This is a genomic window from Verrucomicrobiia bacterium (genome assembly GCA_035629175.1).
Taxonomy (GTDB): Bacteria; Verrucomicrobiota; Verrucomicrobiia; order Limisphaerales; family DASXHY01; genus DASXHY01.
This window is the reverse complement of sequence record DASPIL010000106.1, coordinates 1-57,671: the sequence shown is the minus strand read 5'-3', so window position 1 is coordinate 57,671 and position 57,671 is coordinate 1. Positions and strand designations below refer to the sequence as shown.

Annotated in this window: 50 protein-coding genes and 3 tRNA genes (1 of these 53 running past the window's edge); 18 read left to right on the top strand and 35 right to left on the bottom strand. The window is 58.4% G+C overall.

Translation table 11 applies throughout. The features are described 5' to 3' along the window. Nucleotides 1-934 carry the 5' portion of a putative DNA modification/repair radical SAM protein gene (locus tag VEH04_19790; GenBank protein HYG25016.1) on the bottom strand. It extends 323 nt beyond the left edge of the window, so only the first 934 of its 1,257 coding nucleotides appear in the window; the start codon lies at nt 932-934; the stop codon falls past the left edge of the window. 100 nt (nt 935-1,034) lie between these two features. Between VEH04_19790 and hisI the strand changes: the two genes are divergently transcribed. The 3 genes from hisI to trpE all read left to right on the top strand — a co-directional run bounded on the left by hisI (nt 1,035) and on the right by trpE (nt 3,655). Further along, complete coding sequence (gene hisI, locus VEH04_19785) at nt 1,035-1,427, top strand: phosphoribosyl-AMP cyclohydrolase (GenBank protein HYG25015.1); 393 nt, start codon at nt 1,035-1,037, stop codon at nt 1,425-1,427. Continuing rightward, nucleotides 1,427-2,011: a hypothetical protein gene (locus VEH04_19780; GenBank protein HYG25014.1), complete on the top strand. Its 585-nt coding sequence runs from the start codon at nt 1,427-1,429 to the stop codon at nt 2,009-2,011. The genes hisI and VEH04_19780 overlap by 1 nt, the downstream gene beginning before the upstream one ends. Before the next feature lie 102 nt (nt 2,012-2,113). Then, complete coding sequence (gene trpE, locus VEH04_19775; protein HYG25013.1) at nt 2,114-3,655, top strand: anthranilate synthase component I; 1,542 nt, start codon at nt 2,114-2,116, stop codon at nt 3,653-3,655. Nucleotides 3,656-3,671: 16 nt separating this feature from the next. Here the strand turns inward: trpE and VEH04_19770 are convergent, their stop codons facing one another. The 9 genes from VEH04_19770 to nuoF form a co-directional block, all read right to left on the bottom strand. After that, a complete protein-coding gene (locus VEH04_19770; GenBank protein ID HYG25012.1) occupies nt 3,672-5,159 on the bottom strand; it encodes an NADH-quinone oxidoreductase subunit N in 1,488 nt (495 codons plus the stop codon). Beyond that, the gene (locus VEH04_19765) at nt 5,156-6,757 is read right to left on the bottom strand and encodes an NADH-quinone oxidoreductase subunit M (GenBank protein ID HYG25011.1); all 1,602 of its coding nucleotides are present in this window, start codon (nt 6,755-6,757) and stop codon (nt 5,156-5,158) included. The genes VEH04_19770 and VEH04_19765 overlap by 4 nt, the downstream gene beginning before the upstream one ends. A gap of 10 nt (nt 6,758-6,767) precedes the next feature. Next, entirely contained in the window at nt 6,768-8,642 is a 1,875-nt protein-coding gene (gene nuoL, locus VEH04_19760) for an NADH-quinone oxidoreductase subunit L (GenBank protein ID HYG25010.1), read from the bottom strand. A 46-nt stretch (nt 8,643-8,688) separates the two neighbouring features. After that, nucleotides 8,689-8,994 carry an NADH-quinone oxidoreductase subunit NuoK gene (gene nuoK / locus VEH04_19755; GenBank protein ID HYG25009.1) on the bottom strand — a complete coding sequence of 102 codons (306 nt, stop codon included), beginning with the start codon at nt 8,992-8,994 and terminating at the stop codon, nt 8,689-8,691. Beyond that, a complete protein-coding gene (locus VEH04_19750; protein HYG25008.1) occupies nt 8,991-9,512 on the bottom strand; it encodes an NADH-quinone oxidoreductase subunit J in 522 nt (173 codons plus the stop codon). Before VEH04_19750 ends, nuoK begins: the two co-directional genes overlap by 4 nt. 36 nt (nt 9,513-9,548) lie before the next feature. Beyond that, a complete protein-coding gene (locus tag VEH04_19745; protein HYG25007.1) occupies nt 9,549-10,091 on the bottom strand; it encodes an NADH-quinone oxidoreductase subunit I in 543 nt (180 codons plus the stop codon). Beyond that, nucleotides 10,091-11,137: an NADH-quinone oxidoreductase subunit NuoH gene (gene nuoH / locus VEH04_19740; GenBank protein HYG25006.1), complete on the bottom strand. Its 1,047-nt coding sequence runs from the start codon at nt 11,135-11,137 to the stop codon at nt 10,091-10,093. Before nuoH ends, VEH04_19745 begins: the two co-directional genes overlap by 1 nt. A 16-nt stretch (nt 11,138-11,153) precedes the next feature. After that, on the bottom strand, nt 11,154-12,845 hold the full coding sequence (locus tag VEH04_19735) for a molybdopterin-dependent oxidoreductase (protein ID HYG25005.1): 1,692 nt from the start codon (nt 12,843-12,845) through the stop codon (nt 11,154-11,156). Between the two features lie 156 nt (nt 12,846-13,001). Continuing rightward, nucleotides 13,002-14,441 carry an NADH-quinone oxidoreductase subunit NuoF gene (gene nuoF / locus VEH04_19730; GenBank protein HYG25004.1) on the bottom strand — a complete coding sequence of 480 codons (1,440 nt, stop codon included), beginning with the start codon at nt 14,439-14,441 and terminating at the stop codon, nt 13,002-13,004. Between the two features lie 171 nt (nt 14,442-14,612). Here nuoF and VEH04_19725 point away from each other — a divergent pair. Next, nucleotides 14,613-14,686 (top strand) — tRNA-Gln (locus VEH04_19725). 20 nt (nt 14,687-14,706) lie between these two features. Here the strand turns inward: VEH04_19725 and VEH04_19720 are convergent. The 4 genes from VEH04_19720 to nuoB are packed head-to-tail and all read right to left on the bottom strand — an operon-like array spanning nt 14,707 to nt 17,721. Beyond that, complete coding sequence (locus tag VEH04_19720; protein ID HYG25003.1) at nt 14,707-15,249, bottom strand: NAD(P)H-dependent oxidoreductase subunit E; 543 nt, start codon at nt 15,247-15,249, stop codon at nt 14,707-14,709. Beyond that, nucleotides 15,246-16,535, bottom strand: a complete 1,290-nt coding sequence (nuoD, locus tag VEH04_19715; GenBank protein HYG25002.1) for an NADH dehydrogenase (quinone) subunit D — start codon at nt 16,533-16,535, stop codon at nt 15,246-15,248. The genes VEH04_19720 and nuoD overlap by 4 nt, the downstream gene beginning before the upstream one ends. Continuing rightward, complete coding sequence (locus tag VEH04_19710; GenBank protein ID HYG25001.1) at nt 16,535-17,209, bottom strand: NADH-quinone oxidoreductase subunit C; 675 nt, start codon at nt 17,207-17,209, stop codon at nt 16,535-16,537. The genes nuoD and VEH04_19710 overlap by 1 nt, the downstream gene beginning before the upstream one ends. Then, the gene (nuoB, locus tag VEH04_19705) at nt 17,209-17,721 is read right to left on the bottom strand and encodes an NADH-quinone oxidoreductase subunit NuoB (GenBank protein HYG25000.1); all 513 of its coding nucleotides are present in this window, start codon (nt 17,719-17,721) and stop codon (nt 17,209-17,211) included. Before nuoB ends, VEH04_19710 begins: the two co-directional genes overlap by 1 nt. A 551-nt stretch (nt 17,722-18,272) precedes the next feature. Here nuoB and VEH04_19700 point away from each other — a divergent pair. After that, nucleotides 18,273-19,949 (top strand): 30S ribosomal protein S1, encoded by a 1,677-nt coding sequence (locus tag VEH04_19700; GenBank protein ID HYG24999.1) that lies wholly within the window; start codon nt 18,273-18,275, stop codon nt 19,947-19,949. A 73-nt stretch (nt 19,950-20,022) separates the two neighbouring features. Here the strand turns inward: VEH04_19700 and VEH04_19695 are convergent, their stop codons facing one another. Continuing rightward, nucleotides 20,023-20,973, bottom strand: coding sequence for a hypothetical protein (locus VEH04_19695; GenBank protein ID HYG24998.1), 951 nt, complete (start codon nt 20,971-20,973; stop codon nt 20,023-20,025). A gap of 363 nt (nt 20,974-21,336) precedes the next feature. On the opposite strand from VEH04_19695, the gene ppk1 reads away from it, so the two are divergent. After that, a complete protein-coding gene (gene ppk1 / locus VEH04_19690; protein HYG24997.1) occupies nt 21,337-23,556 on the top strand; it encodes a polyphosphate kinase 1 in 2,220 nt (739 codons plus the stop codon). Here the strand turns inward: ppk1 and VEH04_19685 are convergent. The 14 genes from VEH04_19685 to lpxD all read right to left on the bottom strand — a co-directional run bounded on the left by VEH04_19685 (nt 23,509) and on the right by lpxD (nt 39,429). Further along, nucleotides 23,509-24,075: a c-type cytochrome gene (locus VEH04_19685; protein ID HYG24996.1), complete on the bottom strand. Its 567-nt coding sequence runs from the start codon at nt 24,073-24,075 to the stop codon at nt 23,509-23,511. The genes ppk1 and VEH04_19685 overlap by 48 nt on opposite strands. 158 nt (nt 24,076-24,233) lie before the next feature. Next, a complete protein-coding gene (locus VEH04_19680) occupies nt 24,234-24,941 on the bottom strand; it encodes a tetratricopeptide repeat protein (GenBank protein HYG24995.1) in 708 nt (235 codons plus the stop codon). A 60-nt stretch (nt 24,942-25,001) separates the two neighbouring features. Continuing rightward, nucleotides 25,002-25,718, bottom strand: a complete 717-nt coding sequence (locus tag VEH04_19675) for a slipin family protein (protein ID HYG24994.1) — start codon at nt 25,716-25,718, stop codon at nt 25,002-25,004. A gap of 80 nt (nt 25,719-25,798) precedes the next feature. After that, nucleotides 25,799-27,094, bottom strand: a complete 1,296-nt coding sequence (locus VEH04_19670; protein ID HYG24993.1) for a nodulation protein NfeD — start codon at nt 27,092-27,094, stop codon at nt 25,799-25,801. Between the two features lie 290 nt (nt 27,095-27,384). Continuing rightward, nucleotides 27,385-28,380, bottom strand: coding sequence for a family 43 glycosylhydrolase (locus VEH04_19665; GenBank protein HYG24992.1), 996 nt, complete (start codon nt 28,378-28,380; stop codon nt 27,385-27,387). After that, nucleotides 28,381-29,067: a GDSL-type esterase/lipase family protein gene (locus VEH04_19660; protein ID HYG24991.1), complete on the bottom strand. Its 687-nt coding sequence runs from the start codon at nt 29,065-29,067 to the stop codon at nt 28,381-28,383. Nucleotides 29,068-29,177: 110 nt separating this feature from the next. After that, nucleotides 29,178-30,320 carry a tRNA guanosine(34) transglycosylase Tgt gene (gene tgt, locus VEH04_19655; GenBank protein ID HYG24990.1) on the bottom strand — a complete coding sequence of 381 codons (1,143 nt, stop codon included), beginning with the start codon at nt 30,318-30,320 and terminating at the stop codon, nt 29,178-29,180. An 85-nt stretch (nt 30,321-30,405) separates the two neighbouring features. Beyond that, the gene (locus tag VEH04_19650; GenBank protein HYG24989.1) at nt 30,406-31,041 is read right to left on the bottom strand and encodes a response regulator transcription factor; all 636 of its coding nucleotides are present in this window, start codon (nt 31,039-31,041) and stop codon (nt 30,406-30,408) included. Between the two features lie 59 nt (nt 31,042-31,100). After that, nucleotides 31,101-34,496 (bottom strand): histidine kinase, encoded by a 3,396-nt coding sequence (locus tag VEH04_19645; GenBank protein ID HYG24988.1) that lies wholly within the window; start codon nt 34,494-34,496, stop codon nt 31,101-31,103. Next, nucleotides 34,493-35,674 carry an alanine racemase gene (gene alr / locus VEH04_19640; protein ID HYG24987.1) on the bottom strand — a complete coding sequence of 394 codons (1,182 nt, stop codon included), beginning with the start codon at nt 35,672-35,674 and terminating at the stop codon, nt 34,493-34,495. The genes VEH04_19645 and alr overlap by 4 nt, the downstream gene beginning before the upstream one ends. Before the next feature lie 187 nt (nt 35,675-35,861). Then, nucleotides 35,862-36,086: a hypothetical protein gene (locus tag VEH04_19635; GenBank protein HYG24986.1), complete on the bottom strand. Its 225-nt coding sequence runs from the start codon at nt 36,084-36,086 to the stop codon at nt 35,862-35,864. A 103-nt stretch (nt 36,087-36,189) separates the two neighbouring features. Further along, complete coding sequence (locus VEH04_19630) at nt 36,190-37,161, bottom strand: metallophosphoesterase (GenBank protein HYG24985.1); 972 nt, start codon at nt 37,159-37,161, stop codon at nt 36,190-36,192. A gap of 8 nt (nt 37,162-37,169) precedes the next feature. Further along, on the bottom strand, nt 37,170-38,240 hold the full coding sequence (locus VEH04_19625) for an ATP-binding protein (protein HYG24984.1): 1,071 nt from the start codon (nt 38,238-38,240) through the stop codon (nt 37,170-37,172). A 157-nt stretch (nt 38,241-38,397) separates the two neighbouring features. Continuing rightward, nucleotides 38,398-39,429: a UDP-3-O-(3-hydroxymyristoyl)glucosamine N-acyltransferase gene (gene lpxD / locus VEH04_19620; protein HYG24983.1), complete on the bottom strand. Its 1,032-nt coding sequence runs from the start codon at nt 39,427-39,429 to the stop codon at nt 38,398-38,400. 220 nt (nt 39,430-39,649) lie between these two features. Between lpxD and VEH04_19615 the strand changes: the two genes are divergently transcribed. Further along, on the top strand, nt 39,650-40,816 hold the full coding sequence (locus tag VEH04_19615; GenBank protein HYG24982.1) for a Gfo/Idh/MocA family oxidoreductase: 1,167 nt from the start codon (nt 39,650-39,652) through the stop codon (nt 40,814-40,816). Nucleotides 40,817-40,858: 42 nt separating this feature from the next. On the opposite strand, the gene VEH04_19610 is transcribed toward VEH04_19615, so the two are convergent. Then, complete coding sequence (locus tag VEH04_19610; GenBank protein HYG24981.1) at nt 40,859-41,308, bottom strand: DUF5069 domain-containing protein; 450 nt, start codon at nt 41,306-41,308, stop codon at nt 40,859-40,861. Between the two features lie 86 nt (nt 41,309-41,394). After that, on the bottom strand, nt 41,395-41,826 hold the full coding sequence (locus tag VEH04_19605; GenBank protein ID HYG24980.1) for a hypothetical protein: 432 nt from the start codon (nt 41,824-41,826) through the stop codon (nt 41,395-41,397). A 34-nt stretch (nt 41,827-41,860) separates the two neighbouring features. Here VEH04_19605 and VEH04_19600 point away from each other — a divergent pair, with 34 nt between their 5' ends. Continuing rightward, nucleotides 41,861-43,033, top strand: coding sequence for a radical SAM protein (locus VEH04_19600; protein ID HYG24979.1), 1,173 nt, complete (start codon nt 41,861-41,863; stop codon nt 43,031-43,033). Nucleotides 43,034-43,086: 53 nt separating this feature from the next. Here the strand turns inward: VEH04_19600 and VEH04_19595 are convergent, their stop codons facing one another. Genes VEH04_19595 through VEH04_19585 form a run of 3 tightly spaced genes read right to left on the bottom strand, consistent with a single transcriptional unit; the run spans nt 43,087 to nt 44,040 of the window. Beyond that, the gene (locus VEH04_19595; protein HYG24978.1) at nt 43,087-43,389 is read right to left on the bottom strand and encodes a DUF5985 family protein; all 303 of its coding nucleotides are present in this window, start codon (nt 43,387-43,389) and stop codon (nt 43,087-43,089) included. After that, on the bottom strand, nt 43,386-43,652 hold the full coding sequence (locus tag VEH04_19590; GenBank protein ID HYG24977.1) for a DUF5985 family protein: 267 nt from the start codon (nt 43,650-43,652) through the stop codon (nt 43,386-43,388). The genes VEH04_19595 and VEH04_19590 overlap by 4 nt, the downstream gene beginning before the upstream one ends. Further along, nucleotides 43,645-44,040, bottom strand: a complete 396-nt coding sequence (locus tag VEH04_19585) for a hypothetical protein (protein ID HYG24976.1) — start codon at nt 44,038-44,040, stop codon at nt 43,645-43,647. The genes VEH04_19590 and VEH04_19585 overlap by 8 nt, the downstream gene beginning before the upstream one ends. Before the next feature lie 192 nt (nt 44,041-44,232). On the opposite strand from VEH04_19585, the gene ruvX reads away from it, so the two are divergent. From ruvX to VEH04_19560, 5 genes are read left to right on the top strand one after another with little or no spacing between them, the layout of a single operon-like run. Continuing rightward, nucleotides 44,233-44,652, top strand: coding sequence for a Holliday junction resolvase RuvX (gene ruvX, locus VEH04_19580; GenBank protein ID HYG24975.1), 420 nt, complete (start codon nt 44,233-44,235; stop codon nt 44,650-44,652). Next, entirely contained in the window at nt 44,649-45,479 is an 831-nt protein-coding gene (gene truA / locus VEH04_19575; protein ID HYG24974.1) for a tRNA pseudouridine(38-40) synthase TruA, read from the top strand. The genes ruvX and truA overlap by 4 nt, the downstream gene beginning before the upstream one ends. A gap of 6 nt (nt 45,480-45,485) precedes the next feature. Next, nucleotides 45,486-45,950 carry a tRNA (cytidine(34)-2'-O)-methyltransferase gene (locus VEH04_19570; protein ID HYG24973.1) on the top strand — a complete coding sequence of 155 codons (465 nt, stop codon included), beginning with the start codon at nt 45,486-45,488 and terminating at the stop codon, nt 45,948-45,950. 54 nt (nt 45,951-46,004) lie between these two features. Next, nucleotides 46,005-47,417: an ammonium transporter gene (locus VEH04_19565; GenBank protein ID HYG24972.1), complete on the top strand. Its 1,413-nt coding sequence runs from the start codon at nt 46,005-46,007 to the stop codon at nt 47,415-47,417. A 3-nt stretch (nt 47,418-47,420) separates the two neighbouring features. Continuing rightward, the gene (locus VEH04_19560; GenBank protein HYG24971.1) at nt 47,421-47,759 is read left to right on the top strand and encodes a P-II family nitrogen regulator; all 339 of its coding nucleotides are present in this window, start codon (nt 47,421-47,423) and stop codon (nt 47,757-47,759) included. A gap of 30 nt (nt 47,760-47,789) precedes the next feature. Here the strand turns inward: VEH04_19560 and VEH04_19555 are convergent, their stop codons facing one another. Beyond that, nucleotides 47,790-48,275: a PTS sugar transporter subunit IIA gene (locus tag VEH04_19555; GenBank protein HYG24970.1), complete on the bottom strand. Its 486-nt coding sequence runs from the start codon at nt 48,273-48,275 to the stop codon at nt 47,790-47,792. An 86-nt stretch (nt 48,276-48,361) separates the two neighbouring features. On the opposite strand from VEH04_19555, the gene VEH04_19550 reads away from it, so the two are divergent. The 5 genes from VEH04_19550 (at nt 48,362) to VEH04_19530 (ending at nt 56,162) form a co-directional block, all read left to right on the top strand. Further along, a tRNA-Val gene (locus tag VEH04_19550) sits at nt 48,362-48,436 on the top strand. A 161-nt stretch (nt 48,437-48,597) separates the two neighbouring features. After that, the gene (locus tag VEH04_19545; protein HYG24969.1) at nt 48,598-53,706 is read left to right on the top strand and encodes a DUF1800 family protein; all 5,109 of its coding nucleotides are present in this window, start codon (nt 48,598-48,600) and stop codon (nt 53,704-53,706) included. Nucleotides 53,707-53,722: 16 nt separating this feature from the next. Continuing rightward, nucleotides 53,723-55,189 carry a DUF1501 domain-containing protein gene (locus VEH04_19540; GenBank protein HYG24968.1) on the top strand — a complete coding sequence of 489 codons (1,467 nt, stop codon included), beginning with the start codon at nt 53,723-53,725 and terminating at the stop codon, nt 55,187-55,189. Nucleotides 55,190-55,311: 122 nt separating this feature from the next. Beyond that, entirely contained in the window at nt 55,312-55,809 is a 498-nt protein-coding gene (locus tag VEH04_19535; GenBank protein HYG24967.1) for a hypothetical protein, read from the top strand. Between the two features lie 263 nt (nt 55,810-56,072). Continuing rightward, nucleotides 56,073-56,162 (top strand) — tRNA-Ser (locus VEH04_19530). The last annotated feature ends 1,509 nt before the right edge of the window (nt 56,163-57,671 follow it).

Below are 57,671 nucleotides of genomic sequence, written 5' to 3'. Positions count from 1 at the left end.
GTTTTGGATCAAATCGAAGATCAAGATGCGGCGCAGCGTTGCTTGTCAGTTCTTGTGCCTTGAATCCATAGAAACGCATCAGCCAGTCGGCCTGATACAACCGATGCTCCCGCACGAGCGGCGGGGCGACCAGCGGCAAATGGGCGGACGCAGACGGAATCGGACTGAATGCCGAGTAATAAACGCGGCGCAGCTTGAATCGATGGTACAAACTTGAGGCGCGTTCCAGGATGTCGTGATCGGAAGCGTCGGTCGCCCCGACAATCATTTGGGTGCTTTGGCCTGCAGCAGCAAACGCAGGCTTGGCGGCGTCCTTTTGCTCACTTCGGCTCTGCTCAATGCGCTCGTGAATCGCGCCCATCGCACCCTGGATTCGATCCAGATTCTTCTCAGGCGCAAACCGCTCCAAATCGGCGGATCGTGGCAATTCGATGTTGATGCTGATCCGATCCGCAAACCTTCCCGCTTCATCGATCAACGCCTGGCTGGCTTCAGGGATGGTCTTGAGATGAATGTAGCCCCTGAAGTCGTGCTCGAGCCGAAGCTTGCGCGCCACTGCAACCACCTGCTCCATGGTGTAGTCGGGATTCCGAATGATTCCCGAGCTGAGGAACAAGCCTTCGATGTAATTGCGTTTGTAGAAATCGAGCGTCAGTTGAACCACTTCATCGGGAGTGAACCGAGCGCGGGGAATGTCACTCGACACCCGGTTCACGCAATAGAGGCAATCGAAGATGCAATAGTTGGTGAGCAGGACCTTGAGAAGCGAAACGCAGCGGCCATCCGGCGTGAAGCTGTGGCAAATCCCTGCGCCTGTCACGGAACCCACGCCGCTGCCGCCGCGCGACGACCGCTTCTCGCCGCCGTTGCTGGCGCATGAAGCGTCGTATTTGGCGGCGTCCGCGAGGATCGCAAGCTTTTGCGGCAGGTCCATAGGCAAAGAGGCTTAAGATAACCTTCAACGGCAAAGTCTCAAACCCGTGCTCACATTTTGATGGTTCGCCACCATTTGTCTGCTAGGTTTCGCCTGCAAAATGAGCTTCTACGAGAAATTGAAATTCGACGCGAACGGCTTGATTCCAGCCATTGTCCAGGAGCAGAAGACGGGGCGGGTTTTGATGATGGCATGGATGAACCGTGCTTCCCTGGAAACGACGATTGACACGCGGAAAACCCATTTCTGGAGCCGTTCACGCCAGAAGTTCTGGATGAAGGGCGAATCCAGCGGGCATACGCAGGAGGTGAAGGACATTGCGTTTGACTGCGATGGCGACACGCTGCTGATCCAGGTGGAACAAAACGGGGCGGCGTGTCACGAAGGTTACAAGTCCTGCTTTTTCCGATCCGTCGACGGCAACCCGGGTGAGGGCTTCAAGACAACCGAACCCCTGCTCAAGCCGCCGGGAGAAATCTACGGCAAAAAATAATGGAAGACCTGCTCCAATTCGGGAGCCGTGATTACTGCCTCTGTTTCCTCCTGTTGCTGTTCGGGCGGGGAATGGATTTTATCAGCACCTGGGTAGCCACACCCAATCTGGTTCTCGAGGGCAATCCCATTGCTAAAAAACTCGGCTGGCATGGCGGACTTCTCGTCAACCTTGCGGCTTGCTGGCTCCTCGCCTTTTCAGCGCCAGTTGCCATCGGCGTCAGCACCATGAGCGTGCTCGTGGCGGCGCGGAATTTCCAATCCGCATGGCTGATGCGTTCCATGGGCGAGGAGAACTACCGGGATTGGCACGTCGCTCGAATCACAGAAACCCCGGTGACACTGTATCTTTCCTGCCTTGCCGGAAATACCTTGCTCACGGCCCTCGTGGGCGGCGCGCTGGTGCTGTTCAGCGACAGCTATTTGATCCCAACCAGCATTGGCATGGGGATGCTCGCCTACAGCTTCGCTGTTGTGCTGTTCACGCTCCTGGGAGTCTGGCGGTCTCGCCGTGCCATGAACCGCCGCCTCACCCGCCGCTCCCCGCAACCCGCTCCGCTTCCCGGCGATGGGTTCGTAAAGTAGTTCGTCCTGTGCGACGCGCAGGTTCACTGTTTACTCCTCAGTGTCCGCTCCATAATACTGGCCCGCGGCAATGACCCACGATTGAGTCAATGCCCTTGGCCTATGTATTCGCCCAATCCTGACGAGTTCGTGAAGCTGGCAACGCAGGGAAACCTGATTCCCGTCACGCGCCGCCTTCTCGCCGACATTGAAACGCCGCTTTCCGCGTATCGAAAAATCCGTGGCCAGGGCGAGTCCTTCCTCTTCGAATCCGTTGAAGGCGGCGAGCACCTGGGCCGCTATTCCTTTGTCGGCTGCAATCCCCGCGGCATCGTCCGGCAGGACGGCAATCGCGTTGAGGTGATCGAGAATGGAAAGGTTCTCGAACGCTTCACGGTCCGGCCTGCTTCCCACGGAAGCGCCAGTTCGACCGATCCGCAGATCGTGCGCGACGGCCTCGAAGTGGTGGAACGCGTGATGAGCAAGTTCCGCCCTGTGACGGTGCCTGGCCTCCCTCGGTTCACAGGGGGTGCCATCGGTGTGATTGGATACGAGTTCATTCACGACGTGGAACCCGTGGTGCCGCGCCCGCCGCACGATGAGCTCGGCGTGCCGACATTGTATTTCCTCATTGCCGATCAACTCCTCATTTTTGATCGTGTCGCGCAGACGCTCACTGTGCTCGTAAACGCAGTAATCGACGAAGCGTCCACCCCCGCCGAGGCGTATGAAAATGCGGTGGCCGAAATCGAACGGCTCGTCTCCCTGCTGGAACAACCTGCGGAACATCATCCCGTGACCCTTCCGTCGGAGGTTGCCGAGATTCCGTTCGAGTCCAATGTCTCACGCGAAAAGTTCTTCTCCAACGTTGCTGCGGCCAAAAAATACATTACCTCGGGCGATATCATCCAGGTCGTCGGCTCGCAGCGTTTTTCGACGGCGATAAAGGTTTCACCGTTGGATCTTTATCGGGCGGTCCGTTCCATAAACCCCTCGCCTTACATGTTCCTGCTGGAACTGAACGGGTTCTCGCTGGTTGGAGCTTCGCCTGAAATTCATGTGCGATGCGAGGACGGCAAGGTGGAGATTCGCCCAATCGCTGGGACACGGCAGCGCGGAAAAACGCCAGACGAAGACGCTGCACTCGAACGCGAACTGCTCGCGGATCCCAAGGAGCGGGCCGAACATGTGATGCTGGTGGATCTTGCGCGGAACGACCTGGGTCGCGTTTGCGACTTCGGCTCAGTGCAAGTGAAGGACTTGATGACGATTGAGCGTTACAGCCACGTGATGCACATCGTCTCGCAGGTGGAAGGCACTCTCTCGCAAGATCGTTCCCTCTATGACCTGATGCGCGCGACTTTCCCGGCGGGAACACTCAGCGGAGCGCCCAAAATTCGCGCCATGCAGATCATCTCCGAGCTGGAACAAACGACGCGCGGATCCTACGGCGGCTGTGTCGGCTATTTCTCGTTCAACGGAAACCTCGACACGTGCATTACGATCCGCACTGCCTTGATCAAGGACGGCAAGGCTTACGTGCAGGCAGGTGGCGGCTGGGTGAACGATTCAACGCCGGAAGCGGAATTCCAGGAGACGATCAACAAATCGAAGGCAATGCTCAAGGCAGTCTCGATGGCCGAAGGTTTTGTGAACGGCGCTTGAGCGGATCAGCCGTCGCTCACAGCGCTGCGTCCGCTCGGACAACGGCCGCAGTTGGGACTTCAAGAACTTCGGCAGCGGGCCGGGTTTGCTTCATCAGCGGGCCCGGAACCAGGCCAAGGAAAAACACGCCCGCGATGCAGACATACAGCGTCACTCGCATCGGCATCGATAGGGTGATTGGCGATGTGTCATTGGAAGCCGAACCCCAGTAGGCCGCTCGCACCACGTTGAAATAGTAGTACAGAGACATCACCACGCCTGCCATCGCGATAAACGCCAGAACGTAATACCCAGTGTTGCTCGCGCCCTGTTCCACCACGGCTTTCAGCAGCAGGAACTTTCCGAAAAACCCTGCCAGCGGAGGAATACCCGCGAGTGATACCATGGAAATCGTCAACGTTGCGGCCAGCAGGGGCGAACGCTGATTCAATCCACCAAATGCAGAGATGTCTTCCGATTCCAGATTCCGCATGACCACGCTGATTACTGCAAACGCGGCGATCACGGTGAAAAGATACCCGCCGAGGTAATAAAGGATGGCTGCGAGTCCCGCCGTGTTGAGGGCTGCCACGCCCATCAGAAGGTACCCTGCATGGGCGATGCTTGAGTAGCCCAGGAGGCGCTTCACGTTCCGCTGGGGGAGCGCGCCGAGATTGCCATACAAGATCGTTGCCGCCGCAATCACGATCAGAATATTCGCCCATTGCGCGGTAATGGCGGGAACCGCAGCAAACAAGAATCGAAGCAGCAGCACGAATCCCGCAGCCTTGGAGCCAATCGCAAGAAACGCAGTGGTGGGTGTCGGGGCTCCTTGATAGACGTCAGGCGCCCAGATCTGGAACGGAACCACGGCAATCTTGAAACCAAGCCCGACGAGGACGAAAAGAATGCCAATGAGGAAAACTTTGTTGTCACTGAACTGGGAAGCCACGGCTGAAAGCTCGGCGAAGTTCATCTTGCCCGAAATCCCCGACACGAGCGCAATTCCAAACACCATGAACGCCGAGGAGAGTGCGCCGATGATGAGATACTTGACGCCCGCCTCGAGCGACACCTGGCGTCCGCGCTGAAAACTCGTCAGCACATAGAACGTCACCGTGATCAGTTCCAGCGAGACAAACAGCAGGGCGAAGTTGTTGGCCGACGCAGCGAACAGCATTCCCGCCAGCGCAAAGACCATGAGCGCGTAGTACTCCGACACCGCGGATGCAAGGCAGTCGGAGAACTCCACAGCAATGATCAGGATCAAAATGGCGGACATCAGAAACAGCCGCTTGAAGAAGAGCGAAAGGCTGTCCTGGATGAACATTCCCCCGAACGAAGAGCCGTCGATTGTGCACAGGCCGCAACCCGAAACATTGACAAGGAGCATTACTCCCAGCGCAGCTGCGGCGCCGTAACCCAGCAGGTACTTGCGCTCGCGCGGCATCCACAGATCGGCCAGCAGCATTACCAGGCCGAGGCCGACCACTGAAAGTTCGAGACTGATCGAAGAAAGATTCATTGGTTTTCCGTTGCCGCAGGGGTCCCATTGGATCCCGCACCTGTGCCTGCACTCGCGGCGCTTGCCAAGCCGGCGTCCGTCTCCGCGGCTTGTGGAATGGATGCAGGCCGCGCCATTTGAACGATTCGCGAAACACTGGGCGTGATCTTGTCCGTAAGCAGCCGTGGCAAAATTCCAAACAGCAACAAGCAGAATAACAGGACGATGAACGGCAGCTTGCGCCAGATGTGCGGCGCATCCGTCACGTTCGCCCATTGTTCGGGAACTTCAGCATGAAGGGCATTTCGAACCGCGCGCAGCATGTAGATGGCGCCGATGATCAACGCTCCCCAGCAAGCGAGGACCGCAATCGTCCGCAGCGATGGCTCCTGCCAGAGGCCGAAAAACACGGTGACCTCACCCGCAAAGTTGGCAAAGCCGGGCAAGCCGCAACCCGCGAACGCGGCCATGATCAATGCGCTTCCAATAAATGGCAGCTTTCGGAGCAACCCGCCAAGCTGCCCAATCTCAAGCGTGCCGGTCTGTTGGTGGATATATCCAGTCAAGCCGAACGTGAGCGCCGCGAGGAACCCGTGCGCCACCATCACCAGCACCGCGCCCGTGACTCCCACCACATTGAGGGATGCGATCCCAAGGAAAATGAAGCCCATGTGCGCCACGCTGCTGTAGCCAACAAGCCAGTTGAAATCCTTCTGCCGCATCGCCACCCACCCGCAGTAAACGAGATTGCCCAGGCAGAGCCACGCGAGCACGTGCATCCAGCTTTGCGCCGCGTCAGGCATCAGCGGCAGCGCAATGCGGATCAAGCCGTACAACCCGAACTTCTTGAGAACGCCTGCATGCAGCATGGCGGTTGCGGTTGGGGCGGCGGCGTAACCGATTGGCGCCCAGGTGTGAAACGGCCAGAGCGAAACGAGAACGCCGAACCCAAATAACAGCAGCGGGAAGATGAAGCTTTGCGCCGAGCGCGCCATTGGGTTCTCAACGAAATAGCGGGTGAGCGCTGGAATATCGAACGTCCGCGCTTCCAGGGGGAGCTGCAGGTAAAGTGCGATCAACCCGACGAGCGCAACCAGCGCGCCGACGCTCAGATAAAGCGTGATCTGGAACGTCGCATAATTCTTTCGTTCACCGCGACCCCACAACCCGATCATGATGAACGTCGGAACAAGCGCCAGTTCGTGGAAGAAATAGAAGAAGAACAGGTCGAGCGATGCGAATGCACCGAGAATGCCGCCTGCCATGATCAGCAGGAGAATGTAAAACTCCTTCTCGCGGATTTTGATATCCCACGCGCAGCACGCGGCCGCAAACGCCACGATCGCACCCATCAGCACCAATCCAACGTTGATGCCATCCACGCCCAGGCGGCATGCAAGCCCCAATGACTCCGCGCCCAGCCACGGGATGGTGGTGACGAACTGATATCCGCTCTGCTGCGCATCGAATTGCCAGAACATCTTTACGGCAAGCAGCGCTGAAAGGCCTGTCGCAACGACGGCAACAAGGCGCATGATCACCGCGAAGTTTCGCGGCACAAACGCCAGCACGATCGCAGCCAGCAGGGGCAGGAGGAAAATGTAACTCAGTGTTGTCATCGCAAACGATTCATGACGCCAGGACCACCACCAGCAGCACGGCTACGCCCAGCGCCAGCAGCAGCGCATACGTCTGGAGATTTCCGGTTTGCGCAAGCCTCAGCGCCCGCCCGGCAAAATCCGTTCCACCCCGGATCAATCCAATGCCGAAGCCATCAATGATCCAGCGATCAAACCACCCGGCAATCGCTGCAAGGGTATCGTGCATGCGAACGACGGTGGCTTCGTATAGTTCGTCGAAATAAAAACGATCCCGCATGGCCCGCGAAAGCGCGCCCAGCTTTTCGGGCAGCGGATCCTTGCCGCCCTTTCCATACAGGGCCCATGCTGCGAGCAATCCCAGCGCAAACACAACGAGACCCGACGCCGCCGCGACGGGCGCATGCTGGAATGGATAAACGAGCTGTGCCCAACCGTGGGGATGCTCGCTTGCGTCGGCTGCCAGCTGACCTGCAAACAGCGCCTCAATTCCAATGAACCCGCCGATGACGCTGAGAACCGCCAGCAGACGGAGCGGCCAGGTCATTACTCCCGGCGATTCATGCGCGTGTTCCGCATGCTTCGACTTGGCAGAGCTGAAGAACACCACGAACACGAGGCGGAACATGTAGAACGTGGTAAGGAATGCCACAAAGACAGCCACGCCGAACAGCAGGTAATTGCGTTCGTGATACGCGAGCGCCAGAATGGAGTCCTTGCTGAAAAACCCGCTCAGCGGCCACAGGCCGGCGAGGGCGAGCGTGCCCACCATGAATGTCCAAAACGTCACAGGCGTTTTCTTTCGCAGTGCGCCCATCTGCCAGATGTCCTGTTCGTGATGCATTGCCAGGATCACTGAACCCGAGCCGAGAAACAGGAGCGCCTTGAAGAACGCGTGCGTTGTCAGATGGAACATCGCGGGTGTGGGTCCGCCCAACCCGACTGCCATGACCATGTAACCCAGTTGTGAAAGCGTCGAGTACGCCAGAATTCGTTTGATGTCGTTCTGCTGGAGTGCAATCAGCGCCGCGAGCAATGCTGTAAAACCGCCCACATATGCAATGACCTGGAGCGCCTCGCCATTCAGCACGAAAAACACGCGGCACAACATGTACACGCCTGCAGCAACCATTGTCGCCGCATGGATCAGCGCTGAGACGGGCGTTGGGCCCTCCATCGCGTCGGGCAACCACACGTGCAGCGGAAACTGCGCAGACTTGCCAACGGCGCCGCAGAAGATCAGCAGCCCGCCAATAGTGGCAAGGGCGCCGAGGGCCTCGGGATTGTCCGCCAGCGCCTGCTCGATCGGTCGAAAGTTCAACGACCCGAGCGCCGCCCAGACAATGAGGATGCCAATCAGGAACCCAAAGTCACCGAGCCGATTCGTGATGAAGGCCTTCTTGGCCGCATCGGCGGCACTCGCCTTCTCGTACCAGAACCCGATCAGCAGGTAACTCGACACGCCCACCAATTCCCAGAAAATGAAGATCTGCAGAAAATTGTTCGAAAGCACGATTCCCAGCATCGAGAACGTGAACAGGCTCAGGCTCGCGAAGAACCGAGAAAAGCCGGGATCGTCGTGCATGTAACCCACCGAATAAATGTGGATCAACGCGGCAACGCCCGTGACCATCAGGATCATTCCCAGACTCAAGGGGTCCAGGCGGAATCCGAAGTCGATTCTCAGCGCGTCACCGATTGAAAGCCAGTTGACGGCAAGTTCATTGGCCGGCGGATTGAAGCCGTTGAGCTTCACGAACAAGGCGCTGAGCAGGAAGCTGATCACGACCGCGCCGATGGACAGCCCGGCGCTCACGCCACGATTTTTCTGCGTGAAGAGAGTGATCGCCGCTGCGGCCAGCAACGGCAGGAACAGGATCAACCAGGGTAACGCTTCGAATTTCATTCGGGTTCTTCTTCACCGCGGAGCTGCATGTCTCTCCTCCAGCGCATCAAAGCTTCATTGTTGCCAGTTCTTCCACGTGCGCCGTGTTCCTGCGGCGGTAGAGCGCGACGATCAACGCCAATCCCACCGCGACCTCAGCCGCGGCAACCGTGATGATGAAAAACACGAACACCTGTCCATCAAGGTTGTTGGTGAAGCGCGAGAACGCAACCAGGGCGAGATTCGCGGCGTTCAACATCAATTCGAGGCACATGTACATCACGAGCACATTGCGCCGCACCACCACGCCAAACAGCCCCAGTGCGAACAATAGTCCGCTGACGGCCAGGTAATGTTCCAATCCCACGTTCACTTGAGATCCTTTTTGCTCAACAGAATGACGCCCACCATCGCGACCAGCAGCAGCACCGACACAATTTCGAACGGCAGCACATACTTTGTGAAAAGCAGTTTGCCGAGCGCGACGGTATCGCCGACGACCTCTGGCGCCGCCAGGTTCGCACCCGGCTTTGTGACGTAGAGCGCGCGCAGGAGAACCGCAATGACGGCACCCACAGAAACGGCTCCGCCGATCACTCCGAACAGCTTGATCCGATGGCGTTGTTCAGCGCGAAGATCGAGGAGCATGATGACGAACAGGAACAGAACCATGACGGCCCCTGCATAAACAAGGATTTGAATGGCCGCGAGAAAGAAGGCGTTGAGCAGCACGAACAGCCCGGCAAGAGACGCGATCGTCAGGACCAGGAACATCGCGCTCGTCACAGGATTGCGGCTCAGGATCACGAGGCAGCCGCAGAGCAGCGCCAGGGCGGCGAACAGCCAGAAAAGACCGTTGCTCGAAAAAACGTATTGTAATGTGTCCTGCATTGACCTTCTGAGTAATTGGACCGCGGCGATGAGGCGTCAGGGTTTCACCGGGAAATGTTCCTGCTCCTGCGTTTCCTCCGCCTTGTGCTTCCATTTCTGGATGCCCGCATGTGTGCCCCCGAGTTCCAGCAGCTTCTCTTTGTTGTAAATCAATTCCTCGCGGCTCTCCGCGTTCAACGAATAATCCTGCTGCAGAAAGATCGCTTCCTCAGGGCACACTTCCTGGCAATAGCCACAGAAGATGCAGCGAAGCATGTTGATCTCGAATTCCTTCGGCATCTTCTCGGCATTCGGGCGATCCGCCAGCTGGCCGTCAGGGCCGGGAGGCGTGATGCGGATGGCCTTGGGCGGACAGACAAATTCGCACAACTGGCAGGAGACGCACTTGGTGTTTCCCTCCTGGTCCTTGACAAGGTAAGGCGCTCCGCGATATCCGGGCGGCACGACCCACTTCTCCTCCGGATACTGCATCGTCACCTTCTTCTTGAAGAAGTGGCGCGCGGTGACCTTGAACCCGCCCACGACGGCGGGCACGTAAAGGCGTTCCCAGAAATTCAGTTTTTTGCGGTTAACAATCATTAGCTTCGAGCCCACAAAATAAATGCTGTCAGCACCACATTGGCCAACGCCAGCGGGATGAAGCGCCTCCAGCCGAGATCCATCAATTGATCATACCGGAAACGCGGCCACATCCAGCGCACCCACACGATCACGCAAAGCAGGAAGATCGTCTTGGCCAGAAATATCCCTATGTGCGCCAGTCCAATCCAAATGCTGTCCGCAGGCTGGTTGAATGGCCCAAACGGCAGGCTCCAGCCCCCAAAAAACAAGGTCACGGTCAGCGCGCAGATGGCCGTCACGCTCGCGTATTCACCCATGAAGAACAGTGCGAACTTCATGGAGCTGTATTCCACATTATATCCGCCCGCCAGCTCCTGCTCGGCTTCGGGAAGATCGAAGGGCGTGCGATTCGTCTCTGCAAAGCCCGCCACCAGGAAAATCACAAAGGCCAGCGGCTGCTTGAAGATCAACCAGTCCAAAAGACCCGGCGCCTGATACAGCACCACGTTGCTGAGGTTCAAGTCACCGACCAGCAGGAACACAGCGACGACCGACAGCCCCATTGCGATTTCATAGGAGATCATTTGTGCGCTCGATCGAATCCCCCCAAGGAACGGATACTTCGAGTTGGCGGCGTAACCCGCCAGCACAATGCCATAGACGCCAAGAGAGACGATGCCGAACGTGTAGAGAATCCCCACGTCAAGATCCGCGATAACCATCTTCTGTTCGCCGAGATACGATCCGAACGGAATCACGGCAACAACCAGGATGCTGGGAATCATCACGATTGCGGGCGCGAGCCAGAAGTAAACCTTCCGCACGTGCGCTGGCGTAAAGTCTTCCTTGAGGAACGCCTTCACCGCATCTGCAGCCGGCTGCAACAAACCGAAAATGCCGAAGCGATTCGGGCCAATCCGATCCTGAATCGCTGCCGAAACCTTGCGCTCAATCCATACTGCGTACGCAACGATGAACATCAGCACTGAAAACACGCCAAGGATTTTCAGCGCGCTGAACAACGCGAAACTTGCAGTCGAATCCAAATTGTCGATCCAGGTCATGGGTTTCAGCGCGGAATCAAATCTCCACCGTTATTCCCGTGTCGCCCAGCGTTGCCCACGTGAGTCCCTTGAACGCGGGAACCTCCTGGGCCATGAGGTTGAACAGGCCTTCGATGCTCTTGAAGCCGTCCTGCTTGGTCACGTTCAACACGAGCTCATGCAGGAATTCCCACTCAGGCCGGGCGTCGCCGCGCGGCTCAATGGCTTTCATGAACTTCTGCACCCGGCCCTTGGTGTTGGTGAACGTCCCGCGCTTCTCCGCATGGGCGCAGCCAGGCAGCAAATACGTCGCACGCCTGATCGTTTCGTTGGGCAGAATATCGCTCACGATGAGCGTGGGCACCTTGCCGAGCGTGGCCGCTTCAATTCCGCACGTCGTCACATCTTCACCAAAGACAATCAACGTCGTAATGGTTCCACTTTCGATGCCCTGCGCGATTTTCGGGATCTGGTCGCCCATCTCGGTGAAGCAGATGCCCGTCAGCCGCGCGCCGTTTGTATTTGGGTTGCGATCCTCGTTCAGGAGGAGTCGATCGCCTTCGCCGACGCGCGGAACCGAATCTGTGATTGCGCCAAATTTGCTGGCGAGCTTCTTCAACAGAAATAGTTCTTCATTCGTCTGCCGCGCCGAGGCGATCACTGCCACGGATCCTTGCGCCGCACTGTTCAACAAGTCCGAAATCTGCCGCAACGCGTCCGCCCATCCCAGCACCCGCCCCCCGGGTCCGAGCACCTGAGTGAGCCGATCCGGCCGATTGATCCATTTGTAATTCAGCCGGCCGTAGTCGCACATCCACGTGACGTTCACCGCATCGTTCTCGCGCGGCTCATAGCGGAACACCGTCTCGTTGCGCGATCCAACGATGATGTTGCAGCCCGTGGCGCAACTCGTGCAGACGCTCTTGGTTTCCTTCAGGAACCAAACGCGCATCTTGAATCGAAAGTCCTTCGACGTCAGCGCGCCGACCGGGCAGATGTCCACCGTGTTCAGCGTATAGTTGTTGTCGAAAGGTTTGCCCGGATACGCAGTGATGGTGTTGAAGCTGCCACGATTCACGATGCCCAGGGCATCGTCGCCAACCACATCCTTGGTGAAGCGAATGCAGCGCGTGCAAAGGATGCAGCGTTCCGCGTCCAGGACAATACGCGGCCCAAGGTCGACGCGCTTCGGCTTGTGAACCTTGGGTTCCACAAAGCGGCTCGCGGCCTGGCCATAGTCGACCGAATATTCCTGCAGCTTGCATTCCCCGGCCTGGTCGCAGATTGGGCAGTCCAGCGGATGATTGATTAACAGCGATTCGAGCACGCCTTCCCGCATCTGCTTCACGGCGGGAGTATTCGTGTAAATCTCCATTCCTGGGGAAATGGGCGTCGCGCATGCGATCGCTGGTCGCGGTGACTTCGCAATCTTCGGCGTTCCGTCGGGATTGATGATGGGCTTGCGATCAGGCCCCAGCGCGGGCGTTCCGAACTCGACGAGGCACATGCGGCAGTTGCCGGCGATGGGGAGCTTGGGATGATAGCAATAGTGCGGCACGTCCACGCGAACGGCGCTGCACGCCTGGATCATGGTGGTCGGCACAGGCTTCCCTGTAATGGGATCGATCGTGGTCTTGGGGACATCGACCTCCCGTCCGTCCACCTTCACCTTGATCGTTTCGACCGGCGGCGGCGTTTGCTTCGTCTCGGTTGTTGTAGCGTTGAACATTTTACGCTGTGATTGAACCACGGAGACGCGGAGACGCGGAGAGTTCCGCAAATTGATTTACGATCCGCCTAACGCAGGCGCCTATCACCTTATCGGTAAGCTCATCCGATCTCCGCGCCTCCGCGTCTCCGAGGTGAATATGCAAGGTTCGGCTCATCAATGGTGCGGGCTTGCCGCAAGTTTCAACTCACTCGTCGGCGCAGCGGCCTTTTGTTCCGCCGCATAGCGCTCCTCGTCCGCGGCACCGCGGGCGACAAATTCGTCCTTAAATTTTCCGACGAAACTCTGCACCGGCCACGAGCACGCTTCCCCAAAAGCGCAGATGGTTCGGCCTCCAGGGATGTTGTCCGCGATCTTTACAAGATAATCCGCGTCGCCCTTGCGTCCTTCCCCATGCGTCAGCCGGTGCAGCGCCTTGCTCATCCAGAGCGATCCTTCACGGCAGGGAGTGCACTGGCCGCAACTCTCATGGGCGTAGAACTCACTGAGATTCGCCAGCGCATCCACTGCGCTGACCGAGTCATCGATCACAATGATCGCGCTCGAGCCTGACATCGTTCCCGCCTGGATGAGTGAATCAAAATCGTAAGGCAGGTCGAGCATGTCGACTTCCTGCTCAACGTCCTTGCCATCCACCTTGCGCTTGAGCTTGAACTTCTCACCTGCCTTCAGGACCTTCGACGAAGAGCCGCCCGGGATGACTGCCTTGAGCTTGCGGCCGTCACGCAGCCCGCCGCCGAAAACAGGATCGTTGATCAACTCGCCAATCGTCGCTTTGCCCACCTCGATCTCGTAATAGCCAGGCTTCTTGACGTGGCCGCTGAGGCTGACGATGCGCGTGCCCGTGTTGTTCGGCGTCCCGAGCTTCGCAAATTCGCCCGCACCCATATCGACGATGTGCTTCACGTTGCACAGGGTCTCGACGTTGTTGACGATCGTCGGGCACATGTAGAGCCCGAGCACTGCGGGGAAATACGGCGGCTTGATGCGTGGATAGGCGCGCTTGCCTTCGAGTGATTCGATCAGCCCGGTTTCCTCGCCGCAAATGTAAGCGCCTGCACCGCGATGCACATGGATTTCCAGGTCGTAGCCGCTGCCAAGGATATTCTTCCCAAGGAAATTTTTTGCGCGCGCTTCCTTCAGGCATTGGTTCAGGAGCTTCGCGCCTTGTGGCATTTCGCCGCGGATGTAGATATAGGCGAGATTCACGCCATTGGCGTAGCAGGAGATGATCATCCCCTCGATCAACTGATGCGGATCCTTGTGTATGATTTGGCGATCCTTGAATGTGCCGGGTTCAGACTCGTCCGCGTTGCAAATCAGGTAAATCGGTTTCCCGCTCCTTCGATCAACGAAACTCCACTTCAAGCCGCAGGAAAAACCAGCGCCACCGCGGCCGCGCAATCCCGACGCTTTGACTTCATCGCGGATCTGTTCCTGCCCTGAAACCTTCTTGCCATCGGGCAGATCCTTCAGCGGAAGCGCAAGCGCCTTCCTGAGCGCCTCATAGCCACCGTGCCGCAAATAGCACTCGATGTCGGGCGTGTAACCCGCCTCATCGGCGTGCTTCAAAATCAATTTGAATTCGTGCGGCATTGTTAATCTGATGCAACGTGGTTCACCGCGGAGTAGCGGAGGCGCGGAGATTTGCAGGCTGTTGCCGTTGATACTCCGCGGCTCCGCGTCTCCGCGGTTAAATCGGCCTCGGTTCGGGGAAGCAGCCTTGACTGCAGCGCCAAAGCGTCTAGCTTACAACCCGCTCCGGCCTGCCCGATGGTGTAACGGTAGCACAGCAGACTCTGGATCTGTTTGTCATGGTTCAAATCCATGTCGGGCAGCCAACTTCCATGTTTCACGCTCTTCATGCTCCCTTGCATTTAGCCACAATTTCGTCGGCTTTCGCATGGCTGACGCCCTCGTGAAAATCATCGTTGACCATCATCACGGGAGCCGTTCCGCAACTGGCCAGGCACTCCACGAATTCGACGGTAAAACGTCCGTCCTTCGTCGTTTGCGGCCCATGGCCGTGAGGATCGAGGCCGAACTTCTCGCAAAAATGTTTGTGAAGCTCATACGCTCCACCCAGCGCGCAGCTTAAAGTGCGGCACACCTTGATCTGAAACCTGCCCATCGGCTGGTGACGGAACATCGGGTAAAAGGTCACCAGTTCGTAGATATTGATCGGCTGCAGCTCCAGCTTCTTCGCGATCCATTCCACCGCCTCCTGCGAAATCCATCCGAAGTGCTCCTGCACTGCGTGCAGCAGCATGAGGGACGCGCTTCGTTTCACTGGATAGTGCGTGATCAGCTCATCAATTTCCGCTTCAAGCGATGCTGGAATCGCGAAGCCAGGCTGGCTGCGCAATGCGTTTGGAATAGGTTCAGTGACGGTTCCGAGGTTCATCGATCGCATTCTCCCATCACGAAGTCGAACGATCCCAGAATCGCGACGGTATCACTCATCATGTGGCCCGGCAGCAGGTGCGGAAGGATGCTGAGGTTCACAAACGATGGGGCGCGGATCTTCAGCCGATTGGGAGTGCCGCCGCCCTTGCTGTTGATGTAAAAGCCGAGCTCGCCCTTCGGATTTTCATGTCCAAAATACACTTCTCCCGGAGGTGCATTGATGCCTTGGGTGACGTTGATGAAATGATGGATCAACTCTTCCATGCTTGTCATCACCTTGCCCTTGGACGGCAACACGATTTTCCCATCCGAAACATTCACGGGCTCCCTGGACGCATTGTCGAATCCACCAGGAATTTTCGCGAGGCATTGGCGGATCAGCTTCACGCTCTGCCGCATTTCTTCCATGCGAACGAGATAACGATCGTAACAATCGCCGACCGAGCCGATCGGAATCTCGAACTTGAGTTCGTTGTAGATCAGGTAGGGCTGGTCCTTTCGAAGGTCGAATTCAACGCCGCTGGCGCGCAGGTTCGGGCCCGTCAACCCGTAATCGATCGCATCCTCCTTCGAGATCACTCCCACATCGCGCGTGCGATCCACCCAAATCCGATTGCGCGTGAGCAACGTTTCGGTTTCATCGATGTTGACGAGAACCTCATCAAGGAACTTCTCGACGGCCGCACACCAGCCAGGAGGCGTGTCACGGGAAACCCCGCCAATGCGCGTGTAAGTCGTGGTAAATCGCGCGCCCGTCAGGGCTTCGCAAAGGTTGTAGATCTTCTCGCGCTCGGTGAATGTGTGCAGGAACACGGTCATCGCACCCACGTCCATCGCGAAACACCCAATCCCGAGCAGATGCGACGAAATGCGCGCCAGCTCAACACAGATGGTGCGGATGTACTGGCATCGAAGCGGGAGTTCCTTGTCGATCCCGAGGAGCTTCTCAACCGCAAGTGCGTAGGCAACGTTATTCGCGAGCGGGGCAAGGTAATCCAGCCGATCCGTGTAAGGGATGAACTGAGTGTAGGTCATGTTCTCGGCGATCTTCTCATCGCCTCGATGCAAATAACCCACGTCTGGCATCGCCTTCGTGATCGTCTCCCCGTCGAGCTCGAGCACGATGCGAAGAACTCCATGCGTCGAAGGATGCGATGGGCCCATGTTGAGGACCATCTTTTCGCCGCTCATATCCTGCAGGTCATCCGCGAGGCCTGCGTTTTGCGCAGCTGCCGCAGCCGTCCCGGCGGCGTCCCTGATTTCAATGTCTCGAACTTCAGCCATTACGATTTGTGTTCTTTTGGGCCGGGCCCAAACGATTCACCGTGCGCCTTTCGGACGTCATCGCGGCGTTCGATTCGATTGTTCAGCTCGACCGAATCCGTTTCAGGAATACGAACGCGCGGTTCCCGCGAAATGGTATCTTTCCCGCCTGCAACCGTGACGAACGGGCCTCCTTCGAGCGGAGCGGGCCGGCTAAAAGCAATGTCAGGCATGTCGCTCGACTTGCCGGCCAGGGGGAAGTCCTTGCGCAACGGGAAATACGGATAGCCTTCCCACATCAGGATCCGGCGAAGGTCCGGGTGATCCGTGAATCGGATTCCCATCATGTCGTAAATCTCGCGCTCGTGCCAATCCGCGGTCCGCCATATGCCAGTGACTGTCGGCACCTCGCACTTTTCCTCGCTAACATCCGTTTTCAGTCGAAGATAGCATCGGTGCTCAATGCCATAGAGGTGATAAACCACGGTGAAACGAGGATCGTCGCCATAATTGTCCACGCTGCTCACGTCGACGAGGTAATTGAAGCCCAGCTTGATCTTCGCGAAGCCGCATACGTGGGCGATTTGGTCGGAATCCAGGACGCGCAGGGCAATTTCTCCGCGGAACTCCGCTGGCCCGGCGATGAGATCGCCGAACTGAGCCTTTAACTTCTCAGCAAGTTCAAGCGCCGTCATCAAGCCGCGACTTTTTTCTGGGTGGCGACGATCGGCTCTTTCCCCACTTTGTTCTGCAATCGAATCAACGCGTCCAGCAGCGCCTCAGGGCGTGGAGGGCAGCCCGCCACATAGATGTCCACCGGCAGGATCCGATCGACGCCCTGCAAGACGGCGTAGCTTCGATACATACCGCCGGTTGAAGCACAGGCGCCCATCGCGATGACCCACTTGGGTTCCGCCATCTGGTCGTAGATGCGGCGCACGGCCAGAGCCATTTTGTAAGTCACAGTGCCCGCAACGATCATTACGTCCGACTGACGCGGTGAGAACCGCATCACCTCAGCACCGAAGCGTGAAATATCGAATCGGCTGGCGCCCGTGGCCATCAATTCGATCGCACAACAGGCAAGGCCCATGGGCATCGGCCACAGGGAATTCTTTCGAAACCAATTCAGGGCAGCATCAACCCGGGTGACAACGACATCACCTTCGATTTTCGAGTTGTAGCCAATTTCTGTCTGAGTCTGCATAAGCCCGTTGCATTTCCAAGCGGCTGGCACCGGGAACCTAATTGCGGTAAAAATAGCAGGCAAGTTGAATTTGTGATTTTTTTCACAAGGCAGGATTCTACCCCGGTCCGGCAGACTCATCCCCGCGCCGATCGAACATGACGGAGCTCCGGCTACTGTTTCGACTCGAGTGCGGCGTGAACGGGCCGAGGAGGTTTTATCGTCACTGCAAAGAGATTCACGAGATGACTCTCGGACCCATGGCCAATCGATCAGCGCTGCGCAAAGGGGATTTGAAAAAAGCCCTTGCGTCCCGGCATGCCGGGCCTATCTTTCCCGCTGCCCGAACGCCGCGTGTGCGGACCTGTCCTCCGAAGCAGTTTGGAAGACAGGCTGTCCTTCAGCAACAGTACGAAGGATGGAAGTTCATTGAGGCTGAGAAAAGAAGTTAACGAACAACCTAACCTTCTACCTCCGTTGCCCCGCAACGTCTGGTCCGTTAGGCATCGGAGCTCGGTAAGCCCCACTCGCTGCCCAGCCCCCTGTTCCGCCAGTCAGTCAGTTAAAGCATTATGCTCACAATGGAAGAAGCCCTGAAGCAAAGCAATTTGCGCTTTGCAGCAGGCGAAATCGTCAAAGGCACTATCATCGAAGTCCGCCCCAAGGAAGTCATGGTGGACATCGGATACAAAAGCGAAGGCGTCATCAACGGCAATGAATTCGATGACGTGAAAGCGTGCAAGGTCGGCGACGAAGTCGACGTCCTCATTGAAAAACTCGAGGATAAGGAAGGAATGGTCGTCCTCTCGCGCGAGAAGGCTGAGTTCAAGAAGAACTGGGAACGCATTCTCCAGATTTGTAACGAAGGCGGCATCATTGCCGGCAAGGTCAAGGCCATCGTCAAAGGCGGCTTGCTCGTCAATATTGGCGTCGAAGCCTTCCTCCCCGCTTCGCAGATCGATATCACCACGCCCAAGAATCTCCAGCAGTACGTCGGCAACACCTACGATTTCAAGGTCGTCAAGATCAACCAGGAACGCCAAAACATCGTCCTGTCACGCCGCGAACTGATCGAACAGGAACGCATGGAGCGCCGCCAGAAGCTCCTGACCGAAATGACCCCTGGCGACATCCGCAAAGGCACGGTCAAGAACATCACGGATTTCGGCGCCTTCATCGACCTCAACGGCATCGACGGCCTGCTGCATATCACCGATATGAGCTGGGGTCGCATTGGCCATCCGTCCGAGGTGCTGAAGGTCGGCCAGGACATCGACGTGGTCGTGCTCGATATCAACCGCGAAAAGGAACGCGTCAGCCTCGGCCTCAAGCAGAAGATGACCAATCCTTGGGACAACATCGAAACCAAGTACCCGATTGGCGCCAAGGTCAAAGGCAAGGTCGTCAATCTCGTTCCCTACGGCGCATTCGTCGAATTGGAACCCGGCGTCGAAGGCCTCGTGCACGTCACGGAACTTTCCTGGACCAAGCGAATCGCCAAGCCATCCGATGTCCTCAAGCAGGAACAGGAACTCGAAGCGGTCGTCCTCGGAATCAATCGCGAGGAACAGAAGATCTCCCTGGGCATCCGCCAGCTCGAGAGCAACCCATGGGATCAGGCACAGCAGAAATACCCGCCTGGAACCAAGGTCAAGGGCAAGATCCGCAATCTCACCAGCTACGGTGCATTCATCGAACTGGAAGAAGGCCTGGACGGCATGATCCACGTGTCCGACATCTCCTGGACGCGCAAGATCAATCATCCTTCCGAAGTGCTGAAGAAGGGCGACGAAGTCGAAGCCGTTGTGCTCGAAGTCGACAAGACGAACCAGCGCATCGCCGTCGGCATGAAGCAACTGGCAATTGATCCGTGGGAAAAGATCGACCAGCTCTACAAGGTCGGCGACCTCGTCAGCGGCCAGGTCACGAAACTCGCAAGCTTCGGCGCGTTTGTGGGATTGCAGCACGACATCGATGGGCTCGTGCACATCTCGCAGATCAGCGAAGACCGCGTGGACAAGATCAAGAACGTGCTCAAGGTCGGCCAGGATGTGACCGCCCGTGTCATCAAGATCGACAAGAGCGACCGGCGGATCGGTCTGTCAATCAAGGCTGCCAACTACTCGCCTGAACAGTTGAAGGCCGAGCAGGCAGTGCTCGACGCCTTGAAGCCCGGCGAAGATCTCGTCGCGCTCCAGCACGCGTTCGATGCAGCTGACGAAGCATTGAAGACCGACGACAAGGAATAATCCGTCGTCTCAGAATTCACGACAGGCGGGCCGGCAACGGCTCGCCTGTTTTTTTTACGCTCCGGTGAAAAGGCTAGTGCATCAAAGCCGCGAAGCGCAGTCCGCGCGTGCTCACCCAAAGTTCGTTGAATCCGATCAGTTCCATCACCGTTTCGCACACAAGAACGCCATTCAGGATCACGTCAGCGCGTTTGGGCGGCAATCCCGCGATCTGCTGCCGCTTCGCGAATGGCATCGACCACAAATGTTCCCCATGCCAGCGAATCCGCTCCCGCGGGATGGGATTCGCTTCGATGCGGCCGCGGTCGAAGTCGGCCATTTCCAGCTCCATGCGCGAGAGGATGGTCGTGGATCCGCCTGTGCCAATCAGCTTGAACGCAGGCGCGTCTGGCCGTTGATCGCGAAACGCCTGCCTCGCCGCATCCAACTTCGTGAGCGCCTCGCGTTCCAGGAATTCGCGAATCCATTGAGCCGTGCGTTCCTTCTCGCCGGTGGCAGGCGGGTCGCTGCGCGGCAATTTCTCCAGCAACCGGACGGTTCCAATCGGGAAGCTTTGACGAAAAAACTGATGGGATCCTTCCCCCAAAATAAACTCGGTGCTGCCTCCTCCGACATCGAACATGAGCAACGGACATTGGCTAAACCGCGGGTCGGTAGTGACGCCGCGAAACGCCCAGTCGGCTTCCTGCTCCCCGGAAATGACTTCAACGTTTAAACGCGAAGCTTCCTGAATTGCCGAGATCAACTCCTCCGCATTGACCGCATCGCGCGCCGCGCTGGTCGCGATCACGCGAACCGAGAGCGCTCCGTGATCCCGCGCATGCGTGGCGAATTTGCGCACCGCCTTTGCCGTTTTCGCGATCGGTTCCGGTTGCAGCCGTTGGGATTCATAAAAACCGCTGCCGAGCCGCGTCTGCTTGCTTTCTTCAATCAGCGGCCGCACCTCGCCATTGGCCACGTCGGCCACCAACAATTTCACTGAATTGGTGCCGACATCGATTACCGCCCGTCGCTGAGGAAACATGGCGCGATTAGAACAACACGCCGTTCTCCGCCCAAGCGAAAACACGGACCGGCCGCCGCCCCGTGTCGGCCGGCATTCCCTGACAGCCATGGAACCAGGCTTTCAGCCCGTTGGAAGAAACCTCAAACGAAGCCGACCGCATTGAGAGGATTTGAGTGTCGCCTCGTGCTTAACGGCTTTTCCGGGCGGCAAGGATGCACGCCCTCTAGGTCAGGCAGGATGGCGTGACGCCACCCTCATGCGGTCTTCGCTGCGGGCGAGACCGTCCGACTCGTAGCGCACTGTCAAGATGGGCCGATTCCGGGTGTTTGCCCCTTTGCGCGCGCCGCCGTCTCGGGCAACATGCGCCCAGGAAAATCCAACGTGAGCGCGCCAACACCAACATCGCCAAGATACTTGAACCGGGAACTGAGCTGGCTCGAGTTCAATCAACGGGTGCTCGACCAGGCACAGGATCGCGAAACGCCGTTGCTGGAGCGGCTGAAGTTCTTTTGCATCGCCAGCTCGAACCTGGACGAATTTTTCGAGGTGCGCGTTGCGGGCGTGAAGCAGCAAATCGAAAGCGACGTCGTGGAGCGAAGCCTCGACGGCCGCACTGCGACCGAGACCTTCCGCGCTGTCGTCGACCGTGTGCGCCGCATGGTGTCAGATCTGTATGCTTGCTGGCGGGACGAGCTGATGCCGCAGCTTGATAAAAGCGGCATACGAATCCTGCACGTATCGCAACTCAGTGAACGTGACCTCGCATGGGCTTCCACGTTCTACCGGTCGCAGGTCCGACCCGTGCTGACGCCGCTCGCCATTGATCCCGCCCACCCGTTTCCGCAGTTGCTGAACAAGTCGCTGAACCTGATTGTGCGGGTGGAACTGAAGAAAGGGACCGAAACGCTCCAGCAGATGGCTGTGGTTCAAATTCCGCGGATTCTTCCACGGTTGATCGAATTGCCCCGGACAGACGGCACCCGCGCCTATGCCTATCTTGGCCAGGTCATCGGCCATCACCTGGCCGATCTTTTTCCGGGGACGCGGATTGTTGGTTACTGGGCTTTTCGGGTCACTCGCAACAGCGAGTTGTATATTGATGAAGAAGAAACCGCGAATCTGCTGAGGGCCGTGGAGAACCAGTTGCACAACCGCCGAAAAGGCGAGGCGGTTCGACTGGAGATCGAGAAGGGATGCCCCAGCGAAATCGAAGAGGAGCTGCTATCAACCCTGAGGCTCGGGCGTGACGACGTTTACATCATCGACGGTCCGCTGAATCCAAGCCGCTTGATGATCCTTTACCAGGGCGATCATTCCCCGGAACTCCGCGACCCGCCGTTCGTTCCTCCAGTGGCACTGCCGCTGCGAAATACGGAAGATCTTTTCGCCACGATTCGCAAGCAGGACATCCTTCTGCATCATCCGTACGAGACCTTCAACAGCATCGTTGACCTCCTGCAGCACGCGGCGGAGGATTCGGGCGTCCTGGCTGTGAAACAGACGCTGTATCGGACCGGCGGCGATCCGCGCATTGTGGGCGCGCTTGAGCGCGCAGTGCGAAACGGCAAACAGGTGACCGCCGTTGTGGAGCTTCGCGCCCGCTTCGATGAAGCGAACAACATCCAGTGGGCAAGGCAGCTGGAGGAGAATGGCGTCCACGTCGTGTATGGCCTGGTGGGATACAAGATTCATGCAAAGAGCTGCCTCATCGTGCGCCGCGAAGGCCACGAAATCCGCCGTTACGTTCACCTTGCGACGGGGAACTATAATCCATCCACGGCAAAACTGTACACCGACCTGGGATTGCTTACGTGCCGGGAAGACATCGGCGAGGATGTCACCAACTTCTTCAATCTGCTTACGGGCATTTCGCAGTTTCGGCCGATGGAGAGGCTGATCGTGGCGCCGTTCGAACTGCACGATCGAATGCTGGCAATGATTGCGGCCGAAACCGAAAACGCGCGCCGCGGTCTGCCGGCCCGAATCATTGCGAAACTCAACTCACTCGCAGACCAGGCGATCATTGACGCGCTCTACACGGCCTCGCAGGCTGGCGTGGAGATCGATCTCATCGTGCGCGGCGTCTGCTGCCTTCGTCCCGGTGTCAAAAACCTGAGTGAAAACATTCGCGTCCGCAGCGTCGTTGACCGCTTTCTCGAACACAGCCGCGTGTTTTATTTCGAGAACGGATGCCAGCCGCGGGTATTTCTCAGCAGCGCGGACTGGCTTCCGCGAAATTTTCTCCGTCGCATCGAGCTCGTGTTTCCAATCGACGACGGCGTGCTGCGAGAGCGGGTCATTCGGGAAGTGCTTGCCATTACGCTGGCCGACAATACGCGTGCGCGCGAGCTCACATCGAAAGGCACTTACGTTCCGCCACAACGGGCAAATGGCGAAAAGGCGCGGCGAAGCCAGATGGAATTCACCGAGCTGGCCGTATCAGGACCGGCTAAAACGCGCTCTGCAAAACACAGGTTCGCAGTGGTGAAAGTCGCGAGGAGCCCCTTCAATGACGCGAACCCCGCTTCCGCCCGTGTGCAAAAGCCAGCGCGCCTACTCAAACGCGGCGCCACCGGGAGGCGGACTCGGACGGGGGACTGAGTTGCGGATCGCGGGTATGCTCTTGAGATACGCATACACGGCCTTCAAATCCTCGTCGCTCAATTGTCCCACATTGCGCCACGGCATCGGGGGCAGAATTTCGCGTCCCGAACCCATGTGCCGGCCGGTCCGCATTGCACTGATGAACATGGCTTCGGTCCAGATTCCCATGCCGGTTTCCACATCGGGCGTCAGGTTCGGCGCATAGCTGATTCCCCACGGTCCCGCCCAGGCGGTCATCCCGGCGGTCTTTGCAAACCAGGGTCCTTCCTTGAGCTCAGGCGGCGGCAACTGGAGCGTTTCGGGGTGGCCCGACAACATGCGCTTCATGTCGGGCACTGGACCTTGCGCAGTCATCTGCAACGGGGTGTGACAATCGTTGCAACCTCCATAAACAACCAAATACTGTCCTCGCGCAATGCGATCGGAAGTCACCTGTTTGTGCGACACCGCAGCCATGATCAACCCGGCAAACGGCAGTCCAAGGACGGCCAAAATAAACATGCGTTTGTTTTTCATAGGTTCCAGGGGTTTGATTGAAAATCCTGGATGCCCCGCCCGCAATCACGCGCGAGCTGCATCCAGCTGATGGAGGGAGAATAGCAGGGGGCAGAACCTGGACAATACGACCATGGTCTCCCGCTCGAAAAGCGAGGCGTCCAGGAATTTACGGGGTTCTACTGCTGCGCCTCTTCCGCTGCCTGCGCGGCGGCTTCCTCTGCGGCAGCCTGGGACTGGGCTTCCACCATGGCGTAATGCACCCCGAGGTTATGCTGTGCGGTTTTGTCGCCCTGTCGTGCTGCGCGAATGAACCATCGCACGGCATCCTGCGGGCTTTTGTCGACGCCGCGTCCTGTCTGGTAACACAGGCCGAGGTTGCATTGCGCGGGCGCGACTTCCTGCTCGGCGGCGGCGCGATACCATTTGACGGCTTCCTGGAAATTTTGCGGCACGACGTGGCCCTGTTCATAGAACACGCCCAGATTAAACTGTGCCTGCGGTTCGCCGCGTTCCGCTGCCGCGTGATACCATTTGAGAGCCTCGTGATAATTCTGCGCTACGCCCTGGCCCGTCTCATAGAGAACCCCGAGGTTGAATTGCGCGGCGGGATCTCCCTGCTCCGCGGCTTCCCGAAACCACTTGGCGGCCTGTCCGAATTCCTGCGGAACGCCCAGTCCGCTCTGATAACACACGCCTAGATAACACTGCGCTACGGGATCGTTCCGGTCGGCAGCCTTGCGATACCACTTGACCGCTTCGACGTAATCGAGCGGCAGTCCCTGGCCGGTATGGTAACACACTCCCAGATAGCATTGCGCCTGCGCATCGCCCTCCTCTGCGGCTTTCCGCATCTCGTCCAATGATTGCCACGTCCGTCGGTTCATCAGTGTCCTGGGTTGATCTGGAATTCGCTTCAGAATAGGGTTCAGCCGCGGCTTTTCAAGTCAGGCGTTGGGCGGTGTGCGCGTATCTTTGTTGCGGTTGAGAAAGGCGCTGAACAAATCAATCGGCAAAGGGATGAACGTGGTTGTGCTGTGTTCGTTGGCAATCTCCCGCATCGTCTGCAGGTAACGCAACTGCAAGGCAATCGGCTCAACGCTGATCAGCGATGCCGCCTGCACCATCTTTTCGGCCGCCTGAAATTCACCCTCGGCATTGACGATCTTGGCCCGCCGCTCGCGCTCGGCTTCGGCCTGCTTGGCCATCGCGCGCTTCATCGTTTCGGGCAGCGACACATCCTTGATCTCAACGGAAGTGACCTTGATTCCCCAGGGGTCGGTCTGGCGATCAATGATCTCCTGCAACGTATGGTTGATCTTCTCGCGCTGGGATAAAAGTTCGTCCAGCTCAGCCTGTCCCAGGACGCTGCGCAGCGTTGTTTGTGAAATCAGTGACGTCGCCTTCCAATAGTTCTCCACCTTGATGACCGCGGCCGTGGGATCGATGACGCGGAAATACACGACGGCGTCGACGGATACCGGGACGTTATCGCGGGTCATAACCTCCTGCCGCGCGACATCGATGGTCACAACGCGCAGGTCCATCTTGACCATCCGATCCACCACCGGAATGAGAAAGATCAAACCTGGCCCCTTGGCACCCAGCAGTTTGCCGAGGCGGAAAACAACCCCGCGCTCGTATTCGCGCAGGATGCGAACCATCTGCGGCAGGATGAACGAGGCAACCACGAGTGCGATAAAGAGCCCAGTTCCCCAGCGGGCGAGTGTTGGCAAAATTTCGTTCATGCAGATTTCTTTCCGTGTTTTGGTCTTACTTTCAGTTTCAATCCCTCGATCCCAACCACCTCCACGAGACGATCCTTTTCCACAGGTTCCTCCGAAACGGCGGTCCAGTATTCGCCCTCAATGAACACACGTCCCCGGCGAGCATCTATCGCGTCCAGTGCCGGAACGACCTGGCCGATCATCGCTTCGGACCCCGTTCGCGGCGGCAAGCGCTGCGCGCGCAGGCCCGCTGCAACCACGAACAGAAAGAACAGGGCGGTCACAGCCGTGGCTGGAATGATATAAACGAGCGACAAGTGAAATCCCGGCGCCGAACGATTGAACAGCATCAGCGCCCCAAGGAAGAACGCAACAATTCCGCCGACACTCAAGACCCCGTGGGAGGGCGTGTAGACATCCGCCACAAACAAAATGATCGCGAGCACGATCAACGCAATGCCCGCAATATTGATCGGCAGAATGGTTGACATGTAGAGAAACAGGATCAGCGCAATGGCCCCCGCGATTCCGGGAACCAGCGTGCCGGGATTGTTGATCTCACCAATGATCCCGTAGATCGCAACCAGCAGGAGGACAAACATCACCTCAGGCCGCCACATCAACTGGAAGAAACGTTCGCGCGGCTGCATCGGAATTTTCACCACGTTGGAACCAGTGGTGTTCAGTTCCGCATCTCGAACCGCACGCCCGTTCAGCTGCTTCAACAGGTCGGGAATATCGGCGGCGATCAAATCGATGACATTCAACTCAAGGGCCTTTTCAGCAGTGATTGAGGCGCTTTCCCTGACAGCGGACCTGGCCCACTCGGCGTTGCGACCCCGCTTTTCGGCGATGCCCTCGATGTAGCTGCTCGCGAAATTTTCCAGCTTCTGCTTCATGACATCGTCGGTCTTTTCGACATTGCCGCCCGATCCGATCGAAACGGGATGCGCTGCGCCAATGCTGCTGTGCGGCGCCATAGCTGCGACATCCGCGGCCATTGTGATGAAAGTGCCCGCGCTGCCAGCGTTTGCGCTGGACGGCGCCACGAAGACGACAATTGGAACCCGTGACGAGTAGAAGCGCTCTATGATGTCCTTGGTGGAATCCAGCAGTCCGCCTGGCGTGTCGAGTTGAACAATCAGAAAAACGTCGCCGCGAGACTCGGAGACGGAGATCGCGCGCGAGATATAACCAGCAGTGGCGGGGCCGATGGCGCCTTTGATTTCGATCAGCCCAATGTTCGCTCCGAACACGGTTGCCACGGATGCAAGGAGCTGCGCCGCCAGCAATATGGCTGAGTAAACCTTCATGACCTCGAAGGCACCTTAACAGAAGACCTCCACCGCGCAACTGCTAGAACCTCCGCCATTCGAAGCACTGACGGCGAAACGTCAGCACGGGAGCGCCGGTTTGCAGTCGGCTGACGCGCAATTTTGCGAGAGGAGCCACAGAATTCGAGCAGTCCTGGTTCCTTCGTCAATGTTCCTGCGCCGGTTGGCCGATCATCGTAAGCCGGCGCTCCGGCGGCTGATGCCGCATGCGAACCTGATGCTCTAAAACGGAATGCCCCTGGCGCAGGAGTTTTTGAAACGGGCTTCTACTACTCGCGAATCACGGCTTCTCCTGTTGCAATATCCAATGTCCACGGCTTCGGCTCAGGCAGCCGTAATTCTCCGTCTCCGATTTGAAGCGGCATCCAAAGATATCGCGAATCCCACTGCGTCCGCGGACGCCACATGTCGCCCATGAAGATCACCGAGGTCTGCTTCGATCCTGTCACTTTCAACATCATCGTGGACTGCGAGCCGTAGGTGTTGGATTCGGGCGGAGCAATGTCCTTGAATTCCGACCACGGGCCCGCAAGGGATTTGGCGGTCGCATACTTGTTGGGATTGGGATTCCACCCCGTCAGCGCCGAGCCCAACGCATAGTAGAGCCCGTTGTAATTCACAACCGCTCCGCCTTCCAGCGGTGACTTGATAAAACAAATCTCCTTTTCAACATCGAGGTAATCTTCCGACAACGCCGCGATGTGAAAACCCTTCGACGGGCGATCCTCAAAGATCAGGTAGGCGGACCCGTCATCATCAATGAACTGGCCAATGTCCCTGCTTTCGCATCCGAGCGGACGAAAGCTTTTCACGTATTGATAATCGCCATCCACTGTATCGCACACCGCCACGCCAACCCGCGCAAACTGGTAACGCCGATCGTCAAGATGCATGTACATCACGAACTTCTTCGTTTTTGCATTGTAGAAAACCTTTGGCCTTTCGAGCACCCAGCCGGGGCCAAGGTTCTCTGGATCCTCCTGCTGCATCACCTGGTTTCGGAACGTCCAGTTCGCCAGGTTGGTCGAAGCATAACACGCGACAAAACGTTTCCCGCGCGCGTTCGTCTGGCCGCGGTCCTCGCCAAACCAGTAGTAGGTGCCGGCCAGTTTGATGATGCCGCCGCCATGCGCCTGAACATGCTGACCACGGTCGTCAGGCCATACCTCCCCAGGTTTGATCAGTGCTGGAGCCGCAATCGAGTTCAGTGCCAGCACTCCGACAAGCAGCGCGCCCGGCATGATCTTTAAAAACAGGGTCGTCATTTAGTTTCCCTTGGTCAGGTCGTTGGCCACCGCTGCCGCAACGGCCTTCGCAATCAGCCGCGCGCCCTCCTTGTTCGGGTGGACCTTGTCCGGAAAATGCTCGCTCTTCGCGTCGAGAGCCGAATGCAAATCGATCACGAAAAGATTCTCCTCCTGCGCGAGACGCTGAATTTCAGGAATAATCTTCCCGCTGATGACGCTGTCTCGAATGCCTCCATTTTCCGGGAAGGCGGGTACCGGCAGGCAAACAAAAACCTTTATGCGAGGATTCGTCTCGCGAAAGCTGTTCACCATGGCGCGGTAGCTGGGCAGGAAATCGTCAGGATTTTTTTCGAAGTTCTGCGGTTTGCTGTCGTTCGTTCCCAGGGCAATGACGACGACGTCGGGTTTCGACGCCAGCGCAGCCTTGTACTCGGCGCGCTGCTGGTAGGGACGGTCTCCCTTGTTCATCATCGTGGCTCCGCTGACCCCGTAATTCTTCACCTCCCACCGATCCCCCAGCATTCGCGCCAGTTGCGCCGGGTAGGCGTCCGCTTTCAAGTCCTTCACGCCGACGCCGAACGTGATGCTGTCGCCGATGCAGGCAACGCGTGTGGCGTTGGTGCTCGGCTGGGAAGGTTCCGCTGCTTCAAGAGCGAGGGCAAAACCAATGATAGTGACGGCAGGGAAAAAACGTTTCAGTTTCATAGGCTTTCGGAAATTGACCCAGCTAACGTGTTGATCAAGGACGCGTTTGTCACTGGGGTTGTTACGGCGAAACCGCTCGCGCGCTCCCGTTCCCGCGAAGGCCGTCCAGGTCAACGGTCAGCCGCGGCAGCGCGCGCCAGCATGACCTTCTGTGACGGGCGGTAGTTCGCCACGAACTGGCGGCGATAGTCGGCAAACGTTCCATCGCCAATCGCCCTCCGAACTTCGCGCATGACTTTCAGGTACATGTGCGAGTTGTGAACGCTCAACATGCGCAGCCCGAGGATTTCGTTCACATTGAGAAGGTGACGCAGGTAGGCGCGCGTGAAGTGCTGGCACGCATAACATTCGCAGCCTTCCTCGATCGGCCGGAAGTCGGTCTTGTGCATGCCGCCCTTGATGCTGATCGTGCCGCCGTGCGTAAAGGCCGTTCCATTGCGTGCCACGCGCGTGGGAAGGACGCAGTCGAACATGTCAACGCCTCGCGCCACCAGCTCCACGAGTTGCGCTGGCGTACCCAATCCCATCGCGTAGCGGGGCTTGCTGGCTGGCAGGTGCGGCTCCGTGATCTCTATCGCCTTCAGCATTTCAGGTTCAGGTTCTCCCACGCTCACACCGCCAATCGCATACCCATCGAAATTCAGCTGAATCAACGCCTTGGCGCAATGCTCCCGCATGGCGGCATCGGCCCCGCCCTGTACAATCCCAAAGACCAGCTGGCCGGCAGCACGCTCCTGTTGCCGGCATTCACCGGCCCATCGAATCGTGCGTTCAACAGCTGCCTTCAATTCCTTCGCCGACGCGGTGTGAGGGGGGCAGTCGTCAAACACCATTGCAATATCCGATCCCAGGTCGCGCTGGATTCCCATCGCCTCCTTCGGGCCAAGAAACAGCAGCGATCCATCGAGGTGTGAACGAAATTCCACGCCATGCGCCTGGATCTTGCGAATATTCGAGAGGCTGAACACCTGGAATCCGCCGCTGTCCGTGAGGATCGGCAGATTCCAGTTCATGAAGCGATGCAGCCCGCCCGCGGCGCGGATGATGTCCATGCCGGGCCGGATGTTGAGGTGATAGGTGTTGCCCAGGATGACCTGCGTGCCCATCTCGAGCAGCTCGCGCGGATCCAGCGCCTTCACGCTCGCCTGCGTACCCACGGGCATGAAGACAGGCGTCTCAATGACGCCATGGGCGGTGCTAAGGCGGCCCAATCGTGCCTTCGTTTCTGAATCCGACTTCAACAACTCGAACATCGCGGAGAGTGTTAGTGGAAACACGCCGCGCCGCAAAAGGATTTGCGCGCGGCGCGGAGAATGGCGCGATCGCGCTTCTGAATGGTTACTCGAGGTGCACGATTCCGTGGCGCACTGCAGTGATGGCAGCTTCCGTTCGGTCCTGCACATCCAGTTTCGTGAACAGGCTTTTGAGGCGTGACTTCACAGTATCCTCGGAAATGAAAAGTGCCGCGGCGATTTCCTTGTTGCTTCGACCTTTGACAATCAATTGCAGGACTTCCAATTCGCGCGGACTCAGTTCCTCGCGTTTCAATCGATTCGCGAGCCGCCGAGCCACGTTGGGCGGCAGCGGCTTCTCGCCCGCGTGCACCGCCCGAATCGTTGAAATCACATCGGCCTTCGACATGTCCTTGAGCAGATACGACTGCGCCCCCGACTGGATCGCACGGTAGATGTCCTCGTCGGTGTCATAGGTCGTGACAACAATCACCCGGCACGCCGGAAATTCCTTGCGCAAGGCTATGATCGCCTCCACGCCGCTGAACTCGGGCCCAAGTCGAAGATCCATCAAAACAATGTCCGGCTGCAGCTGGCGATAGAGTTCCACCACGTCGCGCCCATCCGCAGCCTCCCCCACGACAACAAGATCAGGTTCGCTTTGAATCAGCGCGATCAAGCCCATGCGGAAAGCAGGATGATCGTCCACAACCAGGAGCCGGATTGAATTCTTCTTTTTCACGAGTGAAAGGTCGACTGCAGCAAGCCAGGCGGGCTTACGTTCAACAACATAGACGGCAACTACACAGCAACGGGGACGAGCAGGGTCAGCTCAGTTCCGCGGCCGGGACTGGTTTGCAACGTGAGCGCCCCGTGCAATTCGGCGGCACGTTCGCGCATTCCCACCAGCCCAAAACCACTTTCGCTGCGCGGCGGATGCTCGGCATCGAAGCCGCATCCATCGTCGGCCACACGCAGGCGGATCTCTTTGTCGCGAAACTCCAGCTCAACGTCAATCTTTCGTGCCTTGGCATGGGCGACCGCATTCGTGATGGCTTCCTGCCCGATTCGCAACAGGTTGTTCTCCGTCACGGGCGGCAGCCGGCGCGTTCTGCCAGTCGTGCGAATGCGTCCATCCACACCCGTTCCGCTCGTGAGCTGCTCAAGGATCCGCCGCAGCGCAGCGCTGAGATCGTTGTTTTCGAGAACCTGCGATCGCATGTTCCAAATGGAATTGCGGGCTTCGGCAAGGCTGCTCCGAACCAAAGAATGCGCTTCCTCAAGCGATCGAGCTGCGGGCTGCGACGCATCGGGCAAACGGCTCTTAGTGACTTCAAGTTGCATGGAAATCGCGCTGAGCCCCTGCGCCAATGTATCGTGAATCTCCCGCGCCATGCGATTGCGCTCGCTGAGGATTGCAGTGAACTGGCCTTCCGCCATGCTGCGCTGCACGGCCTGCTCCCGAAGCCGGCCGCGTGCAGTCCAAATCACAAATCCAATCAGCAGCAGCAATCCCAGCGCAACTGCGGCCAGCATCCACACGACTCGTTCGCGCGTCCACCAGGGTGGCGGCTGCACCAATTCCACGTCTGCAGCCGATCGAAGCAGGAGCTCGAACGAGCGCGGCTCCGCAATGCCCGCAACCCGCGACTGGTCGATGCTGACCGACGAAATTCCCGTGACTTTCAGCAGGCTTCCAGGGAGCCATTCCTGATCGGGCGGACCGCCGGGCCGCTGTCGCAACAGCGCGCGACATGACGTGTCGCCGCTTTGCATCACCAAGGCCCATCCGTCCGACGTCAACTGCTTTCCATTTAATATGCCTTCGATTTGAATGAGGTCTGCGTCATGGTTGAGTGCAAGGTCTGCGTTGGTCAGCACGATCGGTGTTGGCAGCGCCTCCTCTCCGATGCTGCGAAATACCGCGTCCGCCAGCACCGGCGAGTAATCGCCCCGGCTCGGGAAGCCGAGAACGTCCACGCGGTGTCCGGGAGTCAGGCTGTTGGTCTGGCGGGTCTGCACGCGCAACCCGCCAGCCTGGTCACGAATCCACAACATCTCGCCTGGAACATGATGAATGACGGTGCCACGCAGATGCACGCGATGCCCGTAGGTCCCTTGGGGGGCGAAACGCAGCAGGTTTCCCGAATTCAGCACGGGTGTGGCGTAGGGATTTGCGGGCGCGGCTTTTTCAACCGTGAACGCCGCGCCCGTCGGCACGACCAGCAAGGGACTGATCACCTGCCGGCTTTTGTTGAACAGGTAAAAAATCACGCCAGGCAGACGCACTTCAGCATCAATGAGCGCCTCAGGATTGAATCGCCCGATGATCTGGACCGCCAGCCGTCCGCCGCCCGTGGCAACATCGAGCTGGTATTTCCTATCGGCGATCAGCGTTTCGCACGTGCGAACAATTCCCGACACTTCGACCCATTGTGAGTCCAGCTCGCCCTTGATCAGTTGCTCAAAAGTCACGGCCTGTGGCGGCGGAATTTCCGCCCGCCCCCGCCGCCGCAGAGATCGCAGCGAAACAATCGGTGCGAACTCGCCCGGGTCAGTCATCCCTTCTATTTCGACCAGATCGCCGCGCTGAAGGTTGGCCAGCATTGCTGATGGACCCTGAACGTAAATTCCCGCGGTGTCGTCCATAAGCACGCAGCTCTGCCCGCCCGACTGCGGATCGGCGATGATCGTTCCTCTCAGGCGCACGGGAAAGTTCCGTGCAGCCTCGATCGCGCTCAGCGTTCGAACCTGTGCAGCATTGGTCAACACACCCCACGCGCGAGTGGCTGCCGGCATTTTCGGGATTGCCTTCGAAAACAATCCAACGACCTCGCAACGGAAGGATGTGTAGGACCAGTAACGTCCCCGCAGCCAGAGCACGGCGTCGGAATCCTTTGGCACACAGGGACGCAGATTATCCACGGCCGAATCGCTCGTGATTGCCTCCCACTGAAAGGTCAGACCACCATCGGATGTTACGCCACGCCACAGCTCATAACGCTCGTCGTGCTGCAAACGCACATCATCAAGACTGGATGCCCCAAACGGTTCGGCTGCATTGCTGGAAAGGTAGACGACATTAGGGTTTGAAGGATCCAGACAGATCCCGGCCGCATACTGCTGTTCCGCCGCGTAAAGCGGGCGTCCCGCATGCGCGATGAAACGTCGCTCCCAGTTCGTTCCCGACCACCGCGCGTAATAATAGGCGATGCGGCCATTGGCCCACTCCGTTGAATTCGTCCGGCTGACACTGAAAACGCACACAGGGTGGCCGTCTCCCCCGCGCGCAACGTCCCAGCACCAGGGGCGCCCGTCGGGAATCCATTGGTGCGGGTTTTCCTGGGGTTCACTCCGATAGGCATACACAACGCTTCCCACCTCATTCGAATGATGCAGCAGCGGGAGACTTTCCCAATCCTTTACCACCGTTCCCGTCGTGTCCCGCACCGCGCCCTCCGCGTAGAATAGATGATAGAGCGACGTCTTCGTCTCGCGCGGATGGCCTTCGGTGTAGATGAAGTCGACGCGGTTTGAATTTGAGAACAGCTTCAGATAAGGACGGGCTGATGCGGGTTCCGTGTGGAGAAACATCTGCGATTTTGCCCAGGATTCACCGAGATTCGTGGAGACGAACAGGGTGGGATTGAAGCTTTCGTTGCGCACCAGGTTGAACATTCGCGTGTCATCCGCAAACAAATTCGCGTAATGCACTCCCGCGCCCGAACCACTGCTGCGACGCTCGGGTCCCCATGCCGCGGGATTGGTCGGGTTTGTCGTATGCGAGATGCGGTAATAAAAGTGCGGATCCGCCCCGTGCCGCGAGTAGGCCGCCACGAGACGCCCATCCGGGCGGGCCAGCAAGCTCGGAACATTGAAGTCATCGCGCTCGGCAAAACTGCTCGTCCACAGGTTTGTCGCCGATCCATTCCGCGGGTCGAACGCTCTCAGCACAGTCCGCGCGTCAGTATTGCGGACGTAACCCAAGTACAGGACACCATCGTGCATCAAGGCCCTCGGATCACTGAACCAGGTCCACGCACCGTCTTCTGCCAGCACCACCATTCGATCCTGGTTCTCCGCTGCGTTGACGTCACAAAACAACAACGGAAGCAGCGCACACCAGATGAGCGTCCTGCTGAATGCTCGCGTGAGGCATTCCCATAGGCGCAGTCGAAGTGCGGACTGCGGGGTCATGCAGAAACAAGAGTTGGCGAACCTTGGATACGCGTTGCTGCATCCCCGTTGACACATTTGCGGCGCAGGCGCAGCCGCCAGCTCGTCAGCACGTCATAGCTCACAGAATTCTTCAGGCGCGCCACATCATGCACCGTGATTTCCTCGTTTCCCTGCCGCCCCATGACGACGGCTTCGTCCCACATCTGCGCCTGCGGGATGTCCGTGACATCCACCATGAGCGCATCCATTGCGATGCCGCCGATGAGCGGCGCTCGCTGCCCGTGGATCAGCGCGCCACCCGTGTTGCGAACGCGCGGAAATCCATCGCCATAACCAATGGGCAGCACAGCAATGCGGCGTGCAGACGGCGCTGTATACCGCATTCCATACCCAACCACTTCGCCCGGCTTCAACGATTGAATGGCAGCAATCCGCGCTTTCACCGACATCACGGGCTCGATGCCTTCAATGCGGCGGCAGACGGTCGAAGGAAAAACTCCATACATGAGAATGCCGACACGCACCATGTCGCGATGCGCGTGAGGGAGATCCAGAAAACCGCCGCTGTTGCAGAGGTGCTGCTGAACACGGATGCCGCGGGTCTCTAATGCATTCACGACGTCGTCGAAGCGCGAAATCTGAAGATTGGCAAATCCCTTGTCCGTTTCGTCAGATTGCGAGAAGTGACTCATCACCCCTTCAAGCTCGAGAGCCTTTTGTCCCAGCACCTGCTCAATCAGCGGAAGCGCTTCATCCCAGCGGACGCCATAGCGGCTCATTCCAGTGTTCAGCTTCACGTGCACCGGCAATCGCGTCTCCGCCTGCTCAGCAAGCCGCGCCAGCTTGCGCAATGTCTGCGGTTCGTTGATGCAAACCGTGAGATGATGTCGAACGCACCACGGCAGTTCCGCTTCCTGCCGTTCGCCGAGCAACAGCAACGGAGCCGTGATGCCGACTTCCCGTAACGTCATCGCTTCCTCAAGAGTGCTCAGTGCGAGCCCATGCGCGCCCTCCTCCAGTGCGATGCGCGCCACCTCGACAGCTCCATGGCCATACGCTTCATCCTTCACAACTGCGAGGAGCTTGACCTGTGGTGGAAGGTCCTGGCGAATCAGGCGAAGGTTTGTTCGGAGTCGTGCAAGGTCAATCTCGACCCACGCGGGGCGAAGGGGAAAAACTGTCGGATCAGAATCCATTTTCGTGCATTGCTGTTTACCTCGATTCCAAGGTCGAGCAAAGCCGAAAGAAAAAAGCGCTCGAACGGCAAAGAAAGGTGCGACAAACGGATTGGCCTATGGCAAAGTGTGCGCGTCCGGGCTGTGAACGTTTCTTCAGCGGGGTTCCCCACCCCCACCTCCTTGGCGTCGCAGTCCGGGCACTCTTTCAGTTTCTCCACCACGTTTGCACATCGGAAAGCCGCCGTGCAGGCACGATGGGACCGCCCTGCCATGCTTCAATTTGCGGGCGCGGCGCCGCCTTTCCCGGCAGCGCGGGCGCGACCTTCCCCGAAGCGTCGTTGAAAAAGAAGGTCTCGGACGCAATCAGCATCACCTTGATCCCCTTCGGCAGGGATTGAAAATACGGATATGTGACCACAATCGACTTCATAGCTTCCCTTTCTGTCGGCGTTTGGACCAACTCGCCCGCACAATATTCATTTCGGGAAGCGATTCCTGTTACAATTGCGTGAATAAGTTGGAGATGCACAGCGTCAGCGCGGAATCGCGTGGCGGCGCACCAATACCGATGGCTGCGGATGCAAGGTGAGAGTCAGAAAACCTCCGTCCTTTAGCAGTTCAACTCCCGACAGCGATGGGCAGAGATGAACATTGAAACCCCGCCAGTTCCTGGCTTCTCGAAGCGCGCGGCTCATTTTCCGGAGGGAATGACCGAACCATCGCACCTCAGGCATTCCAGCCAGCATGCGGCTCATCCGAAACACAAGCGCCGTGTGAAGATGCCCGATGACAGTGCACTGAACCTGACCAAGACGCGCATGGATGACCGGCTCGCGCGCCAGAAACGGCAACGCCGTGGGATCGTGGCAAAACAAAACAACCCGTTCCTCCGTCCTCAATGCTTCGAACGCAGCCCTGATGTCGCGCAAATGTTCCTCCCGCAAGGCCTCCCAAAACGGACGCTCGGCCGACAGCATTTCGGACTGCATCGCAGGGAGTGCAATCAGCGAAGACGTCACTCCGATCAACACGTGCAGTCCAATGCGGTGCTGCCAGAACGGCTGAACCTTCAACCCATCAACCATGCGCTCGTAACTCGCCCGACGCATTCCCCCCTGGTTTCCGGCGAAGCTGAATTTCCCCAATTCATGGTCGCCCGGAATGGCGCGGAATCGATCCCCAAACCGCGCGCGCAGCTTGTCGAGACACTCGCGCGCGCTCGCAAACGCGGCGTCGTCGCTGACGCCCACAAAAGCGCTGTCGCAAGAGAAGTCGCCGTTCGCCACGAGAAAGTCGGCATCCGCCAATCCTTCAAGAGCAACTTCAAGCAACGGATTGTTTCCCAACGGATTTCGCAGCCAGATGAAGCGGCGAAAGGCGCGGAGGAGAAGGCGCACCAGGGGATTGGCTATGCCGCGGAATTCGTAATCCCTGCCGCGCGCCTGTTCACCCAGGCCGGCAAAATGCAGGTCGCTGCAAACGCCAACAGTCACGCTGCCATTCATCGCCTGCTTCAAACACCGGGGCTCCCTGCGGGCAGCAGCACAGTGAAGGTCGTTCCCGATCCCGCCGAGCTTTCCACCGAGATCGTTCCGTGATGCTCGTGCACGATCTTGCGAGTGACTGCGAGCCCGAGACCCGTGCCATGCTGCTTGGTCGTGAAGAATGGCTCGAAAATGTGTGGAACCTTCTCGGCCGGAATCCCGGCGCCTGTGTCGGATATTCGAATGCGCAAACACGGTCCATTGCCAGCGCCTTCGCGAACGAAATCCGTTTGCACCGTCAATAATCCTTCCGTCGCAATCGCCTCCACCGCGTTGAACAGCAGGTTCACAAACGCCTGCTCCAGCTGGTAGTCATCGCCGCAAACGATGTCGGGATCGGCCTTGAGCTCGATCTTCATGGTCACGGTCTTGTGACGGAACCCGTGTTGCACAAGGCGCAAGGAATGGTCGAGAAGCTTGTGCAGATGGACAGCGGCAAAGCGGGGTTGCGATGGAGCGGAAAAACGCAGGAGCTGAGTGACCATTGAATCCACCCGCGCAATCTCGCGCCGCACAATCGAAGCCAGCTCGGTGTCGGGATGCTTCTCCAGCAGAAGCTCAACGAACGTGCGCACCGCCACGAGCGCATTCTTGATTTCATGCGCAATGCTCGCGGACAACGTTCCCACGCTTGCGAGCCGGTCCAGCCGCCGCACGTTCTGCTCCGCATGAGCGTGCGCCGTCACGAGCTGGAAGGTCACGATGGTCGCGGGACGCGAAGGAGTGATCGAAGGCACCGCGCTCGCCACTGCAAGGACAGGCTGCGCGTCTGCGGGCGAAAGCACGAGCACGCGATTCACGATTGCGACGCGCTGGTCCCGCGCTTCCTCAATCAGGTGCCGCAAAGGATCCGGCAGTTGCGCCAGATCCAATCTGGCCTCAGACGAGAGTCCGAGGATCCGCACAGCCTCGGGATTGATGCCTGTGAAAGAACCGGTCTGATCGACAACAATTACGCCCGCCTCAATGCTGGCGCGCAGCATCGCTTCGAATGTGCCCTGACCGCCTGTACCAGAACTGCCTGGGCTCTCAATCAACATCGGTAAAACATGCGTCGAGTGTTCGCTTCCGCGATCTCCGCAGCAAGGTTTGTCGAATTCGCGGATCTGCAGCCGGACCGAACTGGGTTCGAACGGTGGATCACGGCCGGATGAAACTCGATTAAGTCCTGCGAATCAATGACTAACGAGTTTTTCCCTACGAACGATCCTGCGCAGCGGGCCGCTGTTCGAGCTGCTTCTCCAACTCTGCCACCCGCCGCAACAGTTCAGGCAAATGCTGCACGGCAATCATCTGCCGCTTGGTTTGCCGATCGGGTTGGGCAGGCGAACCGAGCCACTTTTCACCGTCCGGAATGTGGTTCATCACCCCGGATTGCGCCGCCACTTGAATTCGATTTCCAAGGCGCAAATGCCCTGCAATTCCGGCCTGGCCCGCAATCACGGCGTAGTTTCCAACCTTCGTGCTTCCTGCAATTCCAACCTGCGCGATCAAAAGGCATCCGTCACCCAGCACGACGTTGTGCGCAATTTGAACCAGGTTATCAATCTTGCTCCCCTTGCCTATGATCGTCGGTCCAAGAGCCCCGCGATCCACAGTCACGTTCGCGCCGATTTCCACATCGTCGCGAATGATCACGTTTCCGATCTGCGGCACCTTTCGATGAATGCCATTGTCCTGGACATACCCAAAGCCATCCGAGCCAATTACAGTTCCCGAGTGAATCCGCACACGATTTCCAATTTCAGTCCGGGGATAAATCGAAACGTTCGGGAAGATGTTGACGTCCTCGCCGATCTGGCTGTCTGCCCCCACGTGAATCCCACTTTGCAGTAGTGTGCGCGCGCCGATCTTCACCTGGTCCCCAACAACACAATGAGGCCCAATGTGCGCTGAGGGATCCACCCGCGCCGTGGACGCAATGACAGCCGTCGGATGAATTCCTCCCGGGAGCACGGGTTCGGGGAAGAACAACGCCAGCACCCGCGCAAAAGCAATGCGGGCATGGGGAACACGAATCAAGACCTTGGACGAAGAGACGTCGGCATCGACGATAATCGCAGAGGCAGCGCTTTGCTCGGCTCGGGCCAGGTATTCACCATTTTCAGCGAATGTCAGATCACCGGCCTGGGCACGATCGGCGGGAGCAAAACCCGCGAGAACAGTTGCGGGATCGCCAAAAACCTCGCCATGGAGATGTTTGGCAACTTCAGCGGCAGTAAAAGGCATAGTTTCTGTCGCAGGCCGCGGCCTGCTTTAACGGTCCGTTCCTCGAGTAGCGCAGGTTTCCGAACCTGCCCGGCGCGGTTCACGACCGGCAGACTGGAAGCCGGCGAACGGCAGGTTGAGAAACCTGCCCTGCAACAACGGTTCAAAAGAAGTCGCCGATTGACTTGAAAAACGAGGGTCACTATAAAGTCGCCGGACGTTAATTCAACCCCAACTTTCTATGGCCCGGACACTTCGCGTCGGAATGGTCGGATACCGCTTCATGGGAAAAGCCCATTCCAATGCCTGGCGGCAGGCCCCGCGGTTCTTCCCACTCAAAGGCAGGGTGGAAATGCACACGATTTGCGGCCGCGATTCCAACGCGGTCCAGGCCGCGCGAGTCCAGCTGGGATGGCAAAACGCCGCAACAGACTGGCGGGAAGTCGTTGAATCACCGCTGATCGATATTGTCGATATCGTCACGCCGACAGACTCACACGCGGAAATCGCGATCGCAGCCCTGCAAAATGGCAAGCATGTGCTTTGCGAGAAGCCGCTTGCCCTGAACCTGAAACAGGCGCAGGCGATGTGGAACGCCGCGCAAAAGTCACACGCCGTCCACATGGTGTGCCACAACTACCGCCGCATCCCCGCCATTGCGCTGGCGCGGAAAATGATTGCCGACGGAACCCTCGGCCGCATCTTCCATTTCCGCGCCCGATACGCACAAGATCGGCTTGTCGACCCCGATTTTCCCCTGGACTGGCGTTTGCAAAAGGAAACGAGCGGGGCTGGCGTCCATTCAGACATCAATTCCCACATCATCGATTTGGGACGCTATCTCGTGGGTGAATTCACCGAAGTCTCCGGCATCACAAATACGTTCATCCCCGAACGCCCCATCGCGGAGCCGCCAGGAAAAAATGCCCCGCCCGTGCCCCGTGGGACACGCCGCATGGGAAAAGTAACCGCGCCCGACTCTGCGATGTTCATCGGCCGCATGGCGGGCGGAGTTCTGGCGAACCTCGAAGCGACCCGCTACGCTCTTGGCCGCCGCAACCACATCGCGATCGAAATCAACGGAAGCAAGGGTTCGCTGTACTTTGATTTCGAGGACATGAACCGGCTGAAGTATTACAACGGCGACGATCCCAAGGACAGGCAGGGTTTTCGCGACATCCTCGTGACCCAGCGCGACCACGTTCAACCGTATGTCAGCCATTGGTGGCCGCCTGGCCATCCCATCGGATACGAGCACACGTTCGTGCACGTGGCCGCGGATTTCATCAACGCCTGCATCGACAACAAGCCGGTGCATCCGACCTTCGAGGACGGGTTCCACAACCAGCGCGTGCTCGACGCGGTTGAGCGATCTTCAGCTTCGGGCAAGTGGATCAAGCTGGAATGATGCGGGCTCGCGTCGCAAGTTGCGCCTCAAGCCCGCCGAAACTCAGGCTTTTCCGCCAAAGCTCACGTAATCATCCAGGTCCAGAAGATCGAACCACGTGGTGATGTCATTGCGCTTCCCGGCGGCCTTGGAATGCAGTTCGTTGAAGTACGCACGGACTTCCGTGTCACTGGTTCCGCGCTGTTCCTGAAAACACGACCAGGCCGCCACTTCCCACTCGGAACGTTGCAGCTTCGCGTTCGCGCGAATCCACTCGAGGATTTCTCCATCGCCCTTCCCTGCTGCGAGCTCTTTCTTCATGGCTTCGGGGTCGATTCCGACAAAGGTCACGAATCGCTGGTCGAGCGGGCAGTTGTAATGGTATTCGCCGTTCTTGCCGGTCAGTGAGGCGCGGCCTTTGTCCAGCATGCGCGGCAGGATGACGTACCCGCCGAGCCGGACCCGCGGGCTGCGCGGAGCTTGCTTTGTAAGATCAATGGTCTGGGTTGACATAGTTTTGTTGTTCAGGTTTTCACGATGGCGTTCTGCCAGCGTGCCGCAAATTGCATCCACCTGGGAGTTTGGCAAGCGGTGAAGGTTTATTTCGCGCCGCCCTCGATGCTGGCGAGGAATGGCTGGCCGCTCTGCTTCAGCCGCCATTCCAGCTTGCGGGTGCAGTCGCAATCGGTGCACGCAAACGGCCGGGAGCCGTTCTCGTGCTTGCAGTTCTTGCGGTCGTGCGCGTCCTCCACGCTGAGCAAATCGAAGAAGGATTCCCAATACGGCCGCTCCTCCTGCAGCGGCTCGGAACAAAAACAGGTCTCGATCCACTGGGCAGAACCGTCAGTGCCCAGCCGGGCGTTCTGTAGATCGTGGAGGTATTCGTCCCCAGCGATGGACCCCTTTCCGAGCGTTCCGTCGCGGATCGCCTGCAGCAATGCCTGTTCACGGCCGGCCTTGAGCCGGGCCCTCACCAGATAACGCATGTGGAACAATAGCGCGGCTATGGGGTGAAAGAAATATTGCTTCACCTGTTTTTATTCACAGAATGTCCAAGTTTACCAAATGAGCACCGGCACGCTGAATCCTTCAACCCCGACCGCGCAGGCGACCCCCGCCGCGGACTTTTCGCGCCCCGTGGTGCGCCCGCGGCAGAGCGCTTTTCAGCTCGTCCGCGAGGTGCTCCAGCACGGCGGGCCCGGATATCTCCAATTCGCAATCACGAACATCTGCAACGCCGACTGCGGCTTCTGCGGCTTCGCCCGTTCCAAGTTTGAACCCAAATCCCGCCGCAGCGTAACGCTGCAAGAGGCGAAAGATGTCATCGACATCGCGGTTAAAAATCACATCGGTTACCTGCTGTTCGTCGGCGGCGAACCCATGGTGCATCGCGACCTGCGGGCCATGACCCGCTACGCGGCCGAACGCGGCGTGCGCCCGATGATCTGCACGAACGGGGGATTGTGGACCGAGGAAAACATGCGGGCGCTCGCCTCCGACGGCCTCAGCAGCGTCATCATGTCGATCGACGCACATGATGTCTCGAAGCATGAAAAAAATCGCGGGTTGCCTGATGTCTGCCGCAAAATCAAGCGAGCCAACGAAGTCTTTGGCGAACTTGGAATCCAGACGACCGCAAGCATCACCGCGAGCCGCCTCATCGACGATTATGACAAGCTTCCCGAATTCCTGGAGACCCTGGGTTTCCGCAGTTGCACATTCAGCTACCCGCTGACGTCCCTGGCGAGCAGCTATTTGAGTTTCAGCGACAGCGGACTGGTCAACTTTTCACGCGATGAATTGATCGGCCTGTTCGATCGCATCAAGCAGATGAAGGAGCGCAGCGGCTATCCCGTCGTGAACCCGATGGAATCCTTGAACGAGATGCAGCGACATCTGCGCGGTGAGAAGGAACAGTTCGGCTGCCTGGGCGGACACAAGTATTTCTACCTCGACTGGAACCTCAACCTCTACCGCTGCCACGCATGGCACGAGCCGATGTGCAACGTGTACGAGTGGGACGATTCCAAGCTGATCCGCGACGGCTGCACCAAGTGCATGATTGATTGTTATCGCGATCCCAGCGTGCTCCAGTTCGTGGCGATCAGCGCGAGCGATGCATTCAACAACATCAAGCGCGGGAAGCTGCTGTCCGCTGCAAAGAATGTGTTCGATCGCCGCAATTTCACGTCGCTGAAGGCGGTTTGGGAAGACCGCAAATGGATCGGGAAAGTCTAGCTGCTCCTTCCCCGCGGCGCCTCTGTTCATCAACAGACGGATCGCGCCTGCTCTCAGCGGCGCTCCGGGCCGCGCGGCTCGGAATCCTCCGAGGAGCGATTCTTGTCATAGATCGCATACAGGATGAAGAGGAACGCCACCAATCGAATCAAATAGATGTACGCCTTGAATTCGTCTGTCGGATTCACTGCGACGAGCAGAGCGCGTTCGAACGCCAGCAGAAAGAAAGCCCAGCCAAAGAAGCCGAAGAATCGATCCCCCTTCCGTTTTTGAAAGCGGAAAAAGAACAATCCTATCGCCCAGCAGCCGATGAAAATCGCGCCCGACAACACCAGGTTCAGCTCGGAAAGTGTCATAAATCTCCGTGGGTTCGGATTAAACCGTTAAGCAGGAGCACCACGCCCGCCAGGTTCGATGCCTGCCGCCATACCAGCAGATTGACGGTCTCCGGCAACAGCACGAGATCAACGAACAGCAGGCTGTTCGCGACCGCGAACGCGAGGAACGCGACACTGCTCCAGAACAAAAGCGGCAAGCCCGTGCGACGGTAGCCGCGCATCAGCAGCACCGTGCACGAGACGCTTGTCAAAGCGCAGAGGAGATACACCACTTCAGCCATTGGGATCCTTTCTGAGCCGGAACGATTTCGCGAACTCATCGACCGCGGATACACGTTCCGAGTAGATTGCTTCCACCACCCGCACGCGCCGCTCACTGTAGAGATGGGCAAGCTTTTCGAGCGCTTCGCGGAGCGCCGGGCTTTGGGGTGCAAACCGATAGGTGCGTTCCGGCGATTCGATCCGCTGCAGGAAACCGCGTTGGAACAAGTCCTCAACAGTCTGCGAAACCGATCGTTCGCTGCTTCGCACCTGCTGGTAAACGGCCGAACAAGTCCATGCGCGGTCCGGTTCGCTGCGCAACAACAACAGGATCTCCAGCGTTTCGATGGAGCGAATATGCTCCCGCAAAAGCTGCTGCACATCGCTGGGCAGATCATTAGGCGGCACCGCGGCATCTTACGCGCGATGCCCGCGGGTTCTTCAAGCTCATATTCCCGCGGTAGGGTTTCACCCTAGCAACACCACTGTGCTTCACCGCCGTGCGTCGCGACGATTGACCCCCAGCCACGACCGGCCTTAACCTGCGCGTCATGCACATTCCCAATTTCACTCGCGCTTGCGCCCACCGGTCCTGACTCCATGCGCATCCTCGCCCTGGACCACGGTACGAAACGTGTCGGAGTCGCGGTCAGCGATGAATTGAAAATGATCGCGCAGCCGCTCGAATACATTGCGGCGGAGCCGTTCGCCGAACTGATCGCGCGCCTCAAGGTCATCATTCGCGAGAAGGAAGTCGACCTGGTGCTGGTCGGCATGCCTCGCAACATGGATGGCAGCTACGGTCCCGCCGCGCTGAAGGCGCAGGAATTCGTCGCCGTCTTGAATGAGAATATCGCGATTCCCATCCGGACGTGGGACGAGCGGCTCACTTCCGCGCAGGCGCAGCGTTTCCTGATCGAAGGCAACGTACGGCGCGAGCAGCGGCGGGAGAAAGTCGACAAGACCGCCGCCGCGATTCTGCTGCAAAGCTACCTGGACTCGCTGCATCTCCGGCCTTGAATCCGGCCGTTTCCCATTCCTCTCCGCAAGGGGATGTCGTTCAGCGGCGCTTTCGCCTGACAATCGCCTACGACGGCACCCATTACGAAGGCTGGCAGGTTCAGAAGATTGGCAGGGGGGTCCAGGCGATTCTCGAACAAGCCATTGCCCGGATTTTTTCGCACCCGCACCGCGTCCATAGTTCAAGTCGCACGGACACCGGAGTGCACGCGCTTGCGATGGTGGCGCATTTCGACGTTCCCGCCGCTGAGTGCCGCATCGATCCCCGCAAGCTGGTTCTCGCCCTCAACGCGCATCTTCCCGATGATATCCGAGTCACAGCTGCGTCCCTCGCGAAACGGAATTTTCATGCACGGTTCGACGCCTCTGGCAAAGAGTACCGGTATTTCGTTTGGAACCACGCGGCAATGAATCCACTCCTTCGCCATCATGCGTGGCACGTGCCGAAACCGCTGGATTTCAATGCAATGAAATCAGCCGCGCAGCTGTTCGTCGGGCGCCACGATTTTCAATCGTTTTCGTCCAATCCAGGGTACAAGAAGGAATCCACCGTGCGAACGGTAACCCATTGCCAGGTCCGCCGGCGCGGGCCGCAAGTCATCTTTACGATTCGTGGCGACGGCTTCCTCTACAAAATGTGCCGCGGGATTGCAGGCACGCTCGTGCAGGTTGGACTTGGGAAATTCGTCGCTGCTGATATTGAAATGATGCTTCGCAAAGCGGATCGCCGCGTCGCTGGAATGACAGCACCCGCGCATGGATTAGTGCTTTGGAAAGTGTTTTACGATCGCCACCGCAAGTCGGCGCGAGCCAAAAGTGAAAGCTAAAACGCGTTGAACATTGTCCTCCTTCAACCCGAGATCCCGCCCAACACCGGAAACATAGCGCGCCTCTGCGCAGCGACTCGCTCGACCTTGCACCTCATCGAGCCGTTCGGGTTCAAACTGGATGATACACAGTTGAAGCGGGCCGGAATGGATTACTGGAAGCACGTCGCCTGGCATCGCTGGAAGGGCTGGCCCGGGTTCACGGCGCATCTCGATCCCGCCGCGCGGCTTTGGTTGGTGGAATCGGGCGGACCACGCGTTTACTGCGACGTCCAATTTGAACGCAACGATTACCTCGTGTTCGGCCGTGAAACGGCCGGGTTGCCGCCGCAGTTGCTCGCGCAGCACCCGCAATCCTGGCTGCGCATTCCCATGTTCAACCCGGAGGCAAGATCGTTGAACTTGTCGAACTGCGTTGCCATCGTGTTGTTTGAGGCGTTGCGGCAATTGCGGCTCCCCGAAAGTCAGTAACCGCGGCAATCCAGAGTGGACAGTGCGGGGCAAACGTGGTTTAACCCGGGAGCCATGCGCAACCGAATCTCAGGCGGTTCCATCATTGCGGCGGTATCAACACTTCTCTGCACCACACTGTGCTTCCCCGCGGTGGCGGCGGACTCTCCACTTCCGGCAACTGCAGACGCCAGCGCGGCTGCGGCGGTGCCTGCCATCGATTCAGGCGACAACGCATGGATGCTCGTCAGCGCCGCGCTTGTGCTGATGATGACGGCGCCTGGCCTGATCCTCTTCTACGGCGGACTTGTCCGAAGCAAAAACGTCCTTTCCACGATGGCGCACAGCCTGATCCTGATGGGCGTGGTCTCGGCGCTTTGGATGGTGTACGGTTACAGCATGGCGTTTGGAACAGGGAACGCCTTCTTCGGAAATCCCGGCCAATACTTCATGCTCAAAGGGGTTGGAGCGGCGCCCAACGCTGAATATGCAGCCACGATTCCGCAGCAAACGTTCATGCTTTTCCAGATGATGTTCGCGATTATCACTCCCGCGCTGATCAGCGGGGCAATTGCCGAACGCATCAAGTTCAGCGCCTACGTGTTGTTCACGATTCTTTGGGTCACCCTTGTTTATTTCCCGCTGTGCCACATGGTGTGGGGCTCGGGCGGGCTGTTCAACTGGGCGCTGGGCGGCAAATACCCGTTGCTCGACTTCGCAGGCGGCACCGTCGTGCATATCAGTTCAGGAGTCTCGGCCCTGGTCTGCGCCATGGTCCTGGGCAAACGCATCGGTTTTCCCAACGAACCGTTGCTGCCACACAACGTCGTCTTGAGCCTCATCGGCGCAGGGCTGCTGTGGGTTGGATGGTATGGATTCAACGCGGGCAGCGCCGCCGGCGCGAACGCACTCGCGACGAGTGCCTTCGCCGCCACTCATTTCTCGGCCGCCGCGGGGGCGCTCGGATGGGCATTCACGGAATGGCTGCTGAAGAAAAAACCCAGCGTCCTCGGCGTGGCTTCAGGCATGGTCGCTGGCCTGGCAACCATCACACCCGCCTCTGGTTTCGTCACGATTCCATCCGCGTTCCTGATCGGACTTTGCGGCGGGGTGGCTTGTTACTTCGCGGTTTCCAAGCTGAAGGCGCGATTCCACTACGATGATTCGCTGGACGTTTTCGGCGTTCATTGCGTCGGCAGCGCAACCGGCCTGCTCCTGTTGGGGATCCTCGCCAGCACCGAAGTCAACGCCGCGATCGGCACCGCGTTCCAGCCCAACGGCACGCCGATTTCGCTCGCGGGCAGCGGAACCCAGTTGCTCAATCAGGCGCGCGGCATACTGTTCACCGCGGCGCTTTCCGGAATCGCGACTTTTCTCATCCTGAAAATCGTGAACCTCGTCGTCGGTCTGCGCGTCTCGGCTGAAGACGAGGATTCAGGATTGGACCTGACCCAGCACGGCGAAAGCGCCTACAACGATTCAAGGTGATTTATGAAGAAGATCGAAGCCATCATCAAACCTTTCAAATTGACCGAAGTGAAGGAAGCGCTGAGCGAGCTCGGCATCCAAGGCATGACGGTCACCGAGGTCAAGGGATTCGGCCGCCAGAAAGGGCATACGGAAATCTATCGCGGCAGCGAATACACAGTGGATTTTCTCCCCAAAATCAAAATCGAACTCGTCCTTTCCGAGGCGCAGGTCAAACCCGCCGTCGACGCGATCACAAAGGGAGCCCGAACGGGAAAAATTGGCGATGGCAAAATCTTCGTTTTTCCCGTCGACAACGCGATCCGCATTCGGACCGATGAACAAGGTGAAGCCGCCGTTTAAGTCCCTTCGCGGACCCGCGATCGCCTCGATCTAAAGCCGCGCCTCTGCGGCACGGATGACATCGAGCGCCTTGTCAGGAGCGGGCGCTGAGAGCAATCCCTGCCGCACCTGCGGATCGCGCAGAAGCCGGCTGATCCGCGCCAACACCGCCAGATGCTGGGTGACCGTCGGCGCGACCAGCAGGAAAAACAGCCGCGCCGGAATGCCGTCGATCGCGCCATATGGAATCCCGGTTGCATGACGCCCAAAGACGATTACTGGGTCATTCACCATGCCGACCAGTGCGTTGCGCGCGTGCGGGAGAGCGATGCCGTCGCCGATTCCGGTGCTGTAGAGTTGCTCGCGTTCGTGCAGCGCCCGCAACAGCGTGATCTTGGCCTCGGGTTGGTTGACCAGGGCGGGGATGTGATTGACGAGTTCGCCCAGGACACCGTCGCGGTCCTTGCTCTGCAAATTCAAATCGATGCAGGCAGGAGGAATCAACTGGCTCAGCACCACAGGACCGGAATTCTTCATGGGGGTGGATGTTACGATCGTTTGCCGGGCCGGGAAGAAAAAACGTTCGCGTTGGGTTCGCGGGTGTGGCTACTTTGTTGCCCTGCGGGCGTTTAGCTCAGTGGTAGAGCACCTCGTTTACACCGAGTAGGCCGGGGGTTCGAATCCCTCAACGCCCACCACCCAACAAAACCTGCCCTCGTTCCGTCAGGCTTTGCGGTCCTCTGCCGACCTCGCCTGGTGACTCTGTTTCCCCTCGCCTGCGTCTCAATCCCGGACAATCGCACTTCCCCCATCTAATGATCGCCAGTGGCGCTCGATCTGCTAAACTCCGTGTTGTCTTATGTCCCCGCTTTTATTCCGCATCGTTGCAGCCTGTGCTCTCGCGATGGCCCTCTCGGCACATGCCGGCGTTGAACTGCTGTGGACGATCGGCATCGATGAAGATCCGTCCGCGTCGGCCTACAATCCAACCGACGAGTTTTCGCAGGAGAACTTCGTCAACGATGCCAGACCGGGTCGTGTGACGCGTATTGCGGGCGATCCGCTGTACAATCCCCTCGCCAATCCCGATCGCGATGATGATTTCTATCTTGCCGGCAATTATCCCGCCGCGTTCAACGCCCTCCTTGCGCTTCTCCCAGTCCCCTTTGCGGAACCTTCGCTCGCATGGGAACGCGCGCTCGCATCCGGGGATCGCACCAACCGCGCCCATTTTTTCCTGTCGGCTGCCCACGCCAATCCAACCGCCCGCCTGCGACTCAGCTTTGAACTCGTGTACGGCGGCATCTGGACCAATGCGCCAGTGAATGCGAGCGGCGAAGGATTTGGCGCGCACGATGTCGTGGTTCGTTTCCGGAACAGCAGCGGCACCTCGACACTTCTATTCACGAACCGCATCGACCGCGATACCCGCATCACGCTCGATTTCGCCGCGACAAACGTGGCCGCCACGGCCGGACCCAACACGATCGAGTGGGTGCGCGCCGGCCCCAGCATTGCCGGGGTCAGCGCATGGATCCAATTCGACTTCGCAAGTCTGGAAGTGGACACAGAGGCACTCGCAGACGCCGATCTCGATGGGATGCCGCGTTGGTGGGAACGGGAGATGCACCTCTCCGACAATGATCCGGGCGACGGGGGTTTCGACCGCGATGGCGATGGATTGACCGCTCTTCAGGAGTTTAACAACGGGATACAATCGACGGACGTTTACAACGCCGATAGCGACAACGACGGGCTCGGCGATGCCCAGGAGCGAACCATGGGAACCAATCCCCTTCTCACCGACAGTGACGGCGATTCTGTTTCGGATGGGGATGAAGTCAAAGGTCCCGGGTCTTCAAATCCTCTCGCATCCGATTCGGACGAGGACGGTTTTGCAGATGCAACGGAGCGACGGCTCGGAACCGATCCCAACAGCGCAGCGGTTTCGCCGACACTGTTCCGCGGGGCCATAGGGATTCAGTTTGTTTCGGGAAATGACATCGAAGGCGCGCTGCGAACCAACGAGATCGGCGGCCCTGTGCCGCAGGTTCGATGGAATGTCACCACGCCGATCCGCAGTTGGAATCGTCCTCTCGGCAGCAAGGCAGACATCGCGTCACCAATCGCGAACCACATTGTGCGCAGCGATGGATTGGTTGTGACGAACTTTGGGTTGAATTGGAGCGGCGACGCGAGTGACTCGAGCCGCAACAGCGGAACGACCGACCGCAAGTTGATGAACGGTTTTGTGCGCGCATCAGCAAGTGTTCCCCTGACGATCAGCGTCAGCAATGTTCCCTTCGCGCGCTACGACGTTTACGTGCTGGTGGGCGGGTCTTACGATGATCAACGCGGCCGCATTCGGCTGGGTTCGAATGCATCGACGGATCACTTTTTCCGCACGACAACGACAACGCCTCAAGCCACCTTCACGGAACTGAAAACGGCCGCTGGCAGCTTTCAAAAAGGCAACCTCGTGCGGTTTACAAACCAGACGTCATCGCACTTCACCCTCACAGTCACAAATGTCCAGGGCTGGGCCGTCGGCGTGCATGCACTTCAAATTGTCGACGCGGCGCTCGACGCCGATGCATCTGGAATTCCGGAATGGTTCGAGATGAAACACACGCTCCAGCCCGCCACAGCGGCCTTGAGCGCGGCCGATTCTGACGGCGACGGGTTAAGCAACCTTCAAGAGTTCCAACGCGGAAGCAATCCGCGGCTGGCGGACACGGATAGTGACGGACTGCTGGACTCGGCTGAATCGCTTGCCAACGCACTCAACGCAGACAGCGACGGCGACGGCTTGTCCGACTATGACGAACTGAACGCGGCGATTCCCAGCAATCCGAACATTGCCGACACAGATGGCGACGGAATAAGCGATCGTGAGGAGAATCGGCGCGGCTTGGATCCCATGTTTAATTCAACGAACAGTCCAGGTTTTGCTGGATACGTTCCCGTGTTTCGTAATGCGCCCGATCGCTGGGAGTGGACGATCGAGAACGTGCAACTGGTTTGGGATCACGGCTCGGGTGCGCTGGCCGCGAATGTGTGGAACGAGGATTTCCTTTTTGAACTCGCTGTGAGGAACCCGGCTAGCAGCGACTGGCGCACCTTGGGAATGGCGTTGCGCTACTACAATGGTTCGATCACCCACTTGTTTCATTCAGAACGAATTGGCGGCTTCAGCTCTCCGAATCAGCCCACGGGATCTATTTGGGATTCGAGCTACGGCAACCCGCCTGCTGACCTGCAATCGAAGCTCGGATTCAGCGGTTTCGGGCCAGCTGACATGTCATCGCGCTTGAAATTTCGCCTGCTCGCGCAGCGCGCCGCCGCCAGCAATGCATGGGTGTTGACGTTTTCAATCACCAATCAAACCAGCAACACCATGGTTGTCCTGCGTTCGTTCACCAACTCCTTTGCAGCCAATGCGGCGGTGAACAACGGTTCGGCGACATGGGTTGATTATGGCGGCATCCCCGGTTCATGCAGCATGGTGGTGCATCAGGGCGTCCGCCTCTTCATCACGACAAACGCGCTGGAAAACCTGCCCGAGTTCGCGGCGTCGCGCGATCGTGACAAGGACGGCATGCCTGATGTCTGGGAAACAGCTCACAATTTCAATCTCTTCTCGGCTTCGGATGCAATCCTGGATGCGGACGTCGACGGCCTGAACAATCGCGACGAGTTCCTTGCAGGCACAAATCCTCGGGCTGCCGATACGGACGGCGACGGAATTTCCGATTCACTCGAGCGAGAGAACGCGTCGGATCCGTTGCTGGCGACAAGCAAGCCGCAATTCACTGGGGCGGCGTGGCCCGAAGGTGAGGACATCGACGGCAGCGGCTTGCCCGACGCGTGGGAAATTCGTTATGGAGCCGCCAGGTTGCAGCTCCACGAGGATGCCGATGGAGACGGCGTCTCCAACTTTCGCGAGGCCGTTGACGGCACCGATCCCTTCAATGAGGAGTCCGTAATGTTCGTGAACCTTTCACTTCTGACGAACGACGTGTTGATTCGGTGGCCGTTCATCGCCGCGAAAACCCAGTCGCTTCACACTAGCGGTTCGTTGACCAATTGGGCGCTGTTCGAAGGAAATTTACAGGTGGCTTCAGGGGTCGTGCATGCACAGTTCACAAACCGCGTCGCTTCCAGCCAACAGGACTTTTATCGGGTCACGACCGAGGACCGCGACAGTGATGGAGACGGAGTGTCCGACTGGGCCGAAGGGGTGCTGGGGAGCGACGCGTATCGGCAAAACAGCGTTCAGGGCGCAACCCCAATGATCAACTCGGCCGGCTCAATCACGGGGCTGGTTGCGGGAGACTATGCTGCCTTTGCGCAGCAGATGCTCGAGCGGACAGGCTTGGTCACGCGGGCACAGGCAGCTCGGCTACTGCAACAGGCAACGTTCGGGCCAACCCTGCGCGACCTGGATCGCGTGCAGCAGCTCGGGCTCGAAGGTTGGATCGGCGATCAAATCACAAATCAGCCGCCGACACTTCATCGGCCCTACATTGAACATATCTATGCGGATTTCGACGGAGCGCGCACGGACCTCACCTATTCGTTCAACGAACTGGATCAGTTCGTAAATGGCAACAATGCGACCACGCCGTTTGCCCGCGCGGTCATCGCCGGGCCCGATCAACTCCGCCAGCGCGTGGCGTTTGCGCTGAGCCAAATTCTGGTGGCTTCGCGGCGAGATCCAAACCTGGAAAACAAGCCGCTCGCAATGACCCATTTCTACGACATCTTCGTGCGGAAGGCGTTTGGCAATTACTTCGATGTGCTGCGTGAAGTGACTTTTCATCCCGTGATGGGCCGCTATCTGAGCCACATCGGAAATCAGAAGGCGCGGCCGGAGATCAATCAATATCCGGATGAAAACTACGCGCGCGAAGTGCAACAACTGTTCACGATCGGCCTTTGGGAACTGAACCTGGATGGCACGCGCAAACTGGACCCGATCGGCCAGCCGATCCCCACCTACGGCAACGCGCAGATCACGGAATTCGCACGGGTGTTCACGGGCTTGTGGTTCGGCGGACAGGCATGGGGAAACGGCGGCTGGAGCGACGATGATTGTTCCGTGCCGATGCAGATGTGGGCGGACAAGCACGATTTTGGAATCAAAACGCTGCTCAACGGATTCGTAATTCCCGCGCGCACTCCGACTGTGGCAAACGGAATCCGTGATGTGGACGACGCATTGCGTCATTTGTTCGATCACCCGAATACGCCGCCATTTGTCTCCCGGCAATTGATCCAGTTCATGGTCACCAGCAATCCGTCCACCGGCTACGTCGCGCGTGTCGCATCAGCGTTTCGAGACAACGGCGCAGGACAGCGCGGGGATCTGGGCGCAGTGGTCCGCGCCATTCTCATGGACGAGGAAGCCCGGCATCCGCGATGGTTCGCAGGCGCGCGTGAATTCGGGCGCTTGAAAGAGCCCGTTCATCGCGCGATGGCGATCGCCCGCGTCGCGCGGCTGCATCAGCATCAGGATTTGCTTTGGTGGAGCTGGGGCGAGTTCAATGCTGCTGCATTCCAGGAACCGGGTTTTTCCCCGAGCGTCTTCAACTTCTTCCGTCCAGGCTATCAGCCGCCCGGTTTGCTCACCCAGCATGGTTTGGTGGGACCCGCGTTTCAAATCACCGACAGTTACTCGAGCATTTCGTTCCCGAACAAGCTTTGGGAAATCACGTGTGAAGGGTTGAAGCTCTACGACGTTTATCGTTTCCCACCGGATTACGCAGACCTGCTTCCATTCGCAGGTGACAGCGCCGCGCTCGCGGATCAGGTCGGTCTCCTCTTCTGCGGCGGCGTCATGTCATCTGCAACGCGCGACCACCTTCTCGCAGCCATCAATCAAATACCGACGACGGACAGGCTGCTGCGGATCCGAATGGCTGTTTTTCTCGCAGCCGCGTCCCCGGAAGGCGCCATCCAACGTTAACTCCTCGACCTCGATCATGCGCAAAACCATTTCACGCCGCGGATTCCTGAAACAACTGAACTGCGCCGCCGTTGGATCCTCCGCAGTGCTCAACACGCTGCTCAACCTCAAGCTGGCCAACAGCGTCACGGCGCAAAGCGGTCCACTCGATAATCGATCGCTCGTGTGCATTTTCCTGAGCGGCGGCATGGATTCCTTCAACGTGCTCGTCCCCTGGGAACAATCCGCATACAACACCTACGCAATCTCCCGCGGTGCATTTGGCACCGATGGCGGCCTCGCGCTCGAACGCGCAGCCCTTCGGCAGCTTGCCGCGCCGTCCGCAGCCTTCGGTTTGCACCCGGCCTGCGCGAACCTGCAGGCAATGGCGAATGGAACCGGTTCATTCGCGGGCAAACGCAGACTGTCATTCGTCGCCAATGTAGGAACACTCGTTCAACCCGTCACAAAAGCGCAGTTCAACGCGTGGGAGAACGGGCAGAACGCCGCGCTTCCCGTGCCCAAGGCGTTGTTCTCGCACAGCGACCAGATCGAGCAATGGCAGACCGCAGTGCCGCAGGGAATGTCACAATTGAGCGGCTGGGCCGGGAGGTGCGCCGACATCCTGCACAGTTACTACAACAGCGGGGCGAACTCGATGAGCATCTCGCTCGGCGGCAACAACGTGTTCCAGGTCGGCAACTCAACCCAGCAGTTCGTCGTCACTCCGTCGGGCGCCTTGTCGTTCGAAGGCAACACGGGCGGCGCCAACCCGAATCCACTTCAAATCAAGAATTCGGCGTTGCGCAACACCCTGGACCAGACCTACAGCAATCTGCTGACAGAAAGCTTCGCGCAACTCACGCGGCAGAGCGACGACGCCCAGCAACTTTTCCAGGAACAGTTCGATTCCTCAAATGCGCAGCTCGGCGCCGCTGTGGACGCGCTCTTTCCGCCCGCGAATTATGTGGCAACGACGTTGAAGGCGGTGGTGAAGACCATCAAGATTCGGAATCAACTCGGCTTGCGGCGCCAGACGTTCTTCGTGCAGTACGGCGGATGGGATCATCACGGCGAATTGCTGGAAACCCAGGCCGGCATGCTGGGCGTGCTGGACTCCGCGATCGGTGCCTATCAGCGCGCCCTGGAGATGGTGGGACTGCAGGACGACGTCATTACATTCACGGCTTCGGATTTCAGCCGGACACTTCGATCCAATGGCCGCGGAACCGATCACGCATGGGGCGCGAATGCCATGGTGTTCGGCGGGAAAGTGGACGGCGGAAAAGTGTTCGGCACGTATCCCGACCTCGCGTTGGACGGGCCCGACGACGTCGGCCGTGGCGGCCGCCTGCTCCCCGGTGTTGCGGCTGATTTGTATTTCGCGGAACTGTTGCGCTGGTTTGGAGTCTCGGCGGGCAACATGGGCTACGTGCTGCCCAATATTGCAAACTTCTGGAATCCCGCGCTGGGATCGGCGCCCCTTGGCTTTGTCCTGCCGTGAAACGGCTCTTCATTCTCTTGCTCGTTGCAATTGCCATCGTGGCGATGCGCTGCGCAATGACACGGCCGGCTCCGTTGGGAGCTCCAAACGAACAGGAAGCTTCCCCTTTGGAAACCGGTTCCATGACGCCCCGGCTTCCGGCAAACGAATCGCCCGCGCAGCCGATCGGCGATTCCATCCTCAGCGATTACGGGAGGCCGGACGTCGCGCCGGAACACGATCTGACATTGATGTCGCGCCTGATGGAGAATTCGCTGTTGCTGCTGAAGTCGGCGGGAAACCGTCCATTAAGCGCCAACGAGGACTGGGCTGCGCTGTTGCGCGGCAGCGATGGCGCGAATGAGCGATTTATGTCGGATCGACACCGAGCGCTCAACGCTCGCGGCCAGCTCGTGGACCGCTGGGGTGTCCCGTTGTTTTTCCATGCGGTTGGGGGCGGACGCTACGAGCTTCGTTCTGCCGGACCAGACGGGAAGCTTTGGACGGAAGACGACATTCATCGAAATGCCGACGGTTCGTTCCGCCGCAGGGACGATCTGAATCCAACGAGCCTGTTCGAAACAACCGAACGCTCCAGGACCAATGGCACGGCGCGGACGCCCGCACAACAGGAGGAGTGACCTCAGGGCGCATCTAAACACTGGAGTTGTTTTCTCCCCCTCCCATGCGCGCACCCCTGTTTTCTCCCCTCGCCTGCGACGCAGGAGCGGGAGCGGGGGCTGGGGAAGAGGGCTTAACGCCCCTCATCTTCCCGCCCTTTCCTCGAGTGTCGAGAAGCGCCCGTGACCTCGCGGCCTGCCAACTTCAACTTGCCCGGCGACGATGTTCTGCCATAGTGAAGCCGTTCTTGCGCCGCGAATCCGAGGACGGCGCCGAACCGGTTGGAAGGGTGGCTGAGTGGTTAAAGGCATCTGACTCGAAATCAGAAGTACGGGTAACCGTACCGTGGGTTCGAATCCCACCCCTTCCGCCACCCATTTGCCATTTCCTTACAAGAAGAACGCTCGCAGAGACTTACGGTGATTTCGTCCTTCCCGATCACCATCTTGTCGGTGATCAATTCGACGATCGCGCGTTTTTCGGAAGGTTCCATCGACTCCCATTTGTCGTAGAGCGCTCGTGCTCGAAGGGCGACCTCCTCCGATGAAAGCGTCTTAACACGCATCACATCCAGTTCTGCCTCCAAGCGGGGCAGTTCCGCTTCAATCTGCTTTCGGCGTTCCTCTAAAGGCGTGAAGAATCGACCAAATGCGTCTGCGTCCAGCTTTTCCTGTTGGTATAGGTCGTAGGTCTTTTTAATCTCCTTCTGCAGCCGAACGAGTTCTGCCCGCTGGACCTGCAATAGGGTCTCCTTTTCGGCCGCTGTTCGATTTGAATCGCGCAAGTATTCCGCAATCGGTTCAGGCGCTACTGAATACTCTTTGATCTCCTCTCTGAAGAATGCGTCGAGGGTCTGGACTGGCACCTTGTTGCGGCAAGCGCGGCAAACGTATTTTGGACTATTCGAAGGGACATACATCTTTTCGCCGCATTCGCAGAATGCGACGCCTGCAAAAATATGCGTGGGAATCTTTGCAGGGCGCTTCTGCTTCGAAAGCGATTCTTCGATAAGGCGGTTGCACTCCGTCCAGATTTCAACGGATACCAGGGGCTCAACCTCGTTGAGGCACCATTCACTTTCCGGCTTCAGTTCCCACCGTTTCGTTTGCCCGTTACGAGTGGTATAGTTCCCGCGATGAACCCCCTTTGCTGTTGGATCTTGAAGCAGGCGCGCCACCGTTTTGCTCGTGAATTTTGCCCCCTTCCGCGTGCGGTGGCCGGCCTCATTAAGCAACCGAACCACAGTCTTCTTGCGCCGGTGCTGAAGGAAAAGATCATACATGAGCTTGCGAACCAGCTTCTCCTCCGGATGCGGGACCAGCTTTTTACCACGCCATTCATACCCATACGGCGCTGGTCCGCCCAAAGGGCTGCCGAGTTTTGCGCGAACAGCGATGGATGCTTTCGTCCGATCTACCGTTTCTTCCCGCTCCCATTGAGCCATCGCAGCGATCATCGTGTAAAATAGCCGACCGGCAGGCGATGACGTGTCGATCTTCTCCTGAAGGGAGATCATGTCGGCGTTGTGCTGCCGAAAGAAGTCCGCAAACTCGAGTAGCTCCCTCGTATTACGGGCCACCCGAGCAAGTTTTGAGAAAATCAGACCCGTGATGTGCCCCCTCTTGATGTCAGCCATCATTCGTTTCGCTTCCGGATGATCCACTACCGTTTTGCCCGAAGTCCCTGCAAGATCATATACTTCCAGAACCTTCCATTTGTTGTAGTTAGCATATTCCCGAGCTTGTTCAATGACAATTATTCTTCACTTCAGTGACAATTAGAAATCACTGTGCCTGCCGGTTTTGTTTTCATCTCTGTGTCATCTTTCAACCCTTTCGAAACCACCCCCTTCGGTGGAACGGAGTCCCTGGAGCCGTAGGCG

Bases quoted from the DNA above. Each gene is read 5' to 3' on its own strand.
- hisI (HYG25015.1), top strand. From the start codon at position 1,035: ATGAGCTTCTACGAGAAATTGAAATTCGACGCGAACGGCTTGATTCCA.
- VEH04_19780 (HYG25014.1), top strand. From the start codon at position 1,427: ATGGAAGACCTGCTCCAATTCGGGAGCCGTGATTACTGCCTCTGTTTC.
- trpE (HYG25013.1), top strand. From the start codon at position 2,114: ATGTATTCGCCCAATCCTGACGAGTTCGTGAAGCTGGCAACGCAGGGA.
- VEH04_19770 (HYG25012.1), bottom strand. From the start codon at position 5,159: ATGAATCTTTCTTCGATCAGTCTCGAACTTTCAGTGGTCGGCCTCGGC.
- VEH04_19765 (HYG25011.1), bottom strand. From the start codon at position 6,757: ATGACAACACTGAGTTACATTTTCCTCCTGCCCCTGCTGGCTGCGATC.
- nuoL (HYG25010.1), bottom strand. From the start codon at position 8,642: ATGAAATTCGAAGCGTTACCCTGGTTGATCCTGTTCCTGCCGTTGCTG.
- VEH04_19750 (HYG25008.1), bottom strand. From the start codon at position 9,512: ATGCAGGACACATTACAATACGTTTTTTCGAGCAACGGTCTTTTCTGG.
- VEH04_19745 (HYG25007.1), bottom strand. From the start codon at position 10,091: ATGATTGTTAACCGCAAAAAACTGAATTTCTGGGAACGCCTTTACGTG.
- nuoH (HYG25006.1), bottom strand. From the start codon at position 11,137: ATGACCTGGATCGACAATTTGGATTCGACTGCAAGTTTCGCGTTGTTC.
- VEH04_19735 (HYG25005.1), bottom strand. From the start codon at position 12,845: ATGTTCAACGCTACAACAACCGAGACGAAGCAAACGCCGCCGCCGGTC.
- nuoF (HYG25004.1), bottom strand. From the start codon at position 14,441: ATGCCGCACGAATTCAAATTGATTTTGAAGCACGCCGATGAGGCGGGT.
- VEH04_19720 (HYG25003.1), bottom strand. From the start codon at position 15,249: ATGAACCTCGGAACCGTCACTGAACCTATTCCAAACGCATTGCGCAGC.
- nuoD (HYG25002.1), bottom strand. From the start codon at position 16,535: ATGGCTGAAGTTCGAGACATTGAAATCAGGGACGCCGCCGGGACGGCT.
- VEH04_19710 (HYG25001.1), bottom strand. From the start codon at position 17,209: ATGACGGCGCTTGAACTTGCTGAGAAGTTAAAGGCTCAGTTCGGCGAT.
- nuoB (HYG25000.1), bottom strand. From the start codon at position 17,721: ATGCAGACTCAGACAGAAATTGGCTACAACTCGAAAATCGAAGGTGAT.
- VEH04_19700 (HYG24999.1), top strand. From the start codon at position 18,273: ATGCTCACAATGGAAGAAGCCCTGAAGCAAAGCAATTTGCGCTTTGCA.
- VEH04_19695 (HYG24998.1), bottom strand. From the start codon at position 20,973: ATGTTTCCTCAGCGACGGGCGGTAATCGATGTCGGCACCAATTCAGTG.
- VEH04_19685 (HYG24996.1), bottom strand. From the start codon at position 24,075: ATGAAAAACAAACGCATGTTTATTTTGGCCGTCCTTGGACTGCCGTTT.
- VEH04_19680 (HYG24995.1), bottom strand. From the start codon at position 24,941: ATGAACCGACGGACGTGGCAATCATTGGACGAGATGCGGAAAGCCGCA.
- VEH04_19675 (HYG24994.1), bottom strand. From the start codon at position 25,718: ATGGTTCGCATCCTGCGCGAATACGAGCGCGGGGTTGTTTTCCGCCTC.
- VEH04_19670 (HYG24993.1), bottom strand. From the start codon at position 27,094: ATGAAGGTTTACTCAGCCATATTGCTGGCGGCGCAGCTCCTTGCATCC.
- VEH04_19665 (HYG24992.1), bottom strand. From the start codon at position 28,380: ATGACGACCCTGTTTTTAAAGATCATGCCGGGCGCGCTGCTTGTCGGA.
- VEH04_19660 (HYG24991.1), bottom strand. From the start codon at position 29,067: ATGAAACTGAAACGTTTTTTCCCTGCCGTCACTATCATTGGTTTTGCC.
- tgt (HYG24990.1), bottom strand. From the start codon at position 30,320: ATGTTCGAGTTGTTGAAGTCGGATTCAGAAACGAAGGCACGATTGGGC.
- VEH04_19645 (HYG24988.1), bottom strand. From the start codon at position 34,496: ATGACCCCGCAGTCCGCACTTCGACTGCGCCTATGGGAATGCCTCACG.
- alr (HYG24987.1), bottom strand. From the start codon at position 35,674: ATGGATTCTGATCCGACAGTTTTTCCCCTTCGCCCCGCGTGGGTCGAG.
- VEH04_19635 (HYG24986.1), bottom strand. From the start codon at position 36,086: ATGAAGTCGATTGTGGTCACATATCCGTATTTTCAATCCCTGCCGAAG.
- VEH04_19630 (HYG24985.1), bottom strand. From the start codon at position 37,161: ATGAATGGCAGCGTGACTGTTGGCGTTTGCAGCGACCTGCATTTTGCC.
- VEH04_19625 (HYG24984.1), bottom strand. From the start codon at position 38,240: ATGTTGATTGAGAGCCCAGGCAGTTCTGGTACAGGCGGTCAGGGCACA.
- lpxD (HYG24983.1), bottom strand. From the start codon at position 39,429: ATGCCTTTTACTGCCGCTGAAGTTGCCAAACATCTCCATGGCGAGGTT.
- VEH04_19615 (HYG24982.1), top strand. From the start codon at position 39,650: ATGGCCCGGACACTTCGCGTCGGAATGGTCGGATACCGCTTCATGGGA.
- VEH04_19610 (HYG24981.1), bottom strand. From the start codon at position 41,308: ATGTCAACCCAGACCATTGATCTTACAAAGCAAGCTCCGCGCAGCCCG.
- VEH04_19600 (HYG24979.1), top strand. From the start codon at position 41,861: ATGAGCACCGGCACGCTGAATCCTTCAACCCCGACCGCGCAGGCGACC.
- VEH04_19595 (HYG24978.1), bottom strand. From the start codon at position 43,389: ATGACACTTTCCGAGCTGAACCTGGTGTTGTCGGGCGCGATTTTCATC.
- VEH04_19590 (HYG24977.1), bottom strand. From the start codon at position 43,652: ATGGCTGAAGTGGTGTATCTCCTCTGCGCTTTGACAAGCGTCTCGTGC.
- ruvX (HYG24975.1), top strand. From the start codon at position 44,233: ATGCGCATCCTCGCCCTGGACCACGGTACGAAACGTGTCGGAGTCGCG.
- VEH04_19565 (HYG24972.1), top strand. From the start codon at position 46,005: ATGCGCAACCGAATCTCAGGCGGTTCCATCATTGCGGCGGTATCAACA.
- VEH04_19560 (HYG24971.1), top strand. From the start codon at position 47,421: ATGAAGAAGATCGAAGCCATCATCAAACCTTTCAAATTGACCGAAGTG.
- VEH04_19555 (HYG24970.1), bottom strand. From the start codon at position 48,275: ATGAAGAATTCCGGTCCTGTGGTGCTGAGCCAGTTGATTCCTCCTGCC.
- VEH04_19545 (HYG24969.1), top strand. From the start codon at position 48,598: ATGTCCCCGCTTTTATTCCGCATCGTTGCAGCCTGTGCTCTCGCGATG.
- VEH04_19540 (HYG24968.1), top strand. From the start codon at position 53,723: ATGCGCAAAACCATTTCACGCCGCGGATTCCTGAAACAACTGAACTGC.
- VEH04_19535 (HYG24967.1), top strand. From the start codon at position 55,312: ATGACGCCCCGGCTTCCGGCAAACGAATCGCCCGCGCAGCCGATCGGC.